The following is a 57,097-nucleotide window of genomic DNA, read 5'->3' as shown; positions in this document are numbered from 1 at the left end:
GCCCCACACCCCCCCCCCCCCCCCCCCCCGCGGGGGGGGGGCGGCGTCGTTCGTGCGTCGGGTCAGCGTTTCGAGGCGTCCCAGTGGCGGAACATCGCAGCCTTCGCGGCGTCCTCGCTCGTGAACCACACCTCGGCTTCTGTCTGCTCGTAACCCGGGCTGTCGGGCGTGTGGAACAGCATCGAGTCGGCGTTGCCCTTGATCGTGAACTCGGGCGACGGCGCGGAGCCGTCCTCGTTCGGTTCGGCCGAACCCGGGCCGAACGGGCCGTCCTGCTGGCCCGCCGAGCTCGCGTGGTCGGGCTCGCCGTCGTTCGAGTCACCCTCGTCCGTGCCGGCCACGAACGTCTGCTCCTCGGACTCCGACTGCGACGACGAAGCCTCGTCGGTGGCGCTCGCCGAGCGGCTCTGCGAATCGTCCGAGACGTCGGCGGAGGCGGAGAACTCGTCGCTGCTCGTCTCCTGGACCTCGCCGATCTTGGCGGGGGCCGCGTCCTCCGGCGTCGTCGGGGCAACACCGCTGTCCTCGACGACGGCATTGTCGGAGGCGGAGAACTCGTCGTCCTCACGCTCGAGCTCGACGTCGTCGGCCGACGGCTCCCCGGTGGCACCGGCGACAGCCGCGGCTCCGGTGCTCTCGGAAACGGGCGCGTCGGTCGTCTCCGCCTTCGGAACCGGGCCGCTGTCGAGCTGGTCGAGCGGCAGGGGCTCGGTGCCCCAGTCGTCGCCACCCGAGCTCGCGGGTGCCGCCGCAGCGGCCGGAGCCGATGCGGAGTCTGCGGAGTCGGAGCTCGCCGGCGCCTGCGTCGACTCGGTCGAGTCCTCGGACTCACTCTCGGACGCCGCAGCATCCGGTGCACCTGCGGCGTCCGATGCGGGAGCCTCGTCCTCGACGGCATCCCTGGAGGCGTTGGCAGCTGCGTCGCCCGCGACGGTGTCGTCGGCTGCCGCGCCCTGCGAGGACGTCTCCGGGGAGGCAGCTTCCGTGTCATCCGACGTCGCGTCGCTCGACGGCTGCTCCGACGCCTCAGCGGGCGACTCGGCCGGCTCGGACTGCGCCGCGGGAGCGTTGTCGAGGTCGGCCAGGGCCGGGGGCTCGGTGTTCCAGTCGTCCCCACCCGAACCACCGGAGCTCGCAGCGGCGGCAGTGGCCGCCGTGGCCGTCGCAGCAGCCGCAGCCGGCGCGACGCTGCTCTTCTCGCCCTCGGACTTCTCGGTCGTTTCCTCAGCGTCGGACTCGTCGCTCGAAGCGGGCTTCGTCTCCTCCGCTGTGGCCTCCTCAGCGGGAGCCTTCGAGTCGGACTCAGCCGACTCGGACGGTGCTTCGCTCGTCGACTGCGTCGAGGTCTCGGCGGACGACGCAGCGGGAGCGCTGTCGAGGTCCTCCAGAGCAGGAGGCTCGGTGGCCCAGTCGTCGCCGCTCGAGCTGGCCGGCGCAGCGGCAGCCGGCTTCTCGTTCGCCACTGACGACTCCGGGGCCTCTCTGGTCTCGGCCTTCGGAGCCTCGGCGTCACTCGGCTCGGCGGGCTTCGTCGCAGCCTTCTCGTCGTTCGCCGACGCGGCCGGAGCGCTGTCGAGGTCCTCGAGAGCCGGCGGCTCGGCGGCCCAGTCGTCGCCACCCGAGCTCGCGGCGGCGGCAGGCGCGGCAGCGGGCTCCGTGTCGGTAGCCGCCTCCGAGGAAGCCTGCGTCTCCGTGGGCTTGTCCTCGCTCTTCGCTTCGGCAGGGGCCGAGTCGTCGAGAGCCGGGGGCTCCGCATCCCAGTCGTCGCCGGACGCGGCGGGCGCGGGAACGGCCTTCGTGTCAGCAGCGGCCGAGTCGTCGAGGGCCGGGGGCTCGGCATCCCAGTCGTCGCCTGACGAAGCGGCGGCAGGAGCAGCCTCGGCCTTGCTCTCGGACTTCGGCTCGGCAGCCGACGAGTCGTCGAGAGCCGGGGGAGCAGCGTCCCAGTCGTCGCCGGAGGACGCAGCCGGAGCGGCTTCGGTCTCGGCGGGCTTGCTCTCGGTCTTCGCGGACGCGTCGTCCACGGCCGGGGGCTCGGCGTCCCAGTCGTCGCCCGACGAGGCGGCAGGAGCCTCGTTCTTCGCTGCGGTGTCCTTGTCGGTAGCCTTGGCCGAGTCGTCGACGGCGGGCGGGGCTGCGTCCCAGTCGTCGCCGGCAGCAGCCTGCGCGTCGTCGTTCTTCTCGGTGTTGGCCACCGGGGCCGGAGCGGCGTCCCAGTCGTCGGAGCCGGAAGCGTTGTCGTCCTTCGAGGAGGCGGCAGCAGCCGCACCCGCGGCACCGGCAGCGCCGGCCGCGGCGGCGGTCTTGCCCTTGCCGTCCTGCTTCTTCGCGTCCTTGCCGGAGATCTCGTCGACCTCGGCCTTCGCAGGCTCGGCCCTGTCGGCGTCCTGCTCGGCCTTCGAACCGGCCGTCTCGATCTCGTCGGACTCCCCGTCCGTTGCCTCGAGGGTCTCCGGCTCCTCCTCGGAGCCGATCTTGTTCTTGCCGCTCACGCCGTGGATGCCGACAGAGCCACCCTTCTTCGGGTCGCGCATCAGCAGCCATGCGATACCCGCCAAGGCGAGGAGCACGACGAGGAGGATCAGCCACTTCATGGTTCGTCCCATCGATGATTGAGCAATGACATACCTACCGGCACCTTACCGCCGGGTCACTTCGCGTGGCTGGCTCCTCGGCGCAGCCGTTTCCTGGGCGTGACGCGGCTGCAGCGCCCGTGCGCCGCGTTGCTACCGTTGGCATCGTGAGATCACGCAACGCGAAGAAGCCCGCCGCCGTCGCCGACCAGCGTCCGGTGCAGGGCGAGGACGGTATCCCGCTCGCACGGGTGAGCCGTTCGCCGCGCATCCTGCCGTTCGTCCTCACGGGCCTTGTGTTGGGTGTCGTCGTCGGTCTCGTCATCGCCATTGCCGGCGGTGAGGGCGGCAACTACACGGAGGGTTCCACCCTCGGTTACTTCGCCCTCCTCTTCGGTGGCATCGGCGCCCTCCTCGGTGGGGTCGGCTTCGCCCTCGCCGACAAGCGCGCCCAGCGCTGACGGCAACGGCGCCCCGAACCTCCGAAGGCCTGAGACCGCCGTCTCAGACGCTCGTCCGCACCGGGTAGCCGGCGCGTGAAACAATGACGCGGTGACACGCGGTGACGGAAAACTCACGCACGATCTCCTCCCCGGCGAGAAGGGGCCGCAGGACGCCTGTGGCGTCTTCGGCGTCTGGGCCCCCGGCGAGGACGTCGCGAAGCTGACCTACTACGGGCTGTACGCCCTGCAGCACCGCGGGCAGGAGTCCGCGGGCATCGCCACGAGCGACGGGCGAAGCATCCTCGTCTACAAGGACATGGGCCTCGTCTCCCAGGTATTCGACGAGACGAACCTCGCCTCCCTCAAGGGCCACCTCGCCATCGGTCACTGCCGGTATTCGACGACCGGCGGTTCGACGTGGGAGAACGCCCAGCCGACGCTCGGTGACACGGCCAAGGGCACGGTCGCGCTCGCGCACAACGGCAACCTCATCAACTCCGCCGAACTGCGCGAGACGCTCGAGGACATCCACGGCGAGCTGGGCAACACCCAGGGCGAACTGCGTCGCGGCAACACCACCGACACGGCCCTCGTGACGACGCTGCTCGGCTCGCACCCCGAACTCTCCCTCGAGGAGACCGCGCTCAAGGTGCTCCCGCAGCTGCGTGGTGCGTTCTGCTTCACCTTCATCGACGAGAACACGCTGTACGCCGCGCGCGACCCCCAGGGCATCCGCCCGCTCGTCATCGGTCGCCTCGACCGCGGCTGGGTCGTCGCGAGCGAGACGGCCGCGCTCGACATCGTGGGCGCCAGCTTCGTGCGCGAGGTCAACCCCGGCGAGATGATCGCCATCGACTCCGACGGCCTGCGTTCGACGATGTTCGCCAAGCCCGAGCCGAAGGGCTGCGTATTCGAGTACGTCTACCTCGCCCGCCCCGACACGACGATCAGCGGCCGTGAGGTCTACGAGAGCCGCGTCGAGATGGGCCGTCAGCTGGCCCGCGAGTTCCCCGTGGACGCCGACATGGTCATGCCGACGCCCGAATCCGGCACGCCGGCGGCCATCGGCTACGCCGAGGAATCCGGCATCCCCTACGGCATGGGCCTCGTGAAGAACGCCTACGTCGGGCGCACCTTCATCGCGCCGAGCCAGACGATCCGTCAGCTCGGCATCCGCCTCAAGCTCAACCCGCTCAAGCCGATCATCAAGGGCAAGCGCCTCGTCGTCGTCGACGACTCGATCGTGCGCGGCAACACCCAGCGTGCGCTCGTGCGGATGCTGCGCGAAGCCGGTGCCCTGGAGGTGCACGTGCGCATCTCCAGCCCGCCCGTGCGCTGGCCCTGCTTCTACGGCATCGACTTCGCCACGCGTGCCGAGCTCATCGCGAACGGTGCCAACGTCGAGGAGATCTGCACGTCGATCGGTGCCGACTCCCTCGGCTACATCAGCCCCGAGGGCATGATGGCGGCCACCCAGCAGGAGCCGGAGAACCTGTGCTCCGCGTGCTTCACCGGCGAATACCCGGTCGAGCTGCCGTCGTCCGACCGCCTCGGCAAGAACATGCTGGAACTGCAGCTTCCCGTCGAGTTCGCCGGGGCCGACCCCACCGACGTCGGCACGGCCGACCTCGCCCGCACCAACCCCGACGGCGTCTCGCCGCTGGCCGGTGGCGGCGCGGTCGACCCGTCCCGCATCTCGCACTGACCGCCGACACGCCCCCACGAAGGACGAACGACACATGACGCAGAACGAGGCCATCACCTACGCCGGAGCCGGTGTGGACGTCGAAGCCGGTGACAAGGCCGTCGAGCTCATGAAGGAGTCGGTCAAGCGTGCGCAGCGCCCCGAGGTCCTCGGCGGCCTGGGCGGGTTCGCCGGGCTGTTCGACGCCTCGGTGCTCGGCGGAATGATGCACCCGATCCTCGCGACGTCGACCGACGGTGTGGGCACGAAGGTGGCCATCGCGCAGGCACTCGACAAGCACGACACGATCGGGTTCGACCTCGTCGGCATGGTCGTCGACGACATCGTCGTGTGCGGCGCGGAACCGCTCTACATGACCGACTACATCGCCACCGGCAAGGTCGTTCCCGAACGCATCGCCGCGATCGTCTCCGGCATCGCTGCCGCGTGCCGCCAGGCCAATGTCGCTCTCATCGGCGGCGAGACGGCCGAACACCCGGGCCTGCTCGCCGAGGACGAGTACGACGTCGCGGGCGCCGCCACCGGCGTCGTCGACAAGAAGGACCTCATCCTGCCCGAGTCCGTGCGTGAGGGTGACGTCGTTCTGGGCCTCGCCTCGAGCGGTATCCACTCCAACGGGTACTCGCTCGTGCGCAAGGTCTTCTCCAGCGCCGGTTGGGGCTACGACAAGAACGTCGAGGAGTTCGGCCGCACGCTGGGGGAGGAGCTGCTCGAACCGACGCGCGTGTACGCCGCCGACCTCCTGCGCCTCATCCGCACGGACGGCGTCGACATCCACGCCCTCTCCCACGTCACGGGCGGTGGGCTCGCGGCCAACGTGGCGCGCGTCCTGCCCAAGGGCATGGGTGCACGCATCGAGCGTGCGACGTGGACGCCGCCCGCGGTCTTCGACGTCGTCCAGCGCGTCGGCAACGTGCCGCAGAGCGACCTCGAGCGCACGCTCAACATGGGTGTCGGCTTCGTGGCCGTGCTGCCCGCGGAGCAGGCCGCCACGGCCGTCGAGGTCTGTGAAGAGATGAACCTGCCGGCGTGGCGCATGGGCGAGATCGTCGCCACCGATCGCCTCGACGCCGCCGAAGCCGAGGTGGTTTCCGGCGCCAAGGGCGTCGACGCGGGCGCCTGTCAGATCGTCGGCGACTACGCCTGAGCTTGTCGCGGCCGACGCCGACCTGCCGCTTCCACCGAGGGGCGAAAGCGGACGGCGTCGGACGTGACGAGGGCATGACGAATGCCTCCGACCCCGAAGGGTGGGAGGCATTCGTTCACATCAACTCAGATGCGGGTTGAGCTACGAGAGGTGGACGCTCAACGGTCGCCCGACGCCCACGTGTCGTACTCGTCGTACTCGTCGCCGTCGTTCACTCGGTCAGCCGACGAGTCTCGAGCGTCCGACGTGCTGCGCGAAGCGCGCAGTTCACGCTCCAGCGCCCTCAGGTCGGTGTCCGGAGTCGAGTACTTGAGCTCGCGAGCAACCTTGGTCTGCTTGGCTTTGGCCCGGCCGCGCCCCATGGCGAGACCCCCTCTGTGTTTGCCAGGGCGGCCCCCATCGGTCCATGCACGCGGCATCGACCTCAGGAGGAGGGCCCTGGGGATCCTAAGTTTCTGTCGTGGGGGTAACGCTACCTCAGAACAGGGCCGGAACGCCCATCGGGTCGCCCGTCTAGGACGCGCTCTGACCGCGTCAGCCCGGCGCTGACGCGGTGGTTCGCCCTGCGCGAACGCGCCGGTGGGTCAGCGGGGGTCGTCCTTGGTGCGCTTGCGCATGACGAGGAACGTTCCCGCGACCGCCGCAGCAGCCGCCACGGTGCCTCCGATGACGAACAGCGGCATGTTGTCGCCGGGCTCGTCCGTGGTCGGGGTCGACGGGCCCTTCACCGTCGACGAGGACGCGGGGGAGCTGGGGTCGACGGGCTTGAGGGTGCCCGGCGCCTCGGAGCCGTTGGAGGCGCCCGTCGACGTGGAGGAGTTCGCCGCGCCCTTGAGCGTGAACGAGTACGAACCGCTGATGGGGTGACCGTCGGAGGAGGTGACCCGCCACGTCACGGCGTACGTGCCGTTGCCGGTCGGCTCGAACGGCACCGTCACGCGCTGGCCGTCCGCCTTCGGCGTCCCCTGCTTGGTCTTGCCGTCCGGCCCCTTGACGGCGACCTGGCTGCCCACGTCGAGCACCGGCGCACTGAACGTCAGTGTCAGCCGCTGCGGAGCCGACGTGACGGTGGTGCCGGCGGCGGGCTGAGCCCCCGTGAGGGAGTCGTGCGCGGACGCGGCGGGGGCGCTCGCGAGAGCGATGAGCGCTGCGGCGCCGGGGATGAGGGCGCGAGAGGTACGTGCGGTCATGCCCCCATTGTGGCGCGGCGGCGCAGAGTATGGGCTTCCGGGCCTAGTGTTGCGTGTCATGGTGGAGCGCTACACGACGATCGCCCGCGCCGTGCAGGCCGAGATCGAGGCCAAGAGGTCACGTTTCCTGTGCGACCTCGTGCCGGTGGCGAGCGAGGACGAGGCTCGTGCCGTCGTCGAGAGGGCTCGCAAGGAGCACTGGGACGCCCGCCACCACTGCAGCGCGTTCGTGCTCGGGCCGGCCGCCGCCATTCGGCGCTCCAACGATGACGGTGAGCCCTCAGGCACGGCAGGTACCCCGATGCTCGACGTGCTCACCGGCGCCGACCTGACGGACGTCGTCGTCGTCGTCACCCGGTGGTTCGGCGGCACGTTGCTCGGCACGGGCGGCCTCGTGAGGGCCTACTCCGACGCCGTGCGGGCGGCGCTCGACGAGGCGCGTCTCGTCCACTACGAGCGGCAGGTGCGACTGACCTGCCAGGTGACTCTCGCGGACGTCGGGCGCGTGGAGAACGCGCTGCGCGCAGCGGGTTTCGTCGTCGCCGACGTCGACTACGCCACGCACGCGGCGGCCGGGCGCGCCGGCCTGGAGGTCGCTGCACCGTTGGATGCGCTGGGGCGCGCCGACGCGGCTCTGGCGGAACTCACGTCCGGCGAGGCGGCGTTCGAGCGGGTCGGGCAGACCTGGGCGGCGAAGGGCTGACCAGCGGTCCGCCCGCCCGCGCGCACACCCGAGGGAAGTGCAGGTGAGACGAGGGTGGCGCCTGGCGTCGGCGTGGGAGAAGGTGAAGGCATGAGCACGCCCAAGCTGAGCACCCAAGAAACGTACGATCTCGACCGCGCGCACGTGTTCCACTCGTGGTCCGCGCAGGGATCCCTCGACCCGATGGTCGTCACGCGCGCGCAGGGGACGCGCCTGTGGGACGGCGACGACAACGAGTACCTCGACTTCACCGGCCAACTCGTCTTCACGAACATCGGCCACCAGCATCCGCGCGTGGTCGAGGCGATCCAGGAGCAGGCGGCCACGCTGTGCACCATTGGCCCGAGCAACGCCAACGACCGTCGTTCGCAGCTCGCGTCGATGATCTCCGACCTGCTGCCCGACAACCTCAACAAGGTCTTCTTCACCAACGGTGGCACCGAGGCCAACGAGCACGCCGTGCGCATGGCCCGCGAGTTCACCGGTCGGCGCAAGCTGCTGTCGGCCTACCGCAGCTACCACGGGGCGACGGCGCAGTCGATCCACCTCACCGGTGAGCAACGCCGCTTCGCCAACGACAAGGGCGCGAGCGAGGTCGTGCACTTCTTCGGGCCGTTCCTCTACCGCAGCGAGTTCTTCGCCGAGAGCCCCGAGCAGGAGTGCGAGCGTGCCCTCGCCCACCTCGAGCGCACCATCCAGATGGAATCGCCCGACGCGTTCGCGGCCCTCGTGCTCGAGCCCGTCATCGGTTCGGCGGGCATCATTCCGCCGCCCGCCGGCTACCTCGAGGGCGTGCGCGAGATCTGTGACCGCTACGGCATCGTCTTCATCGCCGACGAGGTCATGGCCGGCTTCGGCCGCACCGGCAAGTGGTTCGGCCACCAGCACGCCGACGTCGTGCCCGACCTCATCACGTTCGCCAAGGGCGTCAACTCCGGTTACGTGCCGCTCGGCGGCGTCGTCATCAGCGACGCCATTGCCGGGCACTTCGACGAGCGCGCCTACCCGGGCGGCCTGACGTACTCCGGTCACCCGCTCGCCTGCGCTGCCGGCGTCGAGACGATCACCACGATGAAGGACGAGGGCATCGTCGACAACGCCCGCCGCATCGGCGAGGACGTGCTCGGCCCGGGGCTGGCAAAGCTCGCCGAGACTCACGACATCGTGGGTGACGCTCGTGGCGTGGGGGTCTTCTGGGCCCTGGAGCTCGTCGAGGACGCGGAGACGAAGAAACCCGCCACGGAGGCTGCCGCCACGGTGGCTGCCGCCGCGAAGAAGAACGGCCTGCTCGTCATCGCTGCGGGCAACCGCCTGCACATCGTGCCGCCGTGCACCGTGAGCGACGAGGAGATCTCGACGGCGCTTTCGATTCTCGACGAGGCGCTCGGCTCGCTGAGCTGACGCTCGCTCGATGGTTCTGCGCCGTCTCGTGCCCTTCGGGGTGCGGGGCGGCGCAGTTCGTCGTCCCGGGGGAGCGTCGAGCGTGGAGAGGCCGTCGGGCAAGACCTTGGAGACACGGAGAAGCCCCCGAGTGTGAACTCGGGGGCTTCCTCGGTGGAGCGTGGCCAGAGACGGGGTCGAACCGCCGACCTAGCGATTTTCAGTCGCTCGCTCTACCAACTGAGCTATCTGGCCCTTGGGAAAGGGATGGCGACCCCGACGGGACTCGAACCCGCGACCTCCGCCGTGACAGGGCGGCGCGCTAACCAACTGCGCTACGGGGCCTTGAAATAAGGCCGATTTGTGCTGGTATCCCCAACGGGATTCGAACCCGTGCCGCTGCCGTGAAAGGGCAGTGTCCTAGGCCGCTAGACGATGGGGACATGCGCAAATCATCGAGCTTTGCTTTGCGATCTTCACCTCTCGGCGCCGCTCGAACTTGCGTAACTTTAGTACACGTCTCGGGGGCATTGCAAAACGGCCCGATCTACCCGGAATCTCAGGGAATCTCCTTGCGAGCGAACGCCCGGACGCGGTCGGCCGGCCACGTCGTGATGACCCGTTCCAGGGGCACGTCGAGCCGCTCGATGCGTTCGGCACCATAGGCGAGGAAGTCGAGCTGGCCGGGGGCGTGGGCGTCGGAGTCGAGCGAGAAGTAGCACCCGGCGTCGAGAGCCTCACGGATGAGGTCGTCCGGCGGGTCGCAGCGTTCGGGGCGCGCGTTGATCTCGACGGCGACACGGTGCTCGGCGCACGCCGCAAAGACCGCCTTCGAATCGAACGTCGACGGCGGCCTCGTGCCGCGCTCGCCCTCCACGAGGCGGCCCGTGCAGTGCCCGAGGATCGTCGTCGCGGGGTTCTCGATCGCCCCGAGCATCCGCTTCGTCATAGCTGCCGGGCCGGAGCGCAGCTTGGAGTGCACGGACGCGACACGAACGTCGAGCTTGGCGAGTATCTCGTCGCTCTGGTCGAGGCTGCCGTCGTCCTTGATGTCCACCTCGATGCCCTTGAGCAGTTCGAAGTCGGTTCCGGTGGAGGCCACAGCGTCGTTGAGGGCTTCGATGACGCCGAGCTGCTTCGTGAGGCGTTCGGCCGACAGGCCGTTCGCCACGCGCAGCGAGGGCGAGTGGTCGGTGAGCACGAGGTACTCGCGTCCGAGGCCGATGGCGGCCATGACCATCTCGTCGATGGGGGAGCCACCGTCACTCCAGTCGGAGTGGCTGTGGCAATCGCCCCGCACGGCATTCATGACGTCCTGCCCGCCCTCGACGAGGAACTCCGGGCTCGACTCCTCCAAGGTGGCGAGGTACTCGGGCGTCTCGCCGTCGAGTGCCTGCGTGATGACGGCGAGCGTCGTCTTGCCGATACCGGAAACGTCGCCGAGCGTGCCCGCGGCGTGTCGGGCGCGCACCTCGTCGTCCGACAGCTTCGCGAGGGCGCGTGAAGCCCCTCGGAAGGCCTTGACGCGGTACGTTCCGGCGCGTCGGCGCTCGAGGAGGAAGGCGATGCGATCGAGCGCCTCACGGGGGGTGGGCACGGTGTCCATGCGAGTGAGCCTACGTGGAAGCCCCCACCGGGTCGTCTGCCTCGGCGCGGACGGGCCACTCACGCTCGGGCAGGCACAATGGGTGCGTGAGATCGTGGTCGCTCGTCATCGTCATCGTCGTGCTCTGCGCGCTCGTCGTGTACCTGCGCAGCAAGATGCGCGAGGGCGTGACCCGCTGGGCTGCCGAGCGCCTCGGCGGGGGAGCAGCACGCGCTCGCGCGAAGGCACTGCTGTGGTACGGATCGGCCACCGCGGCCGCGCTCGCTCTCCTCGTGGGCGGATACCTGGCGGCGCGCGCCGGAGGCTCCGTGGCGTACCTGCGGTTCGTTGCCGCGTTCCTCGTCTTCGTGCTCTTCGTTCCGGTGGCGACGCTCGGCGCGCCGAAGCTCACCAAGTGGCAGAAGAACTTCGGGCGACGCCTGCACGAGGCAGGCGCCGCCCGAGATGCCGCAGAGGCGTTCGCGCGCGTGGCGCGAGTCTTCTCAGTGGTCGGTGTTCTGTGCGGCGTCGGCGCCGTTCTCCTGGTCGCTCACCACACGCCGTGACGGGTCGCCCGCCTCGATCTGGGTGGACTGCGACGTGGAGCGCTGCTCGTTCGAACCGAGCGGGTTCGCGAGCGTCGACTCGAGGGCGGGCTTCGGCATGGCCTTCTCCTGAAGCTTCGCCGTCGAGTTCTGGATCGCCTTCGTCACCCACGGCCCGGCGAGGCTGACGACGGCCGCGCCGGCCGCCATCCACAGGCGCGGGTTACGCACGCCGCGCTTGACGAGCATCTTCTCGACGGTCTTGTCGACGCGCAGCGCGAGGCCCGACGTCACGAGCGCCATGCCGGCCGACGAGGCCGAGACGAGGTTGGCGCCTGCGCGCGAGGCGGGGCGGCCGTCGACGAGGTTGATCGTGTCGTCGGTCTTGCCGGCGATCTGGGATCGCGCCGGGCGACGGTCACCCGCGACGGCGGCACCTACGGCCGTCAGGGTGTTCGACATCGCGAGGCCGCGACGCACCCAGCGGGGGAAGCGGGCGGGCCGGATGTAGGTCGTCGCCGCAGCGGTGAGAGCCGTGACGGCGGCTTGGCCGAACTGGGATTCGAGTGCGGGCACGGAGAATCGAGGCATGGTGTCAGCCTAGTTCGCGCGAGTGCCCGCGCAAGCGTCAGTTGGCGTGCGTCGTGCGCGAGAGGAGGCGCCTCGCCCCGACGGCGAGGACGAAGGCGAACGTGGTGGCGGCGAGCGTCACCTTGAACGCGGGGGCAACGCCGCCTTCGTCGACGAGGCGGCCGGCGAGGGCGGCGCCCGTCGCGTAACCGAGACCGGTGGCGCCGGCGAGCAGCGTCATCGCCGTAGCTGTGCGCGAACGGTGCGTGATGAGTTCGCCGAGCGTGAACGTCGTGATCATGTACGGCGCGATGGCGAAACCGAGGATGACGAGCTCTGCGGCGAGCAGCGTGAGGTTGTCGACGGCGAGCAGCGGCAGGGAGAGAACCCACATCGCTGTGGCGAACAGGAGCAGACGCTTGGGGTGGTTCGGCGCCTTCGTCAGGCGGCCGAGGGCGATTCCGGCGCTCACCGAACCGATGCCGAGCAGCGCGTGGAACAGACCCGAGCTCTCGGGGTGCCCGGCGAGTTGCGTGAGCAGCGTCGTGCCCGTCTGGATCGAGCCGAACAGGTTGCCGATGAAGAACTGCGCGGCTACGAGGACGGTGAACGCCGCGGTCCACAGCGGTGCCTTCGACGTGCCGACGGGCGTCGGCGCGAAGCGGCTGCTCGGGTGGCGGGCGAACTGGATGCCAAAGAGGCCGAGTAGCACGGCGGCGGCGAGGAGAGGCGCCCACGTGCCGAGAGCTGCCGCGGCGGCGCCGACGAGCACCGGTCCGACGACGAAGGACGCCTCGTCGGCTGCACCCTCGTAGGAGAAAGCGGTGCCGACGAGCCGGTCGTCGGCCTTGCGACCCACGATGATGGGGCGCCACCGCACACGGGCCAACTGGCCGACCTGCGGCAGGACGAACCCGGTGAGGGCAGCGACGACGGCAGTGGCGACCCAGTGAAGGTCGAAGTAGCGAGTGGCCACGGTGGCGAACAGGCCGATCGTGCCCGCCACGCACTGGAACATGAGGACGCGCGACTGGCCGTGACGGTCGGTGAGCGACCCGAACCAAGGGGCGCCGACCGCGTTGCAGACGGCGAGCGCGCCCGCGCAGATTCCGGCCTGGGTGTAGGACTTCGTCGTCGTCGCGACGAGCAGCAGCGTGCCGAGCTGGGACATGGCCAGGGGCAGGCGTGCGATGAAGGCGACGACGATGTAGCGGTACCCGGTCAGCCCGAATAGCCCTGAATAACCCACTGCCGTACTCACCGCGCAAGTGTACGGGCGCGGACGACGGGGGCCATCACCGTCGGGTTGCGTGACGTGTGAGCGTCGGCCCGTTCTGTGACCGGCGCAGCTCACGTAGTGGGCCAACGCTCACAGGGTGGGCCGGGGTGCGGGATACGGTCGAAGGGTGAGTGCCGGAGTGAGAATCGCTGTCGTGGGGCTGGTGGCCCACGACCGCGTGCTTCTCGTGCATCGCCATCCGAGTCGCCAAAACTTCCCCGACCTTTGGGATCTGCCGGGTGGTCACGTCGAGGACGGCGAGGACTGGTCGGACGCTGCTGCGCGCGAGTGCCTCGAAGAACTCGGGGTAGGGGTGAAGAACCTGCTGCAGGTTCCTGTCGAACTCGCCATTCCTGGGGTGGACGCACGGGCATTCGTCACCAGCTGTTGGTCGGGTTCTCCCGCGAATCTCGAGCCTGACGAGCACGATGACCTGGGGTGGTTCACCGCGGAGGAACTCGTCGGGCTGACGATGGTCCACCCCTCGACGCGTGCCGCCGTCGAAGGAGCGCTCGAGTTGGGGATCAGCTGCTGAGCTTCGCAACTCGCACGATGGCGAATCCGAACCGCGCTCCCCGTTACGTCGCGCCAGAAGGGGTGGTTTCTTCCCTTCTTGCGTCGAAACGGCGGCCTTGGGCACAGGAAGGGAAGAAATCGTCCCTTCGCGTGCGGACGTTCTCGGTCAGCGCGGCGAACCCCACTGAGCGCCGAGACCACGCTGCTGGTTCGGAGGCGGTGCGTAGGCACCCTGGTGCGGCGGAACGTCGTTTCGCTGGGGTGGGTAGGTCGGCCCGCCGTGCGCGGCATCCCACGCCTGACGCTGCTCGGGCGTCTCCCAGCCGCGCTCCTCCGGAGTGCCCTGCGACATAGCTGGGTGACCGATGTTCGGCGGCACGGGGCTCGCGTTGATCTGCTCGACGTAGCGCTTCGCCGCGCCCCATCCGGCGATGGACTCGTCGTGACGACGGTCGTCCACCGTCACCCGGACCGGCACGCGCGCTCCGCCGAGGCTGCGCACGAGCAACACCGGCAGCGCGAAGATCCACTGCAGCAGGCACTCCGCGAGGAAGAACGGCAGGATGAGCAGCGCTGGCACGAGCCAGGGCAGCACGAGTATGAACATGAAGCAGCCAATTGCGGCCGAGATCGGGTCGTCGCCGCCACCGTGATTGTCCGTCGGCACACGGTCCCACAGCCTCGCGTTGACAGCGCGCGTTCGGCTGCGCCACGGCAGCCACAGCCGGCGTGCCTTGTGCCTCTGAGCCACGTCGTCCCTCCGTGTCATCGAGCACGAGCAACCTGGTGTGGCCCTCGCGATCTGGTTCAGCCTAGGTCCGACGCAGCCGAACGCTCGTCGGCTCCACGATGTGGTGGGCGTCCCCGACCGCGTCGGCCCCGGGCCGGCTGAAATGCTCGCGCGGCGTGCGCGGTTGCGGGGCTACGCTCGAGGCCGTGCTTCTTCGCCTTCTGCGCGAGCGCCTCGCGCCCTACCGTGGCCTGCTCGCGGGCATCGTCGTCGTTCAGCTCGTCAGCGTCCTGACGTCGCTGTACCTGCCGAACCTCAACGCCGACATCATCGACCGCGGCGTCGTCACCGGCGACACCGACTACATCTGGCGCACCGGCGGATGGATGCTGCTCGTCAGCTTCGTCTCCGTCATCGCCTCGATCAGCGCGGCCTGGTTCGCCTCGCGCACGGCCATGAGCGTCGGGCGCGACCTGCGCAGCCGCGTGTTCCACACCGTGCTCGGGTTCTCCTCGCGCGAGGTCGGCCAGTTCGGCGCTCCGTCGCTCATCACGCGCTCGACGAACGACGTGCAGCAGGTGCAGATGCTCGTACTCATGGCCTGCAACCTCATGGTCATGGCGCCGATCATGATGATCGGCGGCATCACGATGGCGCTACGTCAGGACGTCGGGCTGTCGTGGCTCGTCGTCGTGGCCGTGCCCACCCTCGCCGTGCTCATCGGGCTCATCGTCGTGCGCATGGTGCCGGGCTTCCGACTCGTGCAGGAGCGCCTCGACGTCGTCAACCGCGTCATGCGAGAGCACCTCTCGGGCATCCGCGTCATCCGTGCCTTCGTGCGGGAGCCGCACGAGCTCGAGCGCTTCGGGGAAGCGAACGACAACCTGGCCCGCGCGAGCCTGCGCGTCGGCAACCTCATGGCGCTCATGTTCCCGTCGGTCTTCCTCGTCATGAACGTCTCGACCGTCGCCATCTGGTGGTTCGGCGGGCACCGCGTCGCCGCCGGAGACATGCAGATCGGCGCGCTCACCGCGTACATGACCTATCTCATCCAGATCCTCATGGCCGTCATGATGGCGACGTTCATGTTCGTCATGATCCCCCGCGCCTCCGTGGCCGCGGAGCGCATCGGCGAGGTGCTCGGGACGTCGCCGTCGGTGGTGCCACCCGCCGACCCGCAGCGCCCGACCGAGAGCCATGGCGTTGTCGAACTCGACGGCGCGACGATGTGCTACCCCGGCGCCGACGCGCCGGTGCTGCGCGGCATCACCCTGCGCGCCGAGCCCGGAACGACGGTCGCGATCGTCGGCTCGACCGGTTCCGGCAAGTCGACCCTGCTCTCCATCGTGGCCCGCCTCATCGACGTGACGGACGGGGCGGTGCGCATCGACGGCGTCGACGTGCGCGACCTCGACCCCGAGGCCCTGTGGGGCCGCATCGGCATCGTGCCGCAGCAGGCCTACCTCTTCAGCGGCACCGTCGCGACGAACCTGCGCTACGGCAACCCGGACGCGACCGACGACGAGCTGTGGCAGGCCCTCGAGATAGCCCAGGCGCGTGACTTCGTCGAACGCATGGACGGCGGCCTCGACGCCGCGATCGACCAGGGCGGCACGAACGTCTCGGGCGGCCAGCGTCAGCGCCTGTGCATCGCCCGCGCGCTCGTCGCGTCGGCGAACATCTACCTCTTCGACGACTCCTTCTCCGCACTCGACGTCGCCACGGACCGGCGCCTGCGCGAGGCCCTCGCACCCCACGTGCGGCACGCGACGGTCTTCGTCGTCGCGCAGCGCATCTCGAGCATCCGTGACGCCGACCAGATCCTCGTCCTCGAGGACGGCGCCGCCGTCGGGTTGGGTACTCATCACGAGTTGCTCGAGAGCTGCCCGGAGTACCGGGAGATCGTCGAATCCCAGCTCGGTTCGCGGGACGCGGCATGAGCGCCCCGGCAGGACGCGGCGCTCCCGCGAACGCGCAGCGCGGCCCGGGCCACGGCCCCGGCGCCGGAATGGCGCCCGCCGCCAAGACGATGGACTTCAAGGGCTCGTCCCTGCGCCTGCTCGGTTTGCTGCGTCCCCACCGCCTCAAGGTGATCGCGGTGCTCGTGCTCAGTGTCGCCTCCGTCGCGATGAACGTGCTCGGCCCCCGCATCCTGGGTAAGGCCGTCGACGCGATCTTCTCCGGCTCGGTTTCGATGCGCCTGCCCACCGGGCAGACCAAGGAACAGGTCGTCGCCGGGCTGCGCGCCTCCGGCAACACGAAGTTCGCCGAGATGGTCAGCGCCATGGATCTCGTGCCGGGTCAGGGCATCGACTTCGGTCACGTGGGTCGGATCCTGCTCGCCGTCCTCGGCCTGTACATCGCGGCATCGCTGTTCCAGGTCGTCCAGGCGCGGCTGCTCAACTCGCTCGTGCAGCAGACGATGAAGAAGCTGCGCGCCGACGTCGACGCCAAGCTGACGCGCGTACCGCTCGCCTACGTCGACGGCCGCCCGCGCGGTGAACTCCTCTCGCGCGTGACGAACGACATCGACAACGTCGGTCAGTCGATGCAGCAGACGATGAGCCAGCTGCTCGTCTCGATCTGCACCGTCTTCGGTGTCGTCGTCATGATGTTCACCGTCTCATGGATGCTGACGCTCATCGCGCTGCTCACGATCCCGCTCGTCATGCTCGTGGCGAGCCGCATCATGAAGAAGTCGCAAGGTCAGTTCATCGCGCAGTGGCAGCACACGGGTGAACTCAACGGTCAGATCGAAGAGGCCTTCAGCGCGCACGCCCTTGTCAGGGTGTTCGGCCGCGGCCCGCAGGTCGAGGCGGCCTTCGACGATCGCAACGAGAAGCTCACGGACGTCAGCCGACGGGCGCAGTTCCTCTCCGGTCTCATGATGCCGATCATGATGTTCGTCGGGAACCTGCAGTACGTCGTCATCTGTGTCGTCGGTGGCCTGCGCGTGGCGTCGGGGCAGATGACGCTCGGTGACGTCACCGCGTTCGTCCAGTACTCGCGCCAGTTCACGCAGCCGGTGACGCAGATCGCGTCGATGGTCAACCTCCTGCAGTCCGGCGTGGCCAGCGCCGAGCGTGTCTTCGAGGTGCTCGACGCGCCCGAGGAATCACGCGATGAGCCGGGCAACCTGTCGCGCCCGACGCAGGGGCGCGTCGCCTTCGACGGCGTCGCGTTCGGCTACACGCCCGAGCGGCGCCTCATCGACGGTCTCGAACTCACCGTGGAGCCGGGCCAGACCGTCGCGATCGTCGGGCCCACCGGCGCGGGCAAGACGACGCTCGTCAACCTGCTCATGCGCTTCTACGAGATCGACGCCGGCCGCATCACGCTCGACGGCGTCGACATCCGCGACGTGCCGCGCCGCGAACTGCGTGAGCGCCTCGGCATGGTGCTGCAGGACAGCTGGGTCTTCCACGGCACGATCCGCGACAACCTGCGCTACGGCAACCTCGACGCCACTGACGACCAGCTCCAGGCGGCGGCCGAGGCCACCTTCGTCGACCGTTTCGTGCGGTCGCTGCCCGACGGCTACGACACGATCATCAGCGACGACGGCGCCAGCCTCTCCAGCGGCGAGCGTCAGCTCATCACGATCGCGCGGGCGTTCCTCGCCGAGCCGGACGTGCTCATCCTCGACGAGGCCACGTCGTCGGTCGACACGCGCACCGAGGTGATGCTGCAGCAGGCCATGGCGGCGCTGCGCAGCGACCGCACGAGCTTCGTCATCGCCCACCGTCTCTCGACGATCCGCGACGCCGACGTCATCCTCGTCATGGAGGACGGCGACATCGTCGAGATGGGCGATCACGACGCGCTCATCGCGGCCAAAGGTGCCTTCTGGCGCCTGTACGAGGCGCAGTTCGCAGCGCCCATCGAGGAGGCTTGAGCTCTCGTCAGTTCGGCGCGAAATCCCACGCCCCGCGCGTGTACTGCTCGGGGTAGGGCGCGTCGCGCCAGGTGACGCCGAGCTCCGACGCTGCGCGCAGCGGCCAGTACGGCTCGCGCAGGGCGGCGCGGCCGAGCAGGACCGCGTCGGCGTGGCCCTCGGTGAGAATTGCCTCAGCTTGCGCCGGCTCGGTGATGAGGCCGACTGCGCCCGTCGCCACCCCGGAGCGTTCGCGGATGGCCTGCGCGAAAGGCACCTGGTAGTTCTTCTCCGCCGGGATGTCGGCGATGACGTTGCCACCGGAGCTGACGTCGACGAGGTCGACGCCGATCTCCTTGAGAAGCGTTGCGAGCCGCACGGACTCGTCGACGTTCCAGCCCGTGTCGGCCCAGTCCGTGGCCGAGATGCGCACGAAGAGCGGCTTGCTCGCCGGCCAGATCTCGCGCACCTCACGGGTGACGCGCAGCAGCAACCGGGCGCGGTTCTCGAACGACCCGCCGTACTCGTCGTCGCGGCGGTTGGACGCGGGGGAGAGGAACTCGTGCAGCAGGTACCCGTGCGCCGCGTGGATCTCGACGACGTCGAAGCCCGCCTCGTCCGCCCGCGCCGCAGCGTCGACGAAGGCATCGACGACATCGTCGATCTCCTCGAGTGTCATGGCGCGCGGTTCGGCAAGGGTGTCGAAGGCGATGGCCGACGGAGCGAGCGTCGGCCAGCCGGCGTCCGATTCGGGAACGCTTCCGTTCGCCATCCCGGCGAACGGGGGGTAGGTGGAGGCCTTGCGTCCGGCGTGTGCGAGTTGGATGCCCATCTTCGCGCCGTGACTGTGGACGACGTCGACGACGCGTCGCCAGCCGGCGACCTGATCGTGGTTCCAGATGCCCGCGTCTCGGGGGCTGATGCGGCCTTCAGGCGCGACAGCGCTCGCTTCCGCGATGAGCAGTCCGAACCCGCCGACCGCGCGCGTCGCGTGGTGGACGAAATGCCAGGCGGTGGGGATGCCGTCGCCGGCGTCGCAGCTGTACTGGCACATGGGTGCGAGCCAGATGCGGTTGGGGAAGGTGACGTCGCGCAGGGTCAGGGGCTCGAAGATGTGCGGCACGGTCTCGCCTTTCGTGTGGGGTGTCATCCGGCCAACGTCGCCGAGGGGCGCTCGCATTCCACGTCCCGGCGCCAGCGGGCGAGGAACGCTGCGCCGGCGGCGTCGTTCGTCAGGTCGTCGGGCGCGACCTCGACGGGGTAGTCGCGCTCGAGGCGGCCGTCGGCCGGGCGCACGTCACCGTGGCGCACGACGAAACCGCGCTCGTGGAGCCGGTCGGCCATGGCGTAGTCGCTGCGTGAATCCCCGAGCGTGCGCCACTCCCGCGGTGTGATGCCGAGTCCGGCGAGGTAGGCGACGGCCTTGTCAGCGCCGACCTGCTTGCCCGTGCCGATGTGTTCGACGTCGGTGGAGATGATCGTCGGGTCGATGCGCAACGCGACGTCGTCACTGTCGTTGAGCGCCGTGCGGTCCTCCCATGCGACGCCGATCTCCTGCTCGGCGAGGAAATCCCAGATGCGCTGCTCGATCTCGTGCTGCCGGCGCCCGTAGGTCTCGAGGTCGATCCCGTGCAGCGCCTCGAAGCTGACCATCGCCTTCTTCGTCGCGTCGAAGAACATCGCGTCCTCGAAGTCGGGGGCAATGCTGCGGCAGAACTCGACGAGCCCCGTTGGCACGCGCAGACGCTCGTCGACCTCGAGATCGTCGCCCGCGCCGTCGAGGTGCTCGGGCTTCGGCACGAACCACGTCGAGCCCTTCTCGCACACGGCGAGGACGACGGCGTCGTCACGCAGTCCGGCTGCGACGAGCGACGGCATGACGGTGCGCGCGACGAAGACGTCGGAACGGCCCGTGTTGAACACGAGCGGGACGCCCGCCCGGGCCATCGCGACGAGATCGGCGGCGATGGAATCGATCGCGAGGGTGCGCGTCACCGGGCTCGCGACGGGGCCGTCGACGTCGAGCAGGAGCGCGTAGAGGGGCTTGGAGGTCATGGATGCAGTCTGGCACCACGCACTGGCAGGGCATCACGCCCCACAGGTTCGGTTAATGGTGATTAACTGGATTCGGATGTGAGGTGGATCTCACGGCCACATGGTCGCGTGCCGCCCGAAGTCTTCGAGTGCAGGAGGAGAAGTGGACAAAGTCGTGGCGTCTGCCGCGGAAGCGGTCGCGGACATCGGGGACGGTTCGTCGCTCGCCGTCGGAGGATTCGGCCTGTGCGGCATCCCGAGCATGCTGATCGGCGAGCTGCACAAGCTCGGATCGACGAACCTCGCGGTCGTGTCGAACAACTGTGGCGTCGACGACTGGGGCCTCGGGGTTCTACTGCGCGATAAGCGCCTGCGTCTCGTCACCGCCTCCTACGTCGGCGAGAACAAGGAGTTCGCGCGCCAGTACCTCGAGGGCGAACTCGAGGTTCATCTGACGCCACAGGGAACGCTGGCGGAGAAGCTGCGCGCCGGCGGCGCCGGTATCCCGGCGTTCTTCACGGCCACGGGCGTCGGCACGCAGGTGGCTGACGGCGGCATGCCGTGGAAGTACGGCGCTGACGGCCAGGTGGAGAAGGAGTCGGAGCCCAAGGAGACGCGCACCTTCGGCGAGGGTGACGACGCCAAGGATTACGTGCTCGAGGAGAGCATCGTCACCGACTTCGCGCTCGTGCGTGCGGCCAAGGGTGACCGGCACGGCAACCTCGTGTTCAACCTCTCGGCTCGCAACTTCAACCCGCTGTGCGCGATGGCCGGCAAGACGGTCATCGCCGAAGTGGAGGAGCTCGTCGAACCCGGCGACATCCCCCCCGACGAGGTGCACCTGCCGGGCATCTACGTGCAGCGGGTGGTGGAGCTGACGAAGGAGCAGTCCGGAGACAAGCGGATCGAGAAGCGCACGACCCGCGATGCGGAAGGCGGCGCGAAGTGAGTAGGCGAGAGTTCGCGGGGCGAGCGTTCGACCATGAGTACGAGAAGCGCACGACCCGCGATGCGGAAGGCGGCGCGAAGTGAGTAGGCGAGAGTTCGCGGGGCGAGCGTTCGACCATGAGTACGAGAAGCGCACGACCCGCGATGCGGAAGGCGGTAACTGACATGGTGTGGACACGTGAACAGATGGCGGCGCGAGCCGCGACGGAGCTGGCCGACGGCGACTACGTCAACCTCGGCATCGGCCTGCCGACGCTCGTGCCGAACTACGTCGACGACGACGTCGAGCTCGTGCTGCAGTCGGAGAACGGCCTGCTCGGCGTGGGTGCGTACCCGAGCGACGAGGCGGTCGACCCCGACCTCATCAACGCGGGCAAGGAGACGGTGACGCTGCGTCGCGGCGCGTCGATCTTCGACTCGGCGACGTCGTTCGGCATGATCCGCGGCGGCAAGGTCGACGCGGCCATCCTCGGGGCCATGCAGGTCTCGACGAAGGGCGACATCGCGAACTGGATGATCCCCGGGAAGATGGTCAAGGGCATGGGCGGCGCGATGGATCTCGTGCACGGTGCCAAGAAGGTCGTCGTCCTCATGGAGCACTGCGCGAAGGACGGTTCGCCGAAGATCCTGCCCGAGTGCACGCTGCCGATCACGGGCCTCGCCGTCGTCGAGCGCATCATCACGGACCTGGCCGTCATCGACGTGACGGACGATGGGCTCGTGTGTATCGAGCTGGCCCCCGACGTCACCTTCGACGAGGTCGTCGAGAAGACGGGCGCGCCGCTCAGCGCCGGGGCGGGCATCGCCTGACGTTTCGCGGCCCCGCCCGGGTTTTCCTGCGTGCCAACGATGTAGCGTGAAACCAGGAGGTGTTCGTTCATGGGAACGTGGAATTACGTGGTGAACCAGCAGCAGTTCACCGACCAGTACGGAGAGGGTGCCGCGGTGCGGTACGCCGAGGTCATCGGAGACATTGCCGCGCGGATGACACCGGGTGATCGTGAGGGTGCTCTGGAGATCGTCAACGCGGCGTTCGACGAGCACGGTTTCGACATGCCGGAGATGATGCGCGACAAGATCGCCGAGAACCTGACGCTGGCGGAGCACGACCGCGTCGTCATCAGCGACGAGTTCGACAACGTCATCGCCGAGCACTCGCTGCCGAGTGACCGCGAAGCCCTCGACGAGGAGGACCGTCCTCACATCGATCCGGAGAACGACTCGCGCCCGACGTACAGCTGACGTCGGTCAACGCCTGACTGCGGAGCACCCACGCCGGGTGCTCCGCAGTCGCGCGTTCCGGTCGGTCGTTGCGCGAACCGCGCGCAACGACGACGCGGCGGGGCGTTGTGCGCGGGTGTGGCCCGTCGGGCTAGGCTGGCCCACGCGCTGCGCGAACTCGCCGGCGCCAGGGCCTTTAGCTCAATTGGCAGAGCTGCGGACTTTTAATCCGTAGGTTGTGGGTTCGAGCCCCACAGGGCCCACCGACCGGACAGAGTCGATGGATCAGATTCATCGACACCGACGAGACCGCGAGTCTCGGCAGAGGTGGGGTCGTGGGTGCCGAACACATTGGGGGCACGATGACTCATCTCGAGTGCTGTGGGCACATTTCACGCCGTACCCTGCTCGCGGCAGGCGCGGGGGCGGGGCTGCTGGGGGTGGCAGGATCGTCACCTGTCTCGGCGACAACCGGTGACTCCAAGTTGCCGAACAAGGGCGACTCCCGCTACTCGGTGAGTCACTACTCCATCGGTGACACCGTTCGCACCGGCGCCAGCGGCACACATGCCCGGGTCCACGGAGCGACGACGATGACGTGTCGTGCCGAGGTCGCGACGACATCACTCCTCATCGACTTCGCGCTCGTACCGAAGAGCGTCACCGTGAACGGTGTGAGCAAGCCGTTCAAGGCGGCCGGAACGCGGTATCAGTGGTCGATCACGGGCGTTTCTCTGGCGAAGGGGCAGTCGTTCACGCTCCAGGTCAGGTACGACGACATCCCCTGGAACCGGGTTCTCCTCAACCGAGGCACCCGTGGCGTCATCGAGAACGGCACCGTGACGACGTTCTCCGGTGAGCCCGAGGTGGCCGTGTTCTGGTACCCGAGCAACGATCGCATCGACAACAAGGCCACGTACGCGATCAGCATCTCGACGCAGAAGGCCAACCAGATCATCGCCTACGGCGCGCCTGCCCCGCACACCTTCGGCGACGGCAGCATGGTCAACACGCGCATCGTCATTCCGGAGCGGGTCTCGTCCTACAACCCCGGGCTCACCGTCGGGCCGGGTCTCGCCGTGAAGCGCGGCAAGCTCACCGCGGCAGGCGTGAGCGTCCCGTACCTGTACGCGGGCATGGCGAACGTTCCGGCCAACCTCGTCACGCACACCGCGAAGTCGCTCGACTACTTCGCCCGGTTGTACGGCCCGTACCCGTTCTCGCAGTCCGGTGGGCCGACGCTGACGAATTTCCCCGTCGGTGGCCAGGAGCAGGTCGGTCTCGTCCAGTACAAGCGTTCGCTCGTCGACGGTTCTCCGAGCTTCATCGCGCACGAGAACGCGCACATGTGGTTCGGTAACTCCGTGACGGCCAAGGACTGGCGTGACGTCCTGTTCATCCACGAGGGTCTCGCCGTCCTGCTGCAGAACGACTACGCACGTCACGCGGGCATCGCGGGGGCCTACACGCCCGTGAAGTCGACACTTGCGGGAAGCAGCGGGCCGGAGTACCTCGCGACGAGCCGCTACGACTACGTCTACGGCGCGCAACGCGCCATCCGCTACGCCATGGACCGCTCGTACCTGCGCGAGAACGCACCGCGTCACACGGCGTTCCTCAAGGAGCTCGCCACGACGTATCGCCACGCGAACATCACCCGTGGGCAGTTCAAGGCGTTGGCGCAGAAGCACTCGCCCGTCAGCCTCGCGTCGGTGTGGGCGGACTACGGAATCAGCGGTTAGCTCGGGTCGGGGGCGCGCTCGTTCAACTCGCAGGCACGATCAGTCGTCCGCGGGGGAGCGCTCTGCCCACGTTTGCGGTCGCAGGTCGAGTCGGCGAAGCAGCTGTGCGTTGAGCGCCACGACGACCGTCGAGGCAGACATGAGGACGGCACCGACGCTCATCGGCAGCACGAACCCGACGGGTGCGAGCACGCCCGCAGCCAATGGCACCGACACGAGGTTGTAGCCGGCGGCCCACCACAGGTTCTGCTTCATCTTGCGGTACGTCGCGCGCGACAACTCGATGACCGAGAGCACCGAACGCGGGTCGGAACTCGCGAGCACGACGCCCGCCGACCCGATCGCCACGTCCGTTCCCGCGCCGATCGCGATGCCCACGTCGGCCTGCGCGAGAGCCGGTGCGTCGTTGACGCCGTCGCCGACCATGGCCACCTTCCGCCCCTCGCCCTGGAGTTCGCTGACCTTCGCAGCCTTGTCCTCGGGGCGTACGCCGGCAAAGACACGGTCAATACCGAGCTCGTCCGCCACGTGGTGCGCGACGGCCTCGGCGTCACCGGTGATCATGACGACCTGCGCGCCTCGAGCGTGAAGGGCATCGATCGCGTCGCGGGATTCCGGACGCACGGCGTCGGCCAACTTCAGTGCGCCGATGATCTCGCCGTCTGCGAGGACGTGGAGGATGATCGCGCCCTCGGTACGCCACTCGTCGGCGACGGGCAGCTCGCGGGCGCCCTTCTGTTCGAGGAGGTGCGGCCCACCCACCTCGACGACGGCGCCGTCGATGTCCGCGCGCACTCCGACGGCCGGTGACGAGGTGAAGTCGCCGCCGCGCGGAACGTCGAGCCCGCGGTCGTCGGCCGCTGCGACGATGGCCCGCGCGAGGGGGTGCTCGCTGTCCGCCTCGGCCGCAGCGGCCAGCCGCAGGACGTCGTCCTCGCTGCGGCCCTCGACCGCTTCCACGCCCGTGACGGTCGGTTCACCCTTCGTCAGCGTGCCGGTCTTGTCGAACAGCACGGTGTCGACGGTGCGCATCGACTCGAGCGCCCGGCGATCGGTGACGAGCACGCCGGCGCGCGCCGCGCGCTCCGTCGCGATCGAGATGACGAGCGGGATGGCGAGGCCCAGAGCGTGCGGGCACGCGATGACGAGCACCGTGATGGTGCGGATGACGGCCTCGTTGGGACGGTCGGCGACGAACCACACGATCGCCGTGAGAACGGCCGCGCCGAGGGCGTACCAGAACAGCCACGCGGCGGCCTTGTCCGCGAGCAGCTGAGCGCGCGACGAGGAGTTCTGCGCCTCGCTCACGAGCTTGCTGATGCCGGCGAGGGCCGTGTCGTCGCCCGTTGCCGTGATCTCCACGCGCAGACCGGAATCGGTGGCCACGGTGCCCGCGACGACGGTGTCGCCCTTCGCGCGCCGCACCGCGCGGGACTCGCCGGTGACCATCGACTCGTCCATCGACGCGCTGCCGTCGACGATGCGCCCGTCCGCAGGCACCGAAGCGCCGGGGCGGACGATGACGACGTCACCGACGACGAGGTCGTCGGGGGAGACCGTGACGACGCGGTCGCCGTCGACCTTCTCGGCCTCGTCCGGCAGGAGCGCGGCGAGGGATTCGAGTGCCGAGGACGTCTGTGCCAGCGAGCGCATCTCCACCCAGTGGCCGAGCAGCATGATGACGACGAGGAGCGCGAGTTCCCACCAGAACGACAGCTCGTCGTCGAGAACGCCGAGGCTGGCACCCCAGGACGAGACGAACGCGACAGTGATCGCGAGAGCGATGAGCAGCATCATGCCGGGCTTGCGCGAACGCACCTCGCTCACGGCGCCGGACAGGAACGGCTTGCCGCCCCAGACGTACATCACGGTGCCGAGTGCCGGCGCGATCGCGCGCGTCCAGCCCGAATCGGGCAGCGAGTAACCCACGAGGTGGGCGAACATCGGGTCGAACGCGATGACGGGGATCGCGACGACGCTCATGATCGCGAACAGGCGCCGGAACATCGTGACGTGGTCGCCGTGGCCCGCGTGGCCTCCGTGCCCTGAGTGGTCGCCGTGTCCTGCGTGATCGTTGTGGCCAGATGTCTCGGGTTCCATTCACTCCTCCTCACGAGCTACACCGCCCCGCACCCCTGCGCCGGGCGGAGCTGCATTCCTCACTCGCGTCAACTTATACCCCATGGGGGTATATTCCGAGAAGGTGAAGCCACGACGCACCAACGAAAGATCCCCCGGCCGAATCGGAGCCGGGGGATCTCACGCAATGCACATCACTCGATGACGCGGATGAGCTTCTTGTTGAGGAACTCCTCGATGGCGTAGCGGCCGAGTTCACGGCCGAAGCCGGAGCGCTTCACGCCGCCGAAGGGCAGTTCTACGCCGTCGGCACCGACGCCGTTGACGAAGACCATGCCGACCTCGAGCTGATTGGCGATGCGCTCGGCCTGCTCGGAGTCCGTGGTGAAGACGTACGAGCCGAGGCCGAACGGGGTGTCGTTCGCGAGTTCGACGGCCTCCTCCTCGGAGCCGACCTTGAAGACCATGGCGACCGGGCCGAACAGCTCCTGGTAGTAGGCCGGGTTGTCCTTCGTGACGCCCGTGAGGACACCTGCGGGGTAGTAGGCGCCGTTCGCGTCGACGTCGTCGTTCTCGGAACCGACGAAGGTGGCGCCGCCACTGACGGCCTCGTCGACCTGGGCGGCGAGGTTGTCGCGCGCGGCGACGGACGACAGCGGGGAGGCGCCCGAGGTCTCCTTCATCTTCTCGGTGAAGGCGGTGACGAACTCGTCGTAGAGGCCGTCGGCGACGATGAAGCGCTTACCGGCGTTGCATGCCTGGCCGGTGTTGTAGGCGCGTGCCTCGACGGCGGCCTGGACCGTGGCGTCCATGTCGTCGGTGCTGAGGAGGATGAACGGGTCGGAGCCGCCGAGCTCGAGCACGACCTTCTTGAGGTTGCGTCCGGCGATCTCGGCGACGGCGGAGCCGGCGCGCTCGGAACCGGTGAGCGAGACGCCCTGGATGCGCGGGTCGGCGATGATGTCGGCGCACTGCTCGTTCGTGGCGTTGAGGTTGACGTAGGCGCCCTCGGGGAACCCGGCCTCGGAGAAGATCTCCGCGATCGCGGCTGCCGACTCGGGGCACTGCGGAGCGTGCTTGAGGATGATCGTGTTGCCCGCCACGAGGTTCGGGCCCGCGAAACGGGCCACCTGGTAGTAGGGGAAGTTCCACGGCATGATGCCCAGCAGCGGGCCGATGGGGAAGCGGCGGATGAGGGCGCTGCCCTCGCCGTCGAGAAGGTCGATCGGCTCGTCCTTGAGGAACTCGGTGCCGTTGTCCGCGTAGTAGCCGAGAATGGCGGCCGAGAACTCGACCTCCTCGACGCACTCGGCCGTCGGCTTGCCCATCTCGCGCTCGATGATGGCGGCGAGCTCGTCGGTGCGCTCGGAGAACAGCTCGGAGGCGCGCTTCATGAGCGCAGCGCGGTCGGCGACGCTCGTGGTGCGCGACCAGCTCTTGTACGCGGACGACACGGCGTCCAGGGCGCGCGAGACGTCGGACGCGTCGGCGGTGGGGTAGGTCTCGACGACGTTGCCGTCATGCGGGTCGGTGACGGCGTACTGCGAGGCGCTCATGATTCTCCTCGGTGGGGGATGTGATCAGTCTCAGTCTGGTGGGTGAGGCGGCCTCGATCGGCTCTCGCGCTCACCCATTTCTACCGGGTTGCCCCGCCGCCGGTGGATGAAACGACGGCGGGGCAGGTGCAGATCGGCCGGGGCGGCGTGCGTCAGCGGAACGCGGGCAGACCGGTGAGTGCCTGGCCGACGACGAGCGTGTGCATCTCGACGGTGCCCTCGTAGGTGAGGACCGACTCGAGGTTGTTCGCGTGCCGGATGACCGGGTACTCCAGGGAGATGCCGTTCGCGCCGAGGATGGTGCGCGCGGTGCGGCAGATCTCCATGGCCTCGCGCACGTTGTTGAGCTTGCCGAGGCTGATCTGCTCCGGACGCACGGTGCCCGCGTCCTTGCGGCGCCCCAGGTGCAGGGCGAGCAGCACACCCTTGACGTACTCGAGCTCCATGTCGGCCAGCTTGGCCTGCGTCAGCTGGAAGCCGCCGATCGGCTTGCCGAACTGCTCGCGTTCCTTCGAGTAGTCGATCGCCGCTTCGAGCGACGAACGAGCCGCGCCCATGGCGCCCCAGACGATGCCGTAGCGGGCCTCGTTGAGGCAGGAGAGGGGGCCCGTGAGGCCGATGACCTCGGGGAAGACCGCGTCCGCGGGCAGACGCACACCCTCGAGGACGAGCTCGCTCGTCACGGACGCGCGCAGCGACATCTTGTGCTTGATCGTGTTCGCGGAGAAGCCGGGGGTGTCGGTCGGCACGACGAAGCCGCGGATGCCTTCCTCGGTCTGCGCCCACACGACGGCGACGTCGGCGACAGAGCCGTTCGTGATCCACATCTTGCGGCCGTCGAGCACCCAGTCGTCGCCGTCACGACGGGCGCGCGTGCGCATCGACGCGGGGTCGGAGCCGTGGTCGGGCTCGGTCAGCCGAAGCAGCCGATGGCCTCACCGGCGGCCATGTTCGGCAGCCACTGCTGCTTCTGCTCCTCGCTGCCCCAGCGGTAGATCGCGAACATCGCGAGGGAGCCCTGGACGGAGACGAGCGAACGGATGCCGGAGTCCGACGCCTCAAGCTCGAGGCAGGCCAGGCCGTAGGCGGTGGCGCTCATGCCGAGGAAGCCGTTGCGGCCGAACTCGCGTGCCAGTTCGCGCACGTCCGTGAGCTCACCCGCTTCGAACCATTCCGCGACATACGGGTCGACCGTCGTTTCGCAGACGGTGCGAACCGTCGCGCGGATCGCCTTCTACTCGTCGCTCAGCAGGTCGTCGATGCCTGCCAGATCGCGCGGGTTGAGCGGGGGCATCTTCGTGGCAGTGGACATCAGGCTTCCTTTTCGTCGTGGTCGTCGTTCGTGCGCTGGGGCAGGTCGGGTGGTGGCGTCGCAGGTTGGGTCCTGCTGCGCGAGTAGGTGATCGGGTGTCGAACCTGGCGCGGGTGTTCCGGGCCGAGGTCGAGCGTCGGCTCGAGGCCGAGGCGCTCGGCCAGGTCGATCGCCGACGCGATGTCGCCGACGACGCCGGCCGGAACCCAGACCTCGCCGAGGCGGGCAGACCACTCGTCGGCCGACGCGGTGGCCAGCGCGGCCTCCAACTCGCGGACGAGGTCGTCACGGTGGGCAACGCGCTCGGGATTCGTCGCGAACCGCTCGTCGGTTGCCAGCTGCGGCACGCCGAGCACCTCGGTGAGCCGGGCGAACTGACCGTCGTTGCCGCAGGCGACAGCGAGCGGGCCGTCGCCGGTTTGCAGGAGTTCGTACGGCGCGATGGAGGGGTGCGCGTTGCCCATGCGCGCCGGGCTGCGGCCCGTCGCGAGGTAGGACGACGACTGGTTGACGAGCGAGCCGAGCAGGCTCGTGAGCAGCGTCACCTCGAGGTGCTGGCCGCGACCGCTGCGGCTGCGCTCGGTGAGCGCCGCGAGGATGCCGATGACGGCGTCCTTGCCGGTGAGCACGTCGACGAGGGCGACGCCGACCTTCATGGGCTCGCCCTCGGCGTCGCCCGTGATGCTCATGAGGCCGCCGACGGCCTGGACGAGGAAGTCGTACCCGGCCATCGAGGCGCCTTCGCCCGAGCCGAAGCCGGTGATGGAGCAGTAGACGAGCCCCGGGTTGGCTTCGGCAAGATCCTCGTAGCCGAGGCCGAGGCGCGCCATCGTGCCGGACTTGAGGTTCTCGACGACGACGTCCGCCTCCGCGGCGATCTCGCGAGCGACGGCGAGGTCCTCGGGGTCCTTGAGATCCAGGCCGATGGAGCGCTTGGTGCGATTGACGCTCTCGAAGTAGGAGGAGCCGTGCGTCGTCCACGGCGGACCCCAGTGGCGGGTGTCGTCGCCGACACCGGGGCGTTCGATCTTGAGCACCTGGGCGCCGAGGTCGGCCAGCGTCATGGTCGTCAAGGGGCCGGCGAGAACGCGGCTGAAGTCGGCGACCTTGATGCCGTCGAGCGGCGTTCCGCTCGAGCTCGGGGTGGCGGGGAAGTGTTCGTTCATCAGTTCATCCGTCCGTTGATCCGTCGCGGCAGGCCCCAGGGGTTGTCGTGGCGCAGGGCCGGAGGAAGCGCGCTGTCGGGCAGGTTCTGGAAGGTGACCGGCCGCGTGAAGCGGTCGAGAGCAGCGGCGCCCACGGACGTCGACGCCGGGGCGCTCGTCGCGGGCCAAGGTCCGCCGTGCTGCTGTGCCCACGTCCACGCGACGCCGGTGGGCCAGTCGTCGACCGTCACGCGGCCCACGGATCGGGCGAGGAGCGCTACGAGGTCCGCCGTCTCCGGGTCGTGCGGGCCGCTGCTCGCCACGGTGGCGACGAGGCTGCCCTGCAGCTGCGCGAGCAGGCTTTCGAGGTGGGCGCGGTCGGTGTACTCGACGACGAGGCCAACGGGGCCGAAGCACTCCTCGGCGAAGACGCTCTCGCGGGTGAACAGCTCGGCGGGAACGTGCACGACGGTGGGCGCGGCGGACCACCCGGCGCTCGCGCCGCAGCCCGTCCCGATGACCTGGCCGCCGGCGGCCTCGTAGGCCTCGACACCACGCGAGACCCCAGCGGCCATCGCTGCCGTGAGCATGGGGTGAACCTGCGTAGCGGACACCGCAGCGCCGAGCGCGTCCGCCAGGCCGGCGCCCTCCGGTGCGAGGAGGAGGCCAGGCTTGGTGCAGAACTGGCCGGCCCCGAGCGTCATCGACGAGACGAAGCCGGTGGCCACGCGCTGGGGGTCGGTTGCGGCATCCGTCGTCACGACGACGGGGTTGACGGTGCCCATCTCGGCGAAGACGGGAATGACCTCGCGACGCTCGTTGGCCAGTCGCCACAGGGCGAGGCCGCCGTTCTGCGAACCGGTGAACCCGACGGCACGAACGTGGGGATCGAGCACGAGCTGCTTGCCGGCCTCGAAGCCGACGACGACGTCGAACACGCCTGCGGCCGCGCCGGCTGACGCAAGGGCGGACGTGGCGATCTCACCGAGTCGCACACTGAGCATGGGGTGGGCGGGGTGCGCCTTCGCGACGACAGGGCAACCTGCTGCGAGGGCCGATGCGGTGTCGTTGCCCAGGACGCCGAAGGCGAACGGGAAGTTGCTCGCGCCGAAGACCGCGACGGGCCCGAGGGGCACTTGAACGCGGGCGAGGCTGGACGAGGCGTCGCCGGCCTCGTCGAGGGTGGCGCGCAGCCACGAACCTTCGGCGCACACGTCGGCGTAGAAGCGCAGCTGGGACGCGAGGCGCGCGACCTCGCTCTTGAGGCGGGTCTCGCCGAGCCCGGTCTCGCGGTCGGCGAGCCACACGAGCTCGGCTGCGGAGGCGTCGACGGCGTCGGCCACGGCTCGCAACATCTCGCGCCGCTCGGCGGGCGAGGTCTGCGCGAAGCGCTCCGCGACAGCCCCGGCAGCGGCGACGACCTGCTCCACCTGCGCGGCCGACGTGTGTGCGATCGCGCCGTTGGAAGCCCCGGTGCGCGGGTCGAAGCTCGTGTCGCTCGCGGCGGATGCTCCTGCTTCGAGACGGGCGGTGTGACGCGCCCCGCCCGGCGATCCGGGAAGGTCGAACTGAGTCATGCTGACGTCCTTCGTTGCCTGAGTGAGCCGCAACGGCCTTACGTGCCACGGTATGCAGGGCCGGCTGCGCATGTAACTGGACGAGTTGGCGTGTCCGGACGTTCTTGTTCGACACAATGGATACTCGCGATGGCGCCCGAGGGGAGGAGCCCGATGAAACTCACGCTGCGCGCCCTGCTCGGGCGGGACGAGCTGCGTCTGCGGCTGATGAACGGCGATGCCGACACCGTTGACGTGGGTGCACGGCATCGAGCTCCTGGACCCCACGCCGTACCTCAGCGGCGGTGAACTCGTCCTCACCACGGGGCAACGGCTTCCTGCGGAGCACGACGAGTGCCGCGCGTACGTCCAGCGACTTGCAGCTCACGACGTCGGTGCGCTCGGCTTCGGCGTGGGTGTCGGGCACGACACCGTGCCGGACGCGGTGGCCCTAGCCTGTGTCGAGTTCGGACTTCCGCTGCTCGTGGTGCCCGAGCCCACCCCCTTCGTCAGCATCGTGCGCGTCGGCGCGGATCACCTGGCCGAAGCGGAACGGCGCGCGCTGCGTCACACGGTGGAGTTCCAGCGTCGTCTGACACGCGTCGCACTGCGTGACGGCGCCGAGGCGGTGGTCAGTGCGGCCCGAACGTTCCTCGAGCGCCCCGTCGTGGTGCTCACCGCGGACGGCGCGGCCGTCGGCGAGGGGCCAGTTGTCGACGAACTTTTCCACCTGCAGGCTGCGGGCGCCTCGCGCGTGGTCGTCGTGTGCTCAGCGCCGACGACGTGGAGGTGCACCCCCTCATCGGTCAGGCCCACGAGCACGGATGGTTGGCCACGGCGTCGACGCCGCCGCTCGGGCCCTCGGAGCGGTTCGCGCTCCAACACGTCGTCTCGTGCCTGTCGCTGCTCATGGAAACGCCGCAACGGCTGACGCAGCTCCGTGACGACCTGGGCAGGGCGTTGCTCCACCAGCTCGAGGAGGGCCGCGACTCCCCCGGGGAGTTGACCCACTTCGGCCTGCCTCCGGACACGGCTGTCACCCTCGTCGCCTACCCCACCGCGACGGCGCGGCCCGACGTGTGGCGAGCACAGGCCGAACGGGCGTCGGCCGAGGCCAACGCCATCTTCCGCATTGACGGCGACGAACTCGTTGCCGTCGCTCCGAAGCCGATCACAGTGCCCGAGAGTCACCTCGGGCATGCGGGGTTGGGCGGTGACGCCGCGGGGGCGCTCGAGCGCGCGCGTTCTGCCGCGCGAGCCGCGCGGCGCCGCGGAGTGTCTGTTGTCGACGGCGAGGCAGCCCTTGACGTCGTTCTGGCCCAACCCGCGATAGAGCGCGCCGTCGACGCGTGGGCGGGGCCGGTGCTCCAGCGGCTCAGCGACGACGGATCGGAGTCTCTACGCGTCACGGTGACGGCCTTCCTGCGTCACGGTGGGTCGTTCGATGCGACGGCGCGGGAGCTGAAGGTCCACCGGCACACGGTGTCCTCGCGGGTGCGGCGGCCTCAGGAGGCGATGGGGCTCGACCTCGAAGATCCTGACGTGCGCGCCCTGCTCTGGCTCGCCCTGGCGAGGTGAGCGCAGCGACATCCGTCGGTCCTCAGGAACCCTCGCGCCGAACGGGCAACGCCTGAGCGCTCCCGGAGGACGTTCCGGCGGACGACCCACCCGACGGCGTTGCCAGCCGTTGCGCGTAGTGCGCGGTGCGATCCCGGATTCTGACGACGTAGTCCTCCGTCTCCGGGTACGGAGGGATGTCCTTGAATTTCTGCACGGCTCCGAAGCCGGCGTTGTAGCCGGCGAGCGCGAGCTCGTACGGGTGGCGGTCGTAACCGGAGTTTCGCGACTGCTCGAGCAGATGTTTCATGAACCGCCCCTGCGCGGCGATGGCGTCCTTCGGGTCGTAGACGTCACCGCCACGGCCGTAGGTCTCCCACGTGTCGGGCATGAACTGCGCCAGACCCTGCGCGCCGACGGACGAGCGAGCCTGCGGGTCCCACTTGGACTCCGCTTCCAACTGAGCCGCGAGAACCGGTGCGGGAACGCCGGATTCACGAGACGCCGCCTCGATGTAGGGCGCCCAGCCGTTCGGCACCATGCGGGCGTCGAGCGGGCCGATCGGGTTGTCGAAGGACGACGGAGGACGCGGCTCCGGCTTGAGCGCGACGTACGCCTTCGCTGCGATGAACGGCAGCGAGAGCACGAGAAGCGTGATGGCGACGACCGTCACCCAGCGGGTCTGTGATGCGCGAGTCGCCGGCACGTTTCCTCCTCGGCTCGGTGCGCGGGACGGGCCCGCTCGCCCCCATGGTGGCGGATCGACCTGACGTTTCACTGCACGTCAGAAAGCGGGCTCAGCGCGTGGCGCGCTCCAGAACGACCTGGGCGACCGCGAGATCCTCCCACGGCATCCCAACCGTCTTGAAGACGAGCGGACGGCCCGGGTCGAGTTCCGCGTCGCCGCGCACGACGTCCTTCATGAGGAGCAGGTCGTCGCGCGAGAGATCGCCGTCGGCGATGGCGAGCACGACGTCGCCTGCCTCGCGCAGGGCGGTCTCCACGTCCTCGACGACGACCTGCGCGCGGTCCATGAGAGCGCCCGGCACCTCGCGAGCGTCGGGGGAGTGCGAGCCCATGGCGATCACGACGACGTCGCGGCACACGGCGTCGGCGGAGAAGAGCGGTTCCTCGGCAGGGGTGGCGCACACGACGACGTCGGCTCGGGAGAGAACGGCGTCCAACTCGGGGCTACCGGCGGCGACGACCGAGCCACGTGAGATGACGTCGTCGCCCACGTTCTCGGGGGTGCGGCTGACGAAGGTGACGTCGGCGAACGGCTCCGAGACGACATCGGCGAGGGTGTCGACGTGCGACGTGCCCTGCGGGCCGGTGCCGAACACGACGAGACGCAGCGGGCCGTCGAAGCGCTCGAGCGCCGGGCGGATGCCGGCAACGGAGACGGCCGGGGTGCGCAGCGTCGTGAGGGCGGCGCCGTCGAGGACGGCGGTCGGCGCGAGGGTGTCGCCATCGAACATGAGGTAGCTGCCCTGGATGACGGGCAGGCCGCGTTCGGGGTTGTCGCGCCCGAGCGTCATCACCTTGATGCCGATGCCGGTGCCCACCTCCGACGGCATGAGGAGCAGCTGCCCCTTGTCGATCGGGTTGACGACGCGCGAGAGGTCGTCGGCCGGGTCGAAGCCCGCGACGAGCGCCGAGCTGAGCGCGTTCACGGCGTCGGCCGGCGACATGACGGAGAAGATGCGGTCTGCGTCGAGGAAGAGCATGGGCGCTATTCCACCACGACCCGCTGAGGTCGCGCCGAACGCGAGATCCGCGCGGATTCGGCCTTGTCGGTGCCTTGTGATTGGCTGGAAACATGACGACGACATGGCGTGACGAGGCCTCTCCGCAGGCTCAGGCCGACCTCGACGAGCTGCTCTCCGCAGCCCTCGGCGCGGCGATGGAACACCTCGAGAAGAACGGCGAGTTCTACCCCTTCGCCATGTCGGTCGACGGCGAACCCACGGTCGACGCCGACGGCGAGCCCACCGCCGCGAGCAGCGGTGTGAAGGCGCCCGACGTCGACATCGTCTTCGCCGACCCGGCTGCGCTCGGCGAGCAGCCAGAGCCAGAGGCGGTGCTCGCCGAACTGCGCCGCCTGCTCAAGGTGCGCGCGGAGAACGAGAACCGCACGGTGGCGCAGCGCGCCACGGCCATCGTCCTGCAGGTCGTCGTGCCGCAGTTCGGTGACGCGGTGCGCGTCGACCTCGAGCACGCCGAGCAGATCCAGCTCATGGTGCTCGCGCCCGTGCTCTCGAAGGGCAAGGCCCGCAAGCGCACCTTCGACTTCGGCGAGCTGCGCCTGTTGCCCGGCCAGCGTCACATCTGGTGATCCGGTGAACGATTCTTCCGATGCCTCCGGCACCGCCGGCGAGGCGGTCACACCCGGCCACGAGGATTTCGCCGGAGACTTCGCGGCCCAGGCCGACGCGGCCGCCCGCGAAGCGAACCCGAAGGTCAAGACCCTCACCCAGCGTCTACCCAAGACACCGGACGCCGACCGCGTCTACGAGGCGTTCGGCGCCTGGGTGGGCGATCGCGGCCTGAGCCTCTACCCCCACCAGGAAGAGGCCATCATCGAGGTGCTCGACGGCAAGAACGTCATCCTCGCCACCCCCACAGGCTCAGGTAAGTCGATGGTCGCCACGGCTGCGCACTTCGCGGCGCTCGCCGACGACCGCGTCAGCTTCTACACCGCGCCCATCAAGGCGCTCGTGAGTGAGAAGTTCTTCGCGCTGTGTGAGATCTTCGGCGCCGAGCACGTCGGCATGCTCACCGGTGATGCGTCCGTGAACCCGGACGCTCCGATCATCTGCTGCACCGCCGAGATCCTCGCCAACATCGCGCTGCGCGAGGGCAAGACCGCCGACGTCGGGCTCGTCATCATGGACGAGTTCCACTTCTACTCCGAGGGCGACCGCGGCTGGGCGTGGCAGGTGCCGCTGCTCGAGTTGCCGCAGGCGCAGTTCCTCCTCATGTCGGCAACCCTCGGCGACGTCACGCGGTTCGAGACGGACATGACGCGTCGCACGGGCCGCGAGTCGGTCACCGTCGCGGGCGCCGAACGTCCCGTTCCGCTCAGCTACTCCTGGTCGACGACGCCGCTCAACGAGACCATCGAGGAACTGCTCGAAACGCGTCAGGCGCCCGTCTACGTTGTGTTCTTCACGCAGGCCCAGGCTCTGGAGAACGCGCAGGCGCTCATGTCGCTCAAGGTCGCGAGCCGCGAGGATCGCGACAAGATCGCCGAGATGATCGGCGACTTCCGTTTCTCCTCGGGGTTCGGCAAGACCCTCAGCCGTCTCGTGCGCCACGGCATCGGCGTGCACCACGCCGGCATGCTGCCCAAGTACCGCCGCCTCGTCGAGACGCTCGCCCAGGCGGGCCTCCTCAAGGTGATCTGCGGCACCGACACGCTCGGTGTCGGCATCAACGTGCCCATCCGCACCGTCGTCCTTTCGGGCCTGACGAAGTTCGACGGCACCCGTCAGCGTGTGCTCAAGTCGCGCGAGTTCCACCAGATCGCGGGGCGCGCCGGGCGGGCGGGCTTCGACACGAGCGGTTCGGTCGTCGTCCAGGCGCCCGAGCACGTCATCGAGAACACGCGCAACCTCGCGAGGGCCGGCGACGACCCGAAGAAGCTCAAGAAGGTGCAGCGCAAGAAGCCGCCCGAGGGCTTCGTCAACTGGAGCGAGGAGACGTTCGACAAGATCGTCGCCAGCGAGCCCGAGCCGCTCGTGTCGCGCATGCGCGTCACGCACTCGATCCTGCTCAATCTCATTGCGCGCGAAGGCGACCCGTTCGTTGCCGTGCGCGACCTCGTGCGCGACAACCACGAGGACGCGAAGAAGCAGACCCGCCTGGCCAAGCAGGCCATCGGCCTTTACCGGGAGATGCTCGCTGCGGGCGTCGTGCGTCGCCTCGACGAGCCGCAGGCCGACGGACGCCAGGTCGATCTCACGGTGGACCTGCAGGACAACTTCGCGCTCAACCAGCCCCTCGCGCCGTTCGCGCTCGCGGTGCTCGACATGCTCGACCCCGACGAGGCAGCGCCTGCTCGCGGTGACGCCGAGCCGTCCGACGCTCCGGCGCGCACGACGCTCGCGCAGGACTACGCCGTCGACGTCGTGAGTGTCATCGAGTCGATCCTCGACGACCCGCGCCCGGTGCTCATGCAGCAGCAGTTCAAGGCGCGCGGCGCTGCCGTGGCCGAGATGAAGGCCGAAGGCATCGAGTACGAGGAACGCATGGAGCGCCTCGAGGACGTCACGTGGCCGAAGCCGCTGGCCGACTTCCTCGAAGCCGCGTTCGAGACGTACGCGCAGACGCAGCCGATGGTCTCGATGTACGAGCTGTCGCCCAAGTCCGTCGTGCGTGAGATGTACGAGAACGCGTGGAGCTTCGGCGATCTCATCCGCTACTACGACCTCGCGCGCAGCGAGGGCGTCGTGCTGCGCTACCTCACCGACGCCTACCGCACGCTGCGTCAGACCGTGCCGGAGTCGAAGAAAACCGAGGAACTGGCCGACCTCATCGAGTGGCTCGGCGAAGTCATCCGCCAGACCGACTCGAGCCTGCTCGACGAGTGGGAGGCGCTCACGCACCCGAGCGACGGGCCCGTCACGGCGGAGAAGGCGCTCAAGCCGCGCCCGCTCACGGCGAACCCGCGCGCCATGAAGGTGGCCATCCGCAAGGCGATGTTCCGGCGCGTCGAGCTCGCCGCCAAGGACGACGTCGACGGACTTGCCGCCCTCGACAAGGCGGTCGCGGCGAGCACCGATCCCGCCACGGACATCGTCATGGACGCCGACGCGTGGGACGCCGACCTCGGCGCCTACTACGACGAGCACGACGAGATCGTTCTCGATGCCGACGCCCGCGGGCCGAAGATGCTGCGCATCACCGAGCACCCCGACAAGTGGGAGGTGCGCCAGGTCATCGTCGACCCCGACGGCGACCACGACTGGGGCATCGACGCGGAGGTCGATCTGGAGGCCTCGAACGAGGCCGGCGTGCCCCTCGTCGTCGTGGTGGGCCTCAACCGCCTCGACGGCTGAGGTCTCGACCCGCGCCGGCTCTCACCGGGGGTGACGCGGCACACCCGGACACGTGACCAGCTGCCTCGAAACCCGGGCGTATCCTCGAACTTTGGCGACGAGCGGCTGCCATCGGCCCGCTCGCGCCCAGACGCGACGAGGAGGATTCGATGACGCAGCCCGGCGGCTTGGCCCGCACGTTGAGCCACCGCACGATGCTCATGATCGGCCTCGGGTCGGCGCTGGGCACGGGGTTGTTCTTCGGATCCGGCGCGGCCATCGGTGTCGCGGGTCCCGCGGCCGTCGTCAGTTACGCCCTCGGCGCCCTGCTCATCGCCGTCATCGGCCTCGCCATGGCCGAAATGGCGACGGCGCGGCCCGAACCGGGCAGCTTCGGCGCGGCTGCCGGTCGCTACCTCGGCGAATGGGCCGGCTTCGTCTCGCGCTGGTGCTACTGGGCGGCCAGCGTCATCGCCCTCGGCGGTGAGGTGGTCGCCGCGGGCGCCTACCTCACGTACTGGTGGCCCGACGTGCCGCTCGTCGTCTTCGTCGCGCTCGTCGGGCTGACGATCGTCGTCATCAACCTTCTGTCGGTCGGCTCCTTCGGCCGCGCCGAAGCGGCGTTCTCCACGCTCAAGGTGACGGCGCTCATCGCCTTCATCCTCATCGGTCTCGTGCTCGTCCTCTTCGGCGCGCCGGGCCGCGCGGCCACGGGCTGGGGCAACCTCACCGAGCACGGCGGCTTCCTGCCCAACGGGCTCGAGTCGATCTGGCTGTCGATGGCCATCGTGATGTTCGCCTTCGTCGGCGTCGAGGTCATCCCGATCGCCGCCGCCGAGGCCGAGAACCCGCGCCGCAGCGTCCGCACCGCGATGCGTGCCCTCGTCGCGCGCCTCGGCCTGTTCTACGTCGTCGCCGTGCTGCTCATCGTCACGCTCAACGCCTGGACGGCGACCGCCTCGGCCAAGGGTCTCGAGGCCAGCCCGTTCGTGCGCGCTTTCGACGCCGTCGGCACCCCGGCGGCCGCGGGCGTGATGAACTTCGTCATCCTCGTCGCAGCTCTGTCGACCGGCAACGCGCAGCTCTACGGCGCGGGCCGCCTCGTCCACTCGCTCGCCGTCGACCGCCTCGCGCCGGCCTTCCTCGCTCGCACAAACATCAAGGGCGCACCCATCGTGGCGACGCTCGTCTCGGCGCTGGGGCTGCTCCTCGCCGTGTGGCTCGCCGAGACGGGTGTGGCCGAGGCGTTCACGAAGCTCGTCTCCATCGCCACGTTCTCCGTGCTCATCACGTGGCTGCTCGCCCTCGCGAGCTACATCGTGTTCCGTCGGACGGGCGACGTGCACGGCAGCGTCCACCTGCCTGGCGGCGCGGCTGTCGCGGGGGTCGGCATCGCCGGGATCCTGGCCGTCATGGCCACTGCGTTCAAGGTGCCCGACATGCGTGACGCCGCCCTCGTCGGAGGCCTCTGGTTGCTCGCCCTGCTCGTGGGTTACGCCCTGACGCGCGGGGTACGGCGAACCAAGGTCACGATCAGCTGACGCCGGAGGGTGGGCGGACTCGATTTTCGTCCCGTTTGATGGTGGGCTAAGGGCATGAGTGTGCCTGTGACGTCCACCTACCGGTTCCAACTGCACGCCGACTTCACCCTCGACGACGCTCGGGCCCAGCTGCCCTACCTCAAGAAGCTGGGCATCTCCCACGCCTACTGCTCGCCGATCCTCGCGGCGGTGCCCGGCTCGGTGCACGGCTACGACGTCCTCGACCACACGCGCGTCAACCCCGAGATCGGTGGGCGGGAGGCCTTCGTCGCCTTCGCCGACGCCGCACACGAGATGGGCCTGGGCGTCATCGTCGACGTCGTGCCCAACCACATGGCCTTCGTCGCGCCCGAGTCGGGCAACCGCCCGCTGTGGGCGCTGCTCAAGGGCGGCCAGGACGCCCCGACGGCACACTGGTTCGATGTCGACTGGGCGGCCGGTGACGGCAAGCTCGGCGTCCCGATCCTCGGCAACTCGCTCGAGCAGGAGATCGCCGACGGCGCCGTCACGCTCGACCGCAGCGGCGACGAGCCGGTCGTCCGGTACTACGAGCACGACTTCCCCGTCGCGGCCGGCACCCTCGACGGTGTCTCGGAGGAACCGACGGGCGACGAACTGCGCTCCCTCCTCGACGCCCAGCACTACCGCCTGGCCTTCTGGCGCGAGCGCGACACGGTGCTCAACTACCGCCGCTTCTTCGAGGTGAACGAGCTCATCGCCGTGCGTGTCGAGGTGGCCGAGGTCTTCGACGCCACCCACGCGTTGCTGCTCGAGCTCCACCACGCCGGCCACATCGACGGTTTCCGCATCGACCACCCCGACGGCCTCGCCGACCCGCGCGGTTACCTCGCGCGCCTCGCGAAGGAGTGCCGCAAGGACACCCCGATCTGGGTCGAGAAGATCCTCGAGCCGGGGGAGGACCTGCCGAAGGACTGGGCATGCGCGGGCACGACCGGTTACGACGCGATGGCGGCGATCACGGCAGCGCTCGTGGACGACGCGGCGGCACCCGTTCTCGACGAGGTGTGGCAGCGAGCCCTCGCCGAGGGCGACGCCCACGACGTCCACGAGGCAGCGGCCGACGCGAAGCGTTTCGTCGTCGAGAACGGCCTGGTGGCGGAGGTCGAGCGGCTCACCCGCCGCGCGAGCGAGGTGCGCCCCGACCTCGAGCGCGCTCGTCTGCGCGCCGCCATCGTCGAACTGCTCGTCGCCGCGCCGGTGTACCGCGCCTACCTCGTGCCGGGTGAGCGTATGGACGCACGGGCGAAGGCCCACCTCGACGACGCCCTCGCGGCAGCGCGCGAGAGCCGTCCCGATCTCGTGACGGAGATCGACGCCCTCAAGCCCATCGCGCTCGTGCGCCCGACGGCCGGGGCCGACGAGTTCGTCGACACCGAGAGTTCGTCGGCCGACTTCGCCGTCCGTCTCCAGCAGACGTGGGGCCCGGTCATGGCGAAGTCGATCGAGGACACCCTCTTCTACCGCTGGCACACGCTCACCGCGCTCAACGAGGTGGGTGGCGACCCTGCGGTGCTCACCGACGCGGGCCCGCACCGCCTCCACGCGTGGGCGCAGCACAACGCCAAGCAGTGGCCGCGCACGATGACGACGCTCTCGACGCACGACACGAAGCGCAGCGAGGACGTCCGAGCCGCACTGCTCGCCCTCGCCGGCGACACCGACGCGTGGCGCGAGTGCTCCGAGGCCGCCTTCGCGCTCGCCGACGCCGCGGGCGTCGACAGGGGAGCGGCCCACCTCGTGTGGCAGACGATCGCCGGGTTCTCCACGGCCTTCGGTGTCGACGACGACGGCTCGCACGACCTCGGCATCGACGCCCAGCGCCTCGACGACTACCTGACGAAGGCGCTGCGCGAGGCCAAGGTGTTCACCGCCTGGATCGACGGTGACGAGACGTACGAGGAGCAGGTGCTCGGCCTCGCCCGCCTCGTGCTCGACGCGCCGGCGAACGACAAGCAGGGCGAAGCTGCGGCGTCAGCGGATGCGAAGTCGACCCTCGCCGCCGATCTGCGCGAGCGCATCCTCGCCGCGCGTCGCGACAACGCCGAGGCCATCCGCCTCACCGGTGACTCGCAGAAGGTGCTCGAACTGTTCCTGCCGGGCGTGCCCGACACCTATCAGGGCAGCGAACGCCCGACGCTCAGCCTCGTCGACCCCGACAACCGTCGCAGCGTCGACTACGCCGAGCTCGAGCGCCGCCTCGAGGTGCCGGGTTCGCGTCCGCGCCTCGTGGCGCAGTGCCTCGCGGCCGATGTGCGCGACCCTGCGAACCCCGGCTCGACCTACAGGCCGCTCGAATCCCACAACGAGTTCGTCGTTGCCTTCGAGCGTGCGCTGCCGGCCGGCTCGGTCGCGCGCCGTCACCTCGCGGACGCGGGTCGACGCGTGTCCGACGCCGGACGCAGCGTCCAGCGTCTGGTGAACCGCTACAAGGGAGCCAAGGCGGACGCGACGGACCACGCCTTCGAACATGCCGAGCACGGCGCCCCGTTCGCCGTTGCGGTGGTCGGGGTGCGCGCGGCCTCGCGCGCCTTGCGCGACAACACGCTCGCCGACGCGGACGTGCCCCTCTCGGCGGGCACGTGGCGTCACGCCTTCAGCGGTCAGCGCGTCGTCGTCACGGACGGCCAAGCGCTGCGTCTGGGCGACCTCGAACCCCACGAGTTCGGGCACGTGCACGTGCTCGTGCAGGAGAAGTGATGACGATGACCACCTACGCATCGCCCGACTTCACCGGGTCGGCGCAGACCATCTCGGTCTGGGCGCCCAACGCCGAGCGTAGCGTCCACCTCGTGGCCGACGGCGTACGTTCCCTCATGCGCTCCGGTGACGACGGCTGGTGGCACTCGCGCGAGCCGCTCGCCGTCGGCAGCGAGTACGCGTTCAGCGTGGACGGCGGCGACCTGCGTCCCGATCCGCGCAGCCTGCTGCAGCCCGAGGGCGTGCACGGCCCGAGCCAGGTCGTCGACCTCGGTGAGTACGAGTGGAGCGACGCCGAGTGGCAGGGCCACCACACGCGCGCCGGCGGCAACGGTCTCGAGGGCGCTGTCTTCTACGAACTGCACATCGGCACGTTCACCGAGGAGGGCACGTTCGAGGCGGCGGCTGCTCGCCTCGACCACCTCGTCGACCTCGGCGTGACGCACGTCGAGATCCTGCCGGTGAATGCCGTTCCGGGCCGCTGGAACTGGGGTTACGACGGCGTCAACTGGTACGCCACGAGCAGCGCCTACGGCGGCCCGCAGGCGTTCCAGGCGTTCGTCGACGCGTGCCACGCCAAGGGCCTCGCCGTGTGCCTCGACGTCGTCTACAACCACCTCGGGCCGAACGGCAACTACCTGCCGGTCTTCATGCCGATCTACAACGAGGCCCGCCAGTCCCCGTGGGGCACGGCCATCAACCTCGACGGCCCGAACAGCGACGAGGTGCGTCGCTTCATCATCGAGAACGCGCTCATGTGGTTCGAGCGCTTCCACGTCGACGCCTTCCGCCTCGACGCCGTGCACGCGCTCGTCGACGAGTCGGCCGTGCACATCCTCGAGGAGATCGTCGCCAACCTCGAAGCCGCAGCCGAGCGCCTCGGACGCCGCGTCGTCGTCGTGGCCGAGTCCGACCGCAACGACCCCGCCACTGTGACGCCGCGCCGGCGCGAGCCGGTGACCGGCGAAATCGCCGTGGCCGACGGTGGCTCCTCCGGCCTGGGCCTCACGGGCCAGTGGGCCGACGACATCCACCACGCCCTGCACGTGCTGCTCACGGGCGAGACCCAGGGCTACTACGAGGACTTCGCCGATCCGGAGGCGCTCGCAAAGGTCTTCACGACGCCGTTCTTCCACGACGGCACGTACTCCAGCTTCCGCGGGCGCCGTCACGGGCGCCCCGTGGACCCCGCGCAGACGCCCGGCTGGCGCTACGTCGCATCGCTGCAGACGCACGATCAGGTCGGTAACCGCGCCTCCGGCGATCGTTTGTCGCACCTGCTCTCCGTCGGTCGGTTGGCTTGTGGTGCAGCGCTTCTGCTGTCTTCGCCCTACACCCCCATGCTGTTCATGGGGGAGGAGTACGGCGCTCGCACGCCGTGGCAGTTCTTCACCGACCACGACGACCCCGAGATCGCCGCGGCGACGTCGCGCGGTCGCGCCGAGGAGTTCGCCGCGCACGGATGGGGCGACGAGGTGCCCGACCCGCAGGAGGAGTCGACGTTCACCAACTCGACCCTCGACTGGAGCGAACTCGACGACACCGAGGGGGAGTCTGCGCTCCTGCTCGACTGGTACCGCACCCTCATCCGCCTGCGCCGTGACGAGCAGGCGCTCGCCGCCGACGATCTCGGCACGACGCGGGTGGAGCGCCGCGGGAAGGGTTCGAGCAGCGTCGTCGTTGTCCACCGAGGCGACCTTCGTGTGGTCGTCAACCTCAGCGACGAGCCCGTCACCGAAGCGGGCGAGGTCGTCGCGGCCTGGCACACGGTCGACGTGCGTGAAGGCCGCGACGGCAGCGGCTCGAGCGTCGTCATCCCGACGGACTCGGTCGTGCTCCTGCGCTGAGACGCCGACCTGACGAAGGGAAACCCGCTCTTGGCTCGCGCCCACCACAAGCCGCTGTTCTTCACCGATCGTGACTTCCAGTCGTTCGCCGGCGCACCCGACCCGGCGGACGTGACGGCGGTGGCGCACGAGAGCGCGGCCGTGCTCGTGGGCGCGGGGCGCACCAACTCCGACCCCGAGGTGACGCGTCGACTCATCGCGCTCACCGACGAGATCGGCCTGTCGACGCTCGCGCAGCTGTGGTCGGGGCGTCCCGCAGTGTCCCTCCCGGGCGCGATGTGGCGCCTCTACACGCTGCGCGAGTGGGTGCGGCGGGCGTCGGTCGAGGCGTCGGCGGACTACACGGCTGGAATCCGGCACGCGCAGGTTTCGCACGCGGTCGCCGGTTCGGCCGACCCGTACGGCCCGAAGGAGATCGAGCACCTCGTCGACCGCATTCTCGAGGGCGCGTTCACGGGTGACTTCGCCGTCGCGCTCGAGCGGGCTGCCGCGTTCTGCCGCGTCGTCGCGAGCGGACGGGCCGAGCGCGCGGAGCGTCACGACGGACACGACGACGCTCGAGCCGACGGTGAGGCGCGTAGCGCTGCGCTCCTCGGTGACACGGCTCGTGACCTGACGAAGTGCGCCGCCGCTTGGCGCATCGGATCGCTCGACTGATGTGGAGCGCCTGCTCGACGACGTTGGGCAGACTTTCCTGCGCTCGGGCAGTGTCTCCCTCGGCCCGAATGCAGGAAACCCTGCCCAGCGATGACGCCGGCGGTAGGGGCGGTCCCAAGGTCGTGGCACATGCCACCCGTTCGGGGAATGAAATCGCCGCACTCAGTCGTTAGGCTTGAACGTGCGCTGGGCCGCGGTAGCCCCGGGTCCCAAATTCAGCCGCCACGAGCGGCCACGTGCCGAGAGGCGCTCCCGGCCCAGCGCGCTTCACGTCGGAACGCTCACCTCGCTGCTGCGGGGTGAGCGTTTTCATGGGGACGGAACCATGGGCCTCAGTGCTCGAGCAGGTAGTGCTCGGCGGCGTCCCTACGCGCTTTCTCGCGGGCCCGTCGTCCCTTGCCGCGCCACTCGCAGACGTGACACACGCCGAAGCTGAAGTTGCCGTCGTCGATGATGCCGGGGGTGTCGGAGAACACGATCTCGTCGGGGGTCGGCTCGGCCCCTCGCTCGATGACCTGCTTCTTGCGTCGCTTGAGGATCTTCTTGCGCGACGTTCCCCCGAGCGCGATTGCTTCATTCGCCACGCCCCCAAGTGTGCATGACGTCGTGGTGAACGACAGGCGAAGAGGCCCCGGATATCCGTGTAATGATCATCACGCTTGTGGACGTTTGTCCAGCTAGGTTGCTTCACCGGTTGGGGTGAGACGCGGGTACGGCTGCAGGCGGACGCTGTTCGAGAAGGACGAAGGCCTCCGACACGCGCAGTGTCGGAGTGCCTTGCCGAAGCCAGAGGTAGTGAACCTCGCTCAGCGATTCTTTCTTGGCTGAGCTCGGTGCGGCGCTCCGGTCCGGTGCTCGCTACGCTGCGCTCCGATCCTCACGCCGCTTCGATGCGCGTCTCCGTACGCCCGGAGCCCGGGGCACCATCCTCGCTTCGCTGCGGTGGTACCCCGGGCTCCGTTCTTCGTCGACACGACCTTCGCTCAGCCGAAGCGGCCCGAGATGTAGTCCTCCGTCGCCCGCTGATCCGGGTTCGAGAACATCTTCTGCGTGTCGTTCATCTCGACGAGCATGCCCGGCTTGCCGGTCGCCTCGAGGTTGAAGAACGCGGTGCGGTCGGCCACACGAGCGGCCTGCTGCATGTTGTGCGTGACGATGACGATGGTGTACTCGCTCTTGAGCTCGTTCATCAGATCCTCGATGGCGAGGGTCGAGATGGGGTCGAGCGCCGAGCACGGCTCGTCCATGAGGAGAACGTCGGGGGAGACGGCGATCGCGCGGGCAATGCACAGACGCTGCTGCTGACCACCGGAGAGGCCGGCACCCGGCTTGTCGAGACGGTCCTTGACCTCGTTCCAGAGGTTGGCTCCGCGCAGCGACTCCTCCATCTTCTCCTGCAGCACGTTCTTGTCCTTGACGCCGTTGAGGCGAAGGCCCGCAACGACGTTGTCGCCGATGGACATCGTCGGGAACGGGTTGGGGCGCTGGAACACCATGCCGACCGTGCGGCGCACGGCCACCGGGTCGACACCGGGGCCGTAGAGGTCCTCGTTGTCGAGGAGCACCTTGCCCTCCACGCGCCCGCCCGGGATGACCTCGTGCATGCGGTTGAGGGTGCGCAGGAAGGTCGACTTGCCGCAGCCGGACGGGCCGATGAAAGCCGTGACCGAACGGGGCTCGATGGTCATGGACGCGTCCTTGACGGCGAGGAAGTCGCCATAGAAGACGTTGAGATTCTGAACGTCGATCCGCTTGCTCATGTGACTCAGTTTCCTTCGAAGTCGTATCCGTCGATGCGGATGTCAGTTCTTGACCTTGCTCAGGCGGCCCACGAGGCGGCCCAGCAGGTTGAGGATGAGAACGAGGAGGATGAGGGTGCACGCGGCAGCCCAGACGCGCTCGTTGGTTGCCGGAACGGACATGTTGTCGCGACCCTCGTTGATCATCGTCGGCAGCGTTGCCATGAGACCGTCGAAGAGATTCGGCGACAGACCGCGGAAGTAGGGGCCGAGGACGAGGAGTGGCGCGGTCTCACCCATGACGCGGGCAAGGCCCAGCAGGACACCGGTGACGATGCCGGAGAAAGCCGTCGGAAGAACGACCTTCATGATCGTCTTCCACTTCGGCACACCGAGCGCGTACGACGCCTCGCGCAGCTCGTTCGGCACGAGCTTGAGCATCTCCTCCGTCGAGCGCACGACCACGGGGATCATGAGCAGGACGAGCGCGAGACACACCGCGAACGGAATGCGGGTGAACCCGAACGTCGTCACCCACAGCGCGTAGATGAACAGCGCGGCCACGATCGAGGGGATACCGGTGAGGATGTCCACCATGAAACTGACGGCCTTCGCGAGGCGGCCGCGGCCGTACTCGACGAGGTAGACGGCCGTGAGAACACCGATCGGAACGGCGATGAGGGCCGTGACGAAGGCCTGGATGAGCGTGCCCTGGATGGCGTGAGCCGCTCCGCCGGCCTGTTCGCGTCGGCCGACGCCGCGCTGGCTCTCGGTCCACCAGCCCGCGTCGAGCAGCAGGCGGCCGCCCTTGGAGATGACGGTCCACATGATCCACACGAGCGGGACGAGCGCGATGAGGAACGCCGCCCACATCACGACCCTGGCGATGGCGTTCTTCGTTGCGCGGCCACCGGACTGACCCTTCTTGCCCAGGCTCCCGGAGGCCTGGTCCACAACTGCCGTGCTCATTCGGAGAAGGCCTTCCTGCGTTCGATGACGATGCGGGCGAGCGAGTTGACGACGAACGTCAGGATGAACAGCACGAGACCGGCGGCGATGTAGGCGCCGGTCTTCGTCGGGTTGTCGAACTCGCCGGCGTTGTTGGCGATCTTCGAGGCGAAGGTCTCACCGCCGGTGAACAGCGACCAGTTCCAGTCCGCATTCGGAGCCAGAGCCGACACGATCATCATGACGGCCACGGTCTCGCCGAGCGCGCGGCCGAGACCGAGCATCGACGCGGAGATGATGCCGGGCTTGCCGAAGGGGAGCACCGCGGTGCGGATGACCTCCCACTTCGTGGCGCCCAGAGCCGTCGCGGCGTCCTTGTGCGCCTGCGGCGTCTGCGCGAAGACCTCGCGCGAGAGGGCCGTGATGATCGGCAGGATCATGATGGCGAGGATCACGCTGACGAAGAAGATCGTGCTGCCCGCGCTGGTCTGCGTCTCGCTGAAGAGCGGGAACCAGCCGAGAACGGAGGTGATCACGTCCTGGACCGGCTGGAAGAGCGGGCCGACCGTGAACAGACCCCAGAGGCCGTACACGATCGAGGGGACGGCGGCGAGCAGGTCGATCAAGGCCGCGCCGGGCTTGGCGAGCCAGGAGGGGGCGTACTGCGTGAGGAACAGCGCGATGCACACCGCGAACGGCACGGCGATGGCCATGGCCACCAGCGAGGTCGCGACGGTGACCCACAGCAGACGTGCGATACCGAAGTGCAGCGGCGAGGAGTCGACGTCCCAGTCCTGCGAGAGCAGGAAGTTCGAGTCGTTGTCCGCCAGCGCCGGAATCGCCTGGATGACGAGGAAGGCGCCGACGAGGGTGACGAGTGCGACGACGAGGATTCCCGCGCCGGAGGCGAGGGCGGAGAAGATCTTGTCGCCGAGGCGCCCCGTCGAGGCGCCGTCGCCGGCGGGCGTGCGGTCTTCGGGCCCGCCCTCGTGCGGGTCGTCGTCAGGGACGGGCGTGTCGGCCGCCGAGACGCCGGTGATTGAACTCATGAGCTTTCCTGCCCCTTTGCTCGTTCTGGTCGATGGATCGAAGAGGACACCCACATCGGCAGTCGATCCGTTTCCCCGGACGTGCCGCAGGGTGCTCGGGGCGAGTTCGCCCCGAGCACCCCGTCAGGCGTCGAGCATCACTTGATGGCGTTGACGGCCGTCTTGACCTTCTCCTGGACGGAGGTCGGCAGCGGGGCGTAACCCTGCTCCTCGAGGCCCTTCTGCACGTCCTCGCTCGCGAAGTGGTTGAGGAACGCCTTGACCGACTTGCCCTTCTCGGCGTCCGAGTACTTCGAGCAGACGATTTCGTACGTGACGAGGACGATCGGGTAGGTGCCCTTCTCCTTCGTCGTGTAGTCGAGCTTGAGGCGCAGGTCGTTGCCCTTGCCGTCGATCTTGGCTGCCTCGACGGCCTTGCCGGCCGACTCACCCGTGAGCTCGACGGCGCCGGCGCCGTTGTCGATCTTGGCGACCTGGAGGCCGTTGTCCTGCGCAGCCGACCACTCGGCGTAGGTGATGCCACCGTCGGTGGACTTCACGGCGGAGGCGACACCGGCCGTCTTGGCCTTGCCCTCACCCTTGCCGGTCCACTTCTTGGCCGGCTCGGCCGTCCACTTGTCCTTCGCGGCGCCGTTCAGGTACTTCGTGAAGTTCTCCGTCGTGCCCGACTCGTCGGAGCGGAAGAAGACCTTGATGTCCTTGGCCGGGAGCTTGACGCCGGAGTTGATCTTGGCGATCGCCGGGTCGTTCCACTTCGTGATCTTGCCGTTGAAGATGTCGGCGAGGACGGCGGGCGTCAGGGTGATCGGGTCCTTGACGTCCTTGAGGTTGTAGGACACCGCGATCGGGCCCGTCACCATCGGGATGTTCCAGGCATCGGAAGCGCAAGCCTTCTTGGCCTCGTCGACCTCGATCTTGCCGTCCTTCGGCTTCGTCTTGAGCGCGGAGTCGGAGCCGGCGAAGTCGACCTGCTTGGCGATGAACTGCTTGATGCCGTTACCGGAACCGGTGCCGTTGTACGTGACGGTGGCGTCGGAGCAGTTCTCACCGTAGGAGTTGATGGCTTCCTGAATGGCGTTGTCCTGGGCGGTGGAACCCTCGGCCTTGAGGGCCTTCGTTCCGCACTCGCTCGAGGAGCCGCCGCCGGACTTGGAGGACGAGTTGTCGGAACCGGACGTCTCGCTGCCACAGGCGCTCAGGGCGAGGGCGCTCGCGAGCGCGACACTGGAGATGCGGGCAATGCTCGTGATCTTCACGGTGGGTGTACCTCTCGAAAACTGGATTCCGGGCATGCGCCTGGACGTGATGGAACATAGGCGTCGAGAGTGACCGGATGACCCTGCTTCGGTGAACGGAGCGTGAACGTGACGCCGCCCGAATGAGATGTGCATCACATCCGTTTCCGACCGGCGGTTGGCCGCGTCGGTGAGGGCGCGTCAGCGTTCGAGCACAGGCGTGCGCAACCGCTCGACCGAGATCACCTGAGCGTTCGCTCCCGAGCCCAGCATCTGACACACGAGAACCTCGCCCTTGTCCATGCCGTTGGCCTTGATGCGACCGAGCAGGCGACGGGCCGGAGATCCCTTCGGAGCGTGCTCGGACAGCGTTGCGACGAGCGCCGGCAGGAGTGGGCGGTGGGTGCACAACGCGACCGGTAGACCGCGTTCGAACGCCTTGACGAGCTGTCGCCCGGCCTTGGCGGGGGAGACCTCGAAGGTCTCCTCGGACAACGCGGCCTTCGTGCGAAGCGGCGTGCCCGTGGCGTTCGTGAACGGCTTGACCGTCTGGACGCAGCGGGCCGACGACGACGAGACGACGCGCTCGGGCGTCCACGCACCGAGGACCGGCACGAGGGCCTTCGCGCGCTGCTTGCCGCGATCACTCAGGGGGCGTCGAGCGTCGTCGGAACCGCGGTAGGCAGAGCGGGCTTGAGCGTGAGAGTGACGTACGAGCAGCAACGGCCACGTCTCGAGGCGCCCGGTGAGCTCCGCTTCGACGAGCGCGTCGAGTGGCAGGTGATCCCGCGAGTAGCTCAGCTTGCGCCGGGCATTCTCAACGGTGAGCCAGCGGACCTCGTCGACCTCGTGGTCGAGCGCGCCACTGCCGCCGACGACCTCGGCCGCCCAGTAGCGCACCACCTTGGTGCTGCCGTTGGCGAGGCCGTAGACGAGTTCGGGCAGCGGAATGCCGAGACGGACGGCCAGACCCGTCTCCTCGAGCACCTCGCGCACAGCCGCCTCGGCGAACGTCTCGCCGGGGTCGAGTTTGCCCTTGGGCCAGGACCAGTCGTCGTAGCGGGCGCGGTGGACGAGCGCCACCTCGAGGCGTCCCTGACGGCGGCGCCACACGAGCGCGCCGGCGGCAGGAACGACCTGGGGGTTGCCGCGCCGGGCGTGGTTCACCCGGTTCGCCGGGCTCACCGGCGGCGGCCCTTGCGGCGACGCTTGGAGTAGGCCTCGATGAGGTCGGCTTGGTAGTCGTGCTTCGGCTCGCCGTCGGCGAGGAGATTCTCACGGTGCCAGCGGCCCTCGGCGTCGAGACGCCACGACGACGTCTCGTCGCTCATGCCGGCGGCGACGAGGTCCACGAGCGTTGAGACCTGGCGCTCGTCCGTGAGCCCGACGAGAGCCTCCACGCGCCGGTCGAGGTTGCGGTGCATCATGTCGGCGCTGCCGATGTAGACCGTCGGCTCCTTGCCCTCGATCTCGAAGATGAAGACGCGGCTGTGCTCGAGGAAGCGACCGAGAATCGAGCGGACCTCGATGTTCTCGCTGAGACCCGGCACACCGGGGCGCAGGGCGCAGATGCCGCGTACGAGCACGTTCACCTTCACGCCGGCCTGCGAGGCGCGGTAACAGGCGTCGATGATCTGCTCGTCCACGATCGAGTTCACCTTGATCGAGACGGTGGCCTTCTTGCCGGACTTGGCGGCCTCGATGCAAGCGTCGAGGCGTTCGAGCAGCCCGCTGCGAACCGAGCGCGGGGCGACGAGCAGGCGCTTGAACTTGGCACGCGGGGCCATGCCCGAGAGCTGGTTGAACAGGCGTCCGATGTCCTCGCCCACGTCCGGGTCGGTGGTGAGCAGGCCCAGGTCTTCGTACAGGCGCGCCGTCTTCGGGTTGTAGTTGCCGGTGCCGACGTGGCAGTAGCGGCGGATGCCGTCGCCCTCGTGACGCACGACGAGGCACAGCTTGGCGTGCGTCTTGAGCCCCACCATGCCGTAGACGACGTGGACGCCCGCGCGCTCGAGCTTGCGGGCCCAGGAGATGTTGTTCTCCTCGTCGAAGCGGGCCTTGATCTCGACGACGGCGAGCACCTGCTTGCCGGCCTGCGCGGCGTCGATGAGCGCCGTGATGATGGGGGAGTTTCCGCTCGTGCGGTAGAGCGTCTGCTTGATCGCGAGGACGTCCGGGTCGGCGGCGGCCTGCTCGACGAACGCCTGCACCGACGTCGAGAACGAGTCGTACGGGTGGTGCAGCAGGATGTCGCTGCTGCGCATCGCGCCGAGGATGTCGGGGGCTTCGGAGCGCTCGACGGGTGCGAGCAGCGGGTGCGTCTTCGGCAGGAAGCGCGGCCACTGCAGCTCGCTGCGGTCGAGATCGGCGATGTCGCCGAGGCCACGCAGGTCGAGCGGTTCGGGCAGGCGGAAGACCTCGTCGTCGCTCACGCCGAGTTCGCGGGTGAGCAGTTCGAGGACGTGGGCGTCCATGTCGTCGGCCACCTCGAGGCGCACAGCCGCACCGAAACGACGACGCGTCAGTTCCTTCTCGAGAGCCGTGAGGAGGTTCTCCGCGTCGTCCTCCTCCACCTCGAGGTCCTCGTTGCGGGTGACGCGGAAGGTGAAGTGCTCTCGCACCTCCATGCCGGGGAAGAGCACGTCGAGGTGCTCGGCGATGACGTCCTCGAGCGTGACGAAGCGGGCGTGGTAGAGCGCGTCCTCGTTCGGCCCTGCAGGCAGCTTCACCATGCGGGGCAGCAGCGGCGGCACCTTGACGCGGGCGAAGTGCTCGCGCTCCGTCTTCGGATCGATGAGCAGGACGGCCAGGTTGACCGACAGGCCCGAGATGTAGGGGAACGGGTGCGCCGGGTCGACGGCGAGCGGCGTGAGGACGGGGAAGACCTGCGACTCGAAGTAGCGGCGCAGGTACTCGCGGTCGGCCTCCGTCAGCTGTGTCGGCTTGAGCAGCTGGATGCCCTCGTCCTCGAGCGCCGGGCGCACCTGGCGCTGAAAGACGCCCGCGTGGAGATCCATGAGGTCGTGCGAGGCGCGGGTGAGGTCGTCGAGGAGCTCGCGCGGTTCGAGGCCGGAGGCCGAACGCACGGCGAGACCAGCAGCGATGCGGCGCTTGAGGCCGGCGACTCGCACCATGAAGAACTCGTCGAGGTTGCTCGAGAAGATCGACAGGAAGCGGGCGCGCTCGAGCAGCGGCACGTTCGGGTCGGTGGAGAGCTGCAGGACGCGCTCGTTGAACTGCAGCCACGACATCTCACGGTCGAGGAAGCGATCGCCCGGCAGGTCGTTCGGAGCCTTGTCGCGTTCGGCGTCAGGGCGGGGAGCGTTCTCGGCGGCCCGCGGGCGTGCGGCGGCGCGGGGCTTGAACCGGGCGACGGCAGCCGACGACGTGGTGTTCGGCGCGGGTGGCGCCACCTCGCCGGTGCCCGTTGCTGCATCCAGCGTAGCGTCGGCGCCGGCCGGAGTGGCGGTACGTGCACTTGCTGGCGTCTGCTTGCCGGAGCCGCTCTTGGCCGGCGTGCGCTTGCTCGCGGAGGCCTTCGGGGTGTTCTTCGAACCGGAGGTCGAGGCAGTCATGCCCCTATCGTTACAGGCTCTCGGCGCCGGTGTGAACGTAGAGGACGTCCTGAGCCGATTTGTGGAATCCGCGACGTGTGTAGGTGGCCTTGGCGGGCTCGTTGTCGCCCTCGACGTAGAGCTCGACCTCGTGGACGCCGAGCCCGGCGAGGTGGGCCAGCCCGAGGTTCGTCAGCGGTCCGGCGAGCCCGCGGCCCTGGTAGGCCGGTGCGACGGCGACGACGTACACCTCGCCCGTGTCACTGCCGGGTTCACGCTTCGTCCAGTGCGATGCGGCCAGTTCGCCGCTCGGCTCGTGCCACACGAGAATGAGCCCCTCGCGCTCGAACCACTCCTCGGCCATGCGCGCGCGCAGGTCGTCCATCGTCATCCGGCCCTGCTCGGGGTGGTGGACGAAGGCCGCCGCGTTCGCGTCGAGCCAGGCCCGGGCCTGGTCGTCACTGCCGTCGAAGGGACGGGCGACGAACCCCCCGGGGAGCTCGACGTCGAACGTCTCCTCGGGGCTGACCTCGCGGCTCATCTGCCACAGGTCGCGCACGCGTTCCAGACCGAGCGCCTCGGCCAGGGCGCGCGCACTCTCGAAGTCGCCGTGGGCCCACACGCCGTAACGCTCGACGTTCTCCCCTTCGGCAGCGAGCAGCGCCGTGGCGACGCCCCGGCGGCGATGCTCGGGGTGCGTCACGAGATCGCACGCGGCGCCGTCGCCCTCGGCGTCGACGAGGACGCCCACGATCGTTTCGTCGCTGTCGCCCTCGGCAACGCGCACCACGCTGTCGCCGGCGCCACGCTGGATCGCCAGGCGCGACTCCTCGTTGAGCGCGCCGACACCGTCGACCGCCTCGGCGCTCGCGGCGAGGGCGAGGATCGCGGCGGAGTCGTCTGGAAGATCGGCGGGGCGTACGCGAAAGATCATGCAACCACCCTAACGAGCGGCATCGGGGCGCCTCGGTTGCTCGACGAAGCGGTAGCCGACGTTACGCACGGTGCCGATGAGGGCGTCATGTTCGGGGCCGAGCTTCGCGCGCAGGCGCCGCACGTGGACATCGACGGTGCGGGTGCCACCGAAGTAGTCGTAGCCCCACACCTCCCGCAGGAGCTGATCGCGCGTGAACACACGGCCGGGGTGGCCGGCGAGGTGTTTGAGCAACTCGAACTCCTTGTACGTGAGATCGAGCGCAGTGCCGCGGATGCGTGCCCAGTAGGCGTCCTCGTCGATGACGAGTTCACCCGCGGTGATGCGCGCCGTGCGCTCCTCGTCGGCGCCCGAGCGCGCGAGGGCGAGCCGGATGCGAGCGTCCACCTCGGCCGGCCCGGCGGTGTCGACGAGAACGTCGCTGACGGCCCACTGCGTGGTCAGCGCCACGAGGCCGCCCTCGGTGAACACGCCGATGACGGGCAGATCGGGCAGCAGCTTCTCGAGCGACGTGGAGACGCCCCGCATGGCGACCAGATCGGAGCGCGCGTCGAGCAGGACGAGGTCGGTGTCGGTGCGGGTGGCAACCGCCGAAGCCTCCGGGGCGATGACGCGAACCCGGTGGGCGAGCGCCCCCAACGCGGGCAGAACCTCGACGCTCGCACCGCGTGCGTTCGTCAGCAGGAGGAGGTGCGCCACGCGTCAAGACTACGGTTGGTGCAGGTAAGCCACCGAAAGGAAGGGCCGAAGAGTGGACACGACGAGCGTCCGAGTTCGCTACTGGGCCGGCGCCGAAGCGGCCGCCGGTGTGCAGACCGAAGACCTCGACGTCTCGGGTGCGAACCCTGTCACCGTGGGACACGTGCGCCGCGCGGCGCTCGCAGCGCACCCGACGATGGGTGACGTCCTGGCGCGCTGCAGCGCCCTGGCCGACGGTCGGCGTCTCGACGACGACGCCGTGGTGGCCGAGGGCGTCACGGTGGAACTTCTCCCGCCGTTCGCCGGGGGATGAGCGAGGGTGGAAGGATGGGCGCGTGAGCGTACTGACAGCCCCCACGCCGTCGCTGCGGGCCTCGGGCGCCCTGGCCGGTGTCCTCGCCGGCGGCGCGGTTGCGGTCTCGAGCGCCCTGCCCGTCGGAGGGGTCGCCTTCGTCAGCCTCGCGCTCGGTCTCGTGCTCGCTTGGGGCTGGCCCCGGTTGGTCAATCTGCCGAGCCCTCGCGGTACGAGTACCGTCCTCGCCCTCACGGCCGTGGCCCTCACGGCGACGATGGTGGCCGGCGACGCAGGTGATCGAACCCGCTGGGCCGGCGCGGTCGTCTCGCTCGGACTCATCGCGAGTTTCCTGCACCAGCTCATGCGCCAGGACGGGCGTCCGCGCCTCGTGATGTCACTCGCCGGCACCGCCCTCGGGCTCGGTGTACTCGGCGCCGGTTCCTACCTCGTGCCGGCCGCTGACGACGTGACCTCGCACCGCCTGCTCGTGAGCGTCGGCGTCGCGGCGGCGCTCGGTTGCCTCATCGACGGCATTGCCGGGGCGACGTCCCGACGCCTGGAGATGGGGATGGGCCAGACGATTCTCGGTGGCCTCGTGGGTGCCGTGGGTGCCGTTGCGGGCCTCGACCCGGTGGTCGCGATCGCGGCGGGTGCCCTCACGGGTCTTCTGTCGTGGGCCTGCCTTCGCACGACCGTCACGATCGCGACGTCGGCGCATCGGCGCGCACAGCTGGCCGCAGGCAGTGCCTGCGTGCTCGTGTGCGGATTCCTGCCGGTGGCTCTCGCCCAACTCGTCTGACGGCTCGCGCCAGAACCGCAGCGCGGCGAAATCTGCCGCGCACAGCTTGGGATCAGACGCTCACTCGACGCGCTTGAGCTCCGCCGAGGCGTAGCTCTGCAGCGGGTTGCCCCCCTGGGCGATGTCGTAGGCCCACATGAGGTTGCTGTTGACGTAGCCGAGCAGACGAGCGCCGGCGCTGTACTCCGGCGCCTGCGGCGAGCGGATGACGCCGTCGGTGCGCAGTTCGATCTTCGCGGGCGACGTGGTGCCGTAGTACATCTCGACGATGCCGGAGGGATGGGTCACCATGAACTCCACCTCGTTGTTCGCCAGCGGCCGCCAGTAGCCGAACTCGGTGTCGATCGGTTCGACCTTGTTGCCCTCGTCGTCGAGCTTCCACATCTTCGAGTGCCACTCGAGGAAGGGGCGGTCGTCGTGGCTGACGACGACCTCCTGGCCGAAGTTGGCCGACTCCAGGCCGGGGTAACCGATGACTCCGGCACCTTCCCAGCGGCCGATGAGCCAGGCGAGGGGTGCGAGTTCCTTGGGCATGTTCACATCAAGTTCGAAGGGCACGCGACCAGGCTAGCCGGTCGCGGGGCCGTTGTGGAAGGTGGGCGGGGGGCGTCAGCCCCCCCTGCGGCCGGTCGGGGCGCCCCGCAAGTGGGGCG

48 protein-coding genes, 4 tRNA genes and 2 pseudogenes are annotated in these 57,097 nt (G+C 69.2%); 24 read left to right on the top strand and 30 right to left on the bottom strand.

Annotated elements, in window-relative coordinates; all coding sequences use genetic code 11:
- Positions 1–62: 62 nt before the first annotated feature.
- Positions 63–2,594, bottom strand: a complete 2,532-nt coding sequence (locus K9D12_RS12040; RefSeq protein WP_223060339.1) for a hypothetical protein — start codon at positions 2,592–2,594, stop codon at positions 63–65.
- Between the two features lie 146 nt (positions 2,595–2,740).
- On the opposite strand from K9D12_RS12040, the gene K9D12_RS12035 reads away from it, so the two are divergent.
- The 3 genes from K9D12_RS12035 (at position 2,741) to purM (ending at position 5,868) form a co-directional block, all read left to right on the top strand.
- The gene (locus K9D12_RS12035) at positions 2,741–3,034 is read left to right on the top strand and encodes a hypothetical protein (RefSeq protein WP_193643396.1); all 294 of its coding nucleotides are present in this window, start codon (positions 2,741–2,743) and stop codon (positions 3,032–3,034) included.
- A 91-nt stretch (positions 3,035–3,125) separates the two neighbouring features.
- Entirely contained in the window at positions 3,126–4,721 is a 1,596-nt protein-coding gene (purF, locus tag K9D12_RS12030) for an amidophosphoribosyltransferase (RefSeq protein ID WP_223060338.1), read from the top strand.
- Between the two features lie 34 nt (positions 4,722–4,755).
- Entirely contained in the window at positions 4,756–5,868 is a 1,113-nt protein-coding gene (purM, locus tag K9D12_RS12025) for a phosphoribosylformylglycinamidine cyclo-ligase (protein ID WP_223060337.1), read from the top strand.
- Between the two features lie 158 nt (positions 5,869–6,026).
- Here the strand turns inward: purM and K9D12_RS12020 are convergent, their stop codons facing one another.
- The gene (locus K9D12_RS12020) at positions 6,027–6,230 is read right to left on the bottom strand and encodes a DUF3073 domain-containing protein (protein WP_047312377.1); all 204 of its coding nucleotides are present in this window, start codon (positions 6,228–6,230) and stop codon (positions 6,027–6,029) included.
- 222 nt (positions 6,231–6,452) lie between these two features.
- The gene (locus tag K9D12_RS12015) at positions 6,453–7,058 is read right to left on the bottom strand and encodes a copper resistance CopC family protein (protein WP_223060336.1); all 606 of its coding nucleotides are present in this window, start codon (positions 7,056–7,058) and stop codon (positions 6,453–6,455) included.
- Positions 7,059–7,116: 58 nt separating this feature from the next.
- Between K9D12_RS12015 and K9D12_RS12010 the strand changes: the two genes are divergently transcribed.
- On the top strand, positions 7,117–7,761 hold the full coding sequence (locus K9D12_RS12010) for a YigZ family protein (protein WP_223060335.1): 645 nt from the start codon (positions 7,117–7,119) through the stop codon (positions 7,759–7,761).
- Between the two features lie 90 nt (positions 7,762–7,851).
- Entirely contained in the window at positions 7,852–9,162 is a 1,311-nt protein-coding gene (locus K9D12_RS12005; RefSeq protein WP_129665122.1) for an aspartate aminotransferase family protein, read from the top strand.
- A 161-nt stretch (positions 9,163–9,323) separates the two neighbouring features.
- Here K9D12_RS12005 and K9D12_RS12000 read toward each other — a convergent pair.
- From K9D12_RS12000 to K9D12_RS11985, 4 genes are all read right to left on the bottom strand, one after another.
- Positions 9,324–9,396, bottom strand: a tRNA-Phe gene (locus K9D12_RS12000).
- Positions 9,397–9,409: 13 nt separating this feature from the next.
- Positions 9,410–9,486 (bottom strand) — tRNA-Asp (locus K9D12_RS11995).
- Positions 9,487–9,508: 22 nt separating this feature from the next.
- Positions 9,509–9,584: transfer RNA gene (locus K9D12_RS11990), tRNA-Glu, on the bottom strand.
- 116 nt (positions 9,585–9,700) lie between these two features.
- A complete protein-coding gene (locus K9D12_RS11985) occupies positions 9,701–10,747 on the bottom strand; it encodes a PHP domain-containing protein (protein ID WP_223060334.1) in 1,047 nt (348 codons plus the stop codon).
- Between the two features lie 86 nt (positions 10,748–10,833).
- On the opposite strand from K9D12_RS11985, the gene K9D12_RS11980 reads away from it, so the two are divergent.
- Positions 10,834–11,292 (top strand): hypothetical protein, encoded by a 459-nt coding sequence (locus K9D12_RS11980; RefSeq protein WP_187037357.1) that lies wholly within the window; start codon positions 10,834–10,836, stop codon positions 11,290–11,292.
- On the opposite strand, the gene K9D12_RS11975 is transcribed toward K9D12_RS11980, so the two are convergent.
- Both K9D12_RS11975 and K9D12_RS11970 read right to left on the bottom strand, forming a co-directional pair.
- Complete coding sequence (locus K9D12_RS11975; protein WP_118913423.1) at positions 11,230–11,862, bottom strand: hypothetical protein; 633 nt, start codon at positions 11,860–11,862, stop codon at positions 11,230–11,232. The two genes, K9D12_RS11980 and K9D12_RS11975, sit on opposite strands and share 63 nt — an antisense overlap.
- 37 nt (positions 11,863–11,899) lie before the next feature.
- Positions 11,900–13,102, bottom strand: coding sequence for an MFS transporter (locus K9D12_RS11970; RefSeq protein WP_370633506.1), 1,203 nt, complete (start codon positions 13,100–13,102; stop codon positions 11,900–11,902).
- 145 nt (positions 13,103–13,247) lie between these two features.
- Between K9D12_RS11970 and K9D12_RS11965 the strand changes: the two genes are divergently transcribed.
- Entirely contained in the window at positions 13,248–13,655 is a 408-nt protein-coding gene (locus tag K9D12_RS11965; protein WP_223060333.1) for an NUDIX hydrolase, read from the top strand.
- Between the two features lie 147 nt (positions 13,656–13,802).
- On the opposite strand, the gene K9D12_RS11960 is transcribed toward K9D12_RS11965, so the two are convergent.
- Positions 13,803–14,387, bottom strand: a complete 585-nt coding sequence (locus K9D12_RS11960) for a hypothetical protein (protein ID WP_223060332.1) — start codon at positions 14,385–14,387, stop codon at positions 13,803–13,805.
- Between the two features lie 185 nt (positions 14,388–14,572).
- On the opposite strand from K9D12_RS11960, the gene K9D12_RS11955 reads away from it, so the two are divergent.
- Both K9D12_RS11955 and K9D12_RS11950 read left to right on the top strand, forming a co-directional pair.
- On the top strand, positions 14,573–16,306 hold the full coding sequence (locus K9D12_RS11955; RefSeq protein WP_223060331.1) for an ABC transporter ATP-binding protein: 1,734 nt from the start codon (positions 14,573–14,575) through the stop codon (positions 16,304–16,306).
- Positions 16,303–18,261: an ABC transporter ATP-binding protein gene (locus tag K9D12_RS11950; protein ID WP_304515492.1), complete on the top strand. Its 1,959-nt coding sequence runs from the start codon at positions 16,303–16,305 to the stop codon at positions 18,259–18,261. Before K9D12_RS11955 ends, K9D12_RS11950 begins: the two co-directional genes overlap by 4 nt.
- 7 nt (positions 18,262–18,268) lie before the next feature.
- Here K9D12_RS11950 and K9D12_RS11945 read toward each other — a convergent pair whose 3' ends face one another.
- On the bottom strand, positions 18,269–19,363 hold the full coding sequence (locus K9D12_RS11945) for an NADH:flavin oxidoreductase/NADH oxidase (RefSeq protein WP_222617861.1): 1,095 nt from the start codon (positions 19,361–19,363) through the stop codon (positions 18,269–18,271).
- A 23-nt stretch (positions 19,364–19,386) separates the two neighbouring features.
- On the bottom strand, positions 19,387–20,295 hold the full coding sequence (locus tag K9D12_RS11940) for a hypothetical protein (RefSeq protein ID WP_223060330.1): 909 nt from the start codon (positions 20,293–20,295) through the stop codon (positions 19,387–19,389).
- 142 nt (positions 20,296–20,437) lie between these two features.
- Between K9D12_RS11940 and K9D12_RS11935 the strand changes: the two genes are divergently transcribed.
- From K9D12_RS11935 to K9D12_RS11915, 5 genes are all read left to right on the top strand, one after another.
- Positions 20,438–21,223 carry a CoA transferase subunit A gene (locus K9D12_RS11935; RefSeq protein WP_223060329.1) on the top strand — a complete coding sequence of 262 codons (786 nt, stop codon included), beginning with the start codon at positions 20,438–20,440 and terminating at the stop codon, positions 21,221–21,223.
- A gap of 164 nt (positions 21,224–21,387) precedes the next feature.
- Positions 21,388–22,032 (top strand): CoA transferase subunit B, encoded by a 645-nt coding sequence (locus K9D12_RS11930; RefSeq protein WP_047312364.1) that lies wholly within the window; start codon positions 21,388–21,390, stop codon positions 22,030–22,032.
- A gap of 69 nt (positions 22,033–22,101) precedes the next feature.
- The gene (locus K9D12_RS11925) at positions 22,102–22,464 is read left to right on the top strand and encodes a hypothetical protein (protein ID WP_047312363.1); all 363 of its coding nucleotides are present in this window, start codon (positions 22,102–22,104) and stop codon (positions 22,462–22,464) included.
- 169 nt (positions 22,465–22,633) lie between these two features.
- A tRNA-Lys gene (locus K9D12_RS11920) sits at positions 22,634–22,706 on the top strand.
- 99 nt (positions 22,707–22,805) lie between these two features.
- Positions 22,806–24,185 (top strand): M1 family metallopeptidase, encoded by a 1,380-nt coding sequence (locus tag K9D12_RS11915; protein WP_223060328.1) that lies wholly within the window; start codon positions 22,806–22,808, stop codon positions 24,183–24,185.
- Positions 24,186–24,224: 39 nt separating this feature from the next.
- Here the strand turns inward: K9D12_RS11915 and K9D12_RS11910 are convergent, their stop codons facing one another.
- From K9D12_RS11910 to K9D12_RS11890, 5 genes and pseudogenes are all read right to left on the bottom strand, one after another.
- On the bottom strand, positions 24,225–26,285 hold the full coding sequence (locus K9D12_RS11910) for a heavy metal translocating P-type ATPase (protein ID WP_082128874.1): 2,061 nt from the start codon (positions 26,283–26,285) through the stop codon (positions 24,225–24,227).
- A 173-nt stretch (positions 26,286–26,458) separates the two neighbouring features.
- Entirely contained in the window at positions 26,459–27,820 is a 1,362-nt protein-coding gene (locus K9D12_RS11905; RefSeq protein WP_223060327.1) for an NAD-dependent succinate-semialdehyde dehydrogenase, read from the bottom strand.
- A gap of 152 nt (positions 27,821–27,972) precedes the next feature.
- Positions 27,973–29,132, bottom strand: a pseudogene (locus K9D12_RS11900) (acyl-CoA dehydrogenase family protein).
- Positions 29,132–30,298 carry a CaiB/BaiF CoA-transferase family protein gene (locus K9D12_RS11895; protein ID WP_047312360.1) on the bottom strand — a complete coding sequence of 389 codons (1,167 nt, stop codon included), beginning with the start codon at positions 30,296–30,298 and terminating at the stop codon, positions 29,132–29,134. The pseudogene K9D12_RS11900 and the gene K9D12_RS11895 overlap by 1 nt, the downstream one beginning before the upstream one ends.
- Entirely contained in the window at positions 30,298–31,854 is a 1,557-nt protein-coding gene (locus K9D12_RS11890) for an aldehyde dehydrogenase family protein (protein ID WP_082128873.1), read from the bottom strand. Before K9D12_RS11890 ends, K9D12_RS11895 begins: the two co-directional genes overlap by 1 nt.
- A 217-nt stretch (positions 31,855–32,071) precedes the next feature.
- Between K9D12_RS11890 and K9D12_RS15330 the strand changes: the two are divergent.
- Positions 32,072–32,296, top strand: a pseudogene (locus tag K9D12_RS15330) (PucR family transcriptional regulator ligand-binding domain-containing protein); the annotation flags it as partial.
- Here K9D12_RS15330 and K9D12_RS15100 read toward each other — a convergent pair.
- Positions 32,285–32,563, bottom strand: a complete 279-nt coding sequence (locus tag K9D12_RS15100) for a hypothetical protein (protein ID WP_047312359.1) — start codon at positions 32,561–32,563, stop codon at positions 32,285–32,287. The pseudogene K9D12_RS15330 and the gene K9D12_RS15100 sit on opposite strands and share 12 nt — an antisense overlap.
- A gap of 53 nt (positions 32,564–32,616) precedes the next feature.
- Here K9D12_RS15100 and K9D12_RS11880 point away from each other — a divergent pair, with 53 nt between their 5' ends.
- Positions 32,617–33,411 (top strand): helix-turn-helix domain-containing protein, encoded by a 795-nt coding sequence (locus K9D12_RS11880; RefSeq protein WP_370633505.1) that lies wholly within the window; start codon positions 32,617–32,619, stop codon positions 33,409–33,411.
- Positions 33,412–33,433: 22 nt separating this feature from the next.
- Here the strand turns inward: K9D12_RS11880 and K9D12_RS11875 are convergent, their stop codons facing one another.
- Together K9D12_RS11875 and K9D12_RS11870 are read right to left on the bottom strand one after the other, a co-directional pair.
- A complete protein-coding gene (locus K9D12_RS11875; RefSeq protein WP_223060324.1) occupies positions 33,434–34,096 on the bottom strand; it encodes a lytic transglycosylase domain-containing protein in 663 nt (220 codons plus the stop codon).
- A gap of 91 nt (positions 34,097–34,187) precedes the next feature.
- Complete coding sequence (locus K9D12_RS11870) at positions 34,188–35,117, bottom strand: ornithine cyclodeaminase family protein (protein ID WP_225911230.1); 930 nt, start codon at positions 35,115–35,117, stop codon at positions 34,188–34,190.
- 92 nt (positions 35,118–35,209) lie between these two features.
- On the opposite strand from K9D12_RS11870, the gene K9D12_RS11865 reads away from it, so the two are divergent.
- The 6 genes from K9D12_RS11865 (at position 35,210) to K9D12_RS11840 (ending at position 45,192) form a co-directional block, all read left to right on the top strand.
- Positions 35,210–35,725, top strand: coding sequence for a hypothetical protein (locus K9D12_RS11865; RefSeq protein WP_129665522.1), 516 nt, complete (start codon positions 35,210–35,212; stop codon positions 35,723–35,725).
- 4 nt (positions 35,726–35,729) lie between these two features.
- The gene (locus K9D12_RS11860; RefSeq protein ID WP_223060323.1) at positions 35,730–38,450 is read left to right on the top strand and encodes a DEAD/DEAH box helicase; all 2,721 of its coding nucleotides are present in this window, start codon (positions 35,730–35,732) and stop codon (positions 38,448–38,450) included.
- A gap of 149 nt (positions 38,451–38,599) precedes the next feature.
- Positions 38,600–39,970, top strand: a complete 1,371-nt coding sequence (locus tag K9D12_RS11855; RefSeq protein WP_223060322.1) for an amino acid permease — start codon at positions 38,600–38,602, stop codon at positions 39,968–39,970.
- A gap of 54 nt (positions 39,971–40,024) precedes the next feature.
- On the top strand, positions 40,025–42,688 hold the full coding sequence (gene treY / locus K9D12_RS11850; protein ID WP_225911229.1) for a malto-oligosyltrehalose synthase: 2,664 nt from the start codon (positions 40,025–40,027) through the stop codon (positions 42,686–42,688).
- Positions 42,688–44,535, top strand: coding sequence for a malto-oligosyltrehalose trehalohydrolase (treZ, locus tag K9D12_RS11845; protein WP_225911228.1), 1,848 nt, complete (start codon positions 42,688–42,690; stop codon positions 44,533–44,535). The genes treY and treZ overlap by 1 nt, the downstream gene beginning before the upstream one ends.
- 30 nt (positions 44,536–44,565) lie before the next feature.
- Positions 44,566–45,192 carry a hypothetical protein gene (locus K9D12_RS11840; protein WP_129665528.1) on the top strand — a complete coding sequence of 209 codons (627 nt, stop codon included), beginning with the start codon at positions 44,566–44,568 and terminating at the stop codon, positions 45,190–45,192.
- 332 nt (positions 45,193–45,524) lie between these two features.
- On the opposite strand, the gene K9D12_RS11835 is transcribed toward K9D12_RS11840, so the two are convergent.
- The 9 genes from K9D12_RS11835 to K9D12_RS11795 form a co-directional block, all read right to left on the bottom strand.
- A complete protein-coding gene (locus K9D12_RS11835; protein WP_047312352.1) occupies positions 45,525–45,776 on the bottom strand; it encodes a hypothetical protein in 252 nt (83 codons plus the stop codon).
- Positions 45,777–46,175: 399 nt separating this feature from the next.
- A complete protein-coding gene (pstB, locus tag K9D12_RS11830; RefSeq protein ID WP_223060321.1) occupies positions 46,176–46,952 on the bottom strand; it encodes a phosphate ABC transporter ATP-binding protein PstB in 777 nt (258 codons plus the stop codon).
- A 42-nt stretch (positions 46,953–46,994) separates the two neighbouring features.
- Positions 46,995–47,900 carry a phosphate ABC transporter permease PstA gene (gene pstA, locus K9D12_RS11825; RefSeq protein ID WP_129665532.1) on the bottom strand — a complete coding sequence of 302 codons (906 nt, stop codon included), beginning with the start codon at positions 47,898–47,900 and terminating at the stop codon, positions 46,995–46,997.
- The gene (gene pstC, locus K9D12_RS11820) at positions 47,897–48,928 is read right to left on the bottom strand and encodes a phosphate ABC transporter permease subunit PstC (RefSeq protein ID WP_187037390.1); all 1,032 of its coding nucleotides are present in this window, start codon (positions 48,926–48,928) and stop codon (positions 47,897–47,899) included. Before pstC ends, pstA begins: the two co-directional genes overlap by 4 nt.
- Positions 48,929–49,065: 137 nt before the next feature.
- The gene (pstS, locus tag K9D12_RS11815) at positions 49,066–50,184 is read right to left on the bottom strand and encodes a phosphate ABC transporter substrate-binding protein PstS (RefSeq protein ID WP_187037392.1); all 1,119 of its coding nucleotides are present in this window, start codon (positions 50,182–50,184) and stop codon (positions 49,066–49,068) included.
- Between the two features lie 180 nt (positions 50,185–50,364).
- On the bottom strand, positions 50,365–51,348 hold the full coding sequence (locus K9D12_RS11810) for an NUDIX hydrolase (RefSeq protein ID WP_240730201.1): 984 nt from the start codon (positions 51,346–51,348) through the stop codon (positions 50,365–50,367).
- Positions 51,345–53,738, bottom strand: coding sequence for an RNA degradosome polyphosphate kinase (locus K9D12_RS11805; protein ID WP_225911226.1), 2,394 nt, complete (start codon positions 53,736–53,738; stop codon positions 51,345–51,347). Before K9D12_RS11805 ends, K9D12_RS11810 begins: the two co-directional genes overlap by 4 nt.
- Positions 53,739–53,748: 10 nt before the next feature.
- Positions 53,749–54,651, bottom strand: coding sequence for a mycothiol synthase (gene mshD / locus K9D12_RS11800; protein ID WP_223060320.1), 903 nt, complete (start codon positions 54,649–54,651; stop codon positions 53,749–53,751).
- Positions 54,652–54,660: 9 nt separating this feature from the next.
- Positions 54,661–55,350 (bottom strand): response regulator transcription factor, encoded by a 690-nt coding sequence (locus K9D12_RS11795; protein WP_223060319.1) that lies wholly within the window; start codon positions 55,348–55,350, stop codon positions 54,661–54,663.
- 52 nt (positions 55,351–55,402) lie between these two features.
- Between K9D12_RS11795 and K9D12_RS11790 the strand changes: the two genes are divergently transcribed.
- Both K9D12_RS11790 and K9D12_RS11785 read left to right on the top strand, forming a co-directional pair.
- Positions 55,403–55,663 (top strand): MoaD/ThiS family protein, encoded by a 261-nt coding sequence (locus K9D12_RS11790; protein ID WP_047312344.1) that lies wholly within the window; start codon positions 55,403–55,405, stop codon positions 55,661–55,663.
- 22 nt (positions 55,664–55,685) lie between these two features.
- Positions 55,686–56,444, top strand: a complete 759-nt coding sequence (locus K9D12_RS11785) for a hypothetical protein (RefSeq protein WP_047312343.1) — start codon at positions 55,686–55,688, stop codon at positions 56,442–56,444.
- A 60-nt stretch (positions 56,445–56,504) separates the two neighbouring features.
- On the opposite strand, the gene K9D12_RS11780 is transcribed toward K9D12_RS11785, so the two are convergent.
- Entirely contained in the window at positions 56,505–57,002 is a 498-nt protein-coding gene (locus tag K9D12_RS11780) for an FABP family protein (protein WP_129665546.1), read from the bottom strand.
- Positions 57,003–57,097: the final 95 nt, after the last annotated feature.

Source organism: Dermacoccus sp. Tok2021 (assembly GCF_019895135.1).
Lineage (GTDB): Bacteria > Actinomycetota > Actinomycetes > Actinomycetales > Dermatophilaceae > Dermacoccus > Dermacoccus abyssi.
The sequence above is the reverse complement of the archived record's forward strand: the minus strand, read 5'-3'. Positions and strand labels throughout refer to the sequence as shown.

Coding starts and splice junctions, on each gene's coding strand:
- pstA (WP_129665532.1), bottom strand. CDS start 47,900: ATGAGCACGGCAGTTGTGGACCAGGCCTCCGGGAGCCTGGGCAAGAAG.
- K9D12_RS12040 (WP_223060339.1), bottom strand. CDS start 2,594: ATGAAGTGGCTGATCCTCCTCGTCGTGCTCCTCGCCTTGGCGGGTATC.
- K9D12_RS11870 (WP_225911230.1), bottom strand. CDS start 35,117: ATGCTCTTCCTCGACGCAGACCGCATCTTCTCCGTCATGTCGCCGGCC.
- K9D12_RS11940 (WP_223060330.1), bottom strand. CDS start 20,295: ATGACCTCCAAGCCCCTCTACGCGCTCCTGCTCGACGTCGACGGCCCC.
- K9D12_RS11805 (WP_225911226.1), bottom strand. CDS start 53,738: ATGACTGCCTCGACCTCCGGTTCGAAGAACACCCCGAAGGCCTCCGCG.
- K9D12_RS11930 (WP_047312364.1), top strand. CDS start 21,388: ATGGTGTGGACACGTGAACAGATGGCGGCGCGAGCCGCGACGGAGCTG.
- K9D12_RS11925 (WP_047312363.1), top strand. CDS start 22,102: ATGGGAACGTGGAATTACGTGGTGAACCAGCAGCAGTTCACCGACCAG.
- K9D12_RS11910 (WP_082128874.1), bottom strand. CDS start 26,285: ATGGAACCCGAGACATCTGGCCACAACGATCACGCAGGACACGGCGAC.
- treZ (WP_225911228.1), top strand. CDS start 42,688: ATGACGATGACCACCTACGCATCGCCCGACTTCACCGGGTCGGCGCAG.
- purM (WP_223060337.1), top strand. CDS start 4,756: ATGACGCAGAACGAGGCCATCACCTACGCCGGAGCCGGTGTGGACGTC.
- K9D12_RS11915 (WP_223060328.1), top strand. CDS start 22,806: ATGACTCATCTCGAGTGCTGTGGGCACATTTCACGCCGTACCCTGCTC.
- K9D12_RS12010 (WP_223060335.1), top strand. CDS start 7,117: ATGGTGGAGCGCTACACGACGATCGCCCGCGCCGTGCAGGCCGAGATC.
- K9D12_RS12020 (WP_047312377.1), bottom strand. CDS start 6,230: ATGGGGCGCGGCCGGGCCAAAGCCAAGCAGACCAAGGTTGCTCGCGAG.
- treY (WP_225911229.1), top strand. CDS start 40,025: ATGAGTGTGCCTGTGACGTCCACCTACCGGTTCCAACTGCACGCCGAC.
- K9D12_RS11895 (WP_047312360.1), bottom strand. CDS start 30,298: ATGAACGAACACTTCCCCGCCACCCCGAGCTCGAGCGGAACGCCGCTC.
- K9D12_RS11985 (WP_223060334.1), bottom strand. CDS start 10,747: ATGGACACCGTGCCCACCCCCCGTGAGGCGCTCGATCGCATCGCCTTC.
- K9D12_RS11855 (WP_223060322.1), top strand. CDS start 38,600: ATGACGCAGCCCGGCGGCTTGGCCCGCACGTTGAGCCACCGCACGATG.
- mshD (WP_223060320.1), bottom strand. CDS start 54,651: ATGATCTTTCGCGTACGCCCCGCCGATCTTCCAGACGACTCCGCCGCG.
- K9D12_RS11890 (WP_082128873.1), bottom strand. CDS start 31,854: ATGACTCAGTTCGACCTTCCCGGATCGCCGGGCGGGGCGCGTCACACC.
- K9D12_RS11950 (WP_304515492.1), top strand. CDS start 16,303: ATGAGCGCCCCGGCAGGACGCGGCGCTCCCGCGAACGCGCAGCGCGGC.
- K9D12_RS11905 (WP_223060327.1), bottom strand. CDS start 27,820: ATGAGCGCCTCGCAGTACGCCGTCACCGACCCGCATGACGGCAACGTC.
- pstB (WP_223060321.1), bottom strand. CDS start 46,952: ATGAGCAAGCGGATCGACGTTCAGAATCTCAACGTCTTCTATGGCGAC.
- K9D12_RS12005 (WP_129665122.1), top strand. CDS start 7,852: ATGAGCACGCCCAAGCTGAGCACCCAAGAAACGTACGATCTCGACCGC.
- pstC (WP_187037390.1), bottom strand. CDS start 48,928: ATGAGTTCAATCACCGGCGTCTCGGCGGCCGACACGCCCGTCCCTGAC.
- K9D12_RS11865 (WP_129665522.1), top strand. CDS start 35,210: ATGACGACGACATGGCGTGACGAGGCCTCTCCGCAGGCTCAGGCCGAC.
- K9D12_RS11975 (WP_118913423.1), bottom strand. CDS start 11,862: ATGCCTCGATTCTCCGTGCCCGCACTCGAATCCCAGTTCGGCCAAGCC.
- K9D12_RS12015 (WP_223060336.1), bottom strand. CDS start 7,058: ATGACCGCACGTACCTCTCGCGCCCTCATCCCCGGCGCCGCAGCGCTC.